The following is a 57,671-nucleotide window of genomic DNA, read 5'->3' as shown; positions in this document are numbered from 1 at the left end:
GTTCGGTGCTGCATGAGATTCCGTTCGAAGCCAAGGCCGTGATGACCGCCGAGAACCTCGGCGAGACGCCCAAGGACAAGGCGCAGAACGGCTTCAATCAGAGCGTGGTCCGCATTGCCGCCGATCTGACGGGTCAGCACACGACGGCCGAGCGTTCCTTCTTCCAGAAAATCAAGCTGAGGAAAAGCTGATGTTCGGGCAAAAACAGAGCGCACGGCCGAGTGTCAGTCCGGCCGATCCGGCCAACGCATCGGGCGTCGCGGTAGCGGAACCCGCACCGGCGCCAGTCGCCGCGCCCGTGCCGCCGCCCGCGCCGCGTTCGCGCGCGCCGGAAGGCAACGAAGTGCTGGTGCGCTCCGATCTGTTCCGCGTGATCCGCACCGGCGTGTTCGGCGCGATGAACGCATCGGCGGCAGTCGGCAAGACGCGCGAGCAGATGAAGCCCGGCGTCGAAGCGCTGGTGCTGGAAATTGCCGAGCGCGAGCGGCTCAACATCACGATCGCGGAGCAAGGGCAGATCGTCGGCGAACTGCTGAACGACATGTTCGGCCTCGGTCCCATCGAACCCTTGCTCGCCGATGAAACCATCACCGACGTGCTGGTGAACGGTCCCGATCAGGTGTACGTGGAACGGCACGGCCGGCTCGAACTCACGCCGTACAAGTTTCGCGACAACGCGCACGTCATCAACGTGGCGCAGCGGATTGCGGCGGGCGTCGGGCGGCGCGTGGACGAAAGCAGCCCGATGGTCGATGCGCGCCTCGCCGACGGCAGCCGGGTCAACGTCGTGCTGCCGCCGCTCGCGATTCACGGCACCTCGATCTCCATTCGTAAATTTTCCAAGCGCAACATCACGCTGCACCGGATGTCGCAGCAGGGCAACATGTCCGCCGAAATGGCGACGGTGCTCAAGCTCGCGAGTACATGCCGGCTGAATATCATCGTGTCGGGCGGTACGGGTTCCGGGAAGACGACGCTGCTCAACGCGCTGTCGCACTTCATCGGGCTGGGCGAACGCACGATCACCATTGAAGATGCGGCCGAACTGCAACTCGTGCAGCCGCACGTGGTGAGTCTGGAAACACGTCCCGAGAATGCCGAAGGGCTCGGCGCGGTGGCGCAGCGCGATCTCGTGCGCAATGCGCTGCGGATGCGCCCGGACCGCATCATCCTCGGTGAAACGCGCGGTCCCGAAGCCTTCGACGTGCTGCAGGCCATGAACACGGGCCACGATGGTTCGATGACCACCATCCACGCGAACACGCCGCGCGACGGCATCACGCGTCTGGAAAGCATGGTCATGATGGCGAACGGCAACCTGCCGCTCATGTCGATCCGCCGTCAGATTGCCAGCGCCGTGCACATGATCGTGCAGATCGAACGGATGCGCGACGGCATGCGGCGCGTGACGCGCATCACCGAACTGGTGGGCATGGAAGGCGACGTCATCATCACGCAGGATCTTTTTACGTTCCGTTATGACGCGAGCGCCTACAGCGAGGAAGTGAAGGGCGTGTATGAGTCGGCCTCGGTGCGGCCGGCGTTTTCCGCGCGCGCGGCGTACTACGGGCTGGAAAGCGCGCTCAACGAGGCCATGCGTTTATGAGCACAGCCGATCTCGTCACCGCGTGTTCTTTCATCGTCGCGCTCGTGCTCGGCATGATGGCGCTCGTCGTGCAGGACATGCGCAATCAGCGGCCCGAGGCGCGCATCAAATCGCGCATGGCCGAGGCGTTTTTCGTCGAAGGCGGGCGCGACAAACGCAAGCTCGACAACGATCTTTTCAAGGTGGCGCGCGAACAGAACACGCTGATGCGCTGGCTCAGCCCGAAGATCGCGCGGCTGCGCACGGTGGCGGGCGCGAACGGCATTCGCATCGTGGTGGCGGCGGGCATTCTCGGTGAGATCGTCGCCATGCTGATGGCGAAATACGCGCCGCTGCCCGCGTTCGTGCCGCCGCTTTTGATGATCGGCCTGCCTGCGTTCCTCGTGATGCGCTCGTACAACTTCCTCGTCGGGCGCTTCCGTCAGCGCTTTCTGGATGGCTTTCCCGATCTGATCGACCTGATCGTGCGCGCCGTGCGTGCGGGCGTGCCGGTCACGCACGTGATCCATTCCGCTTCCACCGAAGTGCAGGAACCGCTGCGCACCGAATTCCGCATCATGGGCGATTCGCTGCAAGTCGGTCTGGACCTCGAAGAAGTGCTGGCGGTCGCGGTGGAACGCATCGGCATCGCGGATTTCTCGTTCTTCTGCGTGTGTCTGCTGTTGCAGCGCGAAACCGGCGGCCAGCTTGGCGAGACGCTCGAAAACCTCTCGGGCATCGTGCGCACGCGCCGCGAAATTCGCCAGAAGACCAAGGCGCTCACCGGCGAAGCGCGCATCACGACGAAGATTCTCGCCTCGATCCCGTTCATCATTCTGGCCAGCACGTATCTGCTGAACCGCGATTATTTGATGGTGCTGTTCGACACGCAGGCCGGCCAGAAAGTGCTGACCTTCGCGGCGATCTCGCTGGTGATCGGCATCTCCGTGGTCAACAAGATGTCCAAACTGGATACGTCGCGATGAGCCAGGAAAATTTCGAAACGCTCGTCAATCTGTCGATGCTGCTCGCGCTCGTGGCGGGCATCGCGATCTGGTATGCGACGAAGTACGGCGGCTTGCGTGGACGCATCGCGGAGCGCGTGCGGGCGGCGGCGCTGTCGAATCGCATCGAAGGCGAAACGGTCGAGGAAGTGACCGACAAGAGTTTCAGCGGCCGCGCGACGGTGCTGCTCGCGCGCGTCGGCGACCGTCTGCCGCTGTTCGACGCGAAGTACCGCATGAAGCTGCAAAAGGAGATGGTGCGCAGCGGCTACCGCAGCAAGAAAGCCGTGTCGATTTTGCTTGCCGTGAAGTTCGTGGTCGGTCTGATCTGCGCGGCCACGATGGTCATGCTCGGCTCGAACATTCCGGTGATCGGCGGTTATCCGGCGGTGCGCGGCGCGATGATGCTCGCGGTCTTCGTGGCGGGCATGATCATCCCCGAATACTTCGTGGCTTTTTTCTCGATGCGCCGCCGCCGCGCGATGGAAAACTGCCTGCCCGATGCGCTCGACCTGCTTGTGATCTGCACGAACGCGGGCAACAGTCTGGGCGTGAGCATTCGCCGCGTCGCCGATGAAATGAAGACCATCTGCCCGCCGCTCGCCGACGAATTTTCGCTGACTGCCGACGAACTGAAACTCTCCGGCGATAGCGCGCGTGCGCTGCACGGACTGGGCGAGCGGATCGATTTGCCGTCCATCCGCGCGCTCATTTCCACGCTCAATCAGTCGATGCGCTACGGCACGCCGATCACGCACGCGCTGCGCACACTGTCGCGCACGGAGCGCCTTGCGCACATGGTCTCGCTCGAAGAAAAAGCGGCCAAGCTCGCCCCGAAGATGGTCGTGCCGATGATGCTGTTCATCCTTCCTGCCGTCATGGTGATCTCGGCCGGACCGTCAATCATTCTGCTCATGGATGCGTTAGCCAAGCAATGAAAGCACTTGAAATCCTTTGCGTGGCGCGTGCCCGCGATCTTCGCCATCTTCGCCATCTTGCTCTGACGACTTGCACGGCTGCGTTCGTGCTTGCCTTGTCCGCCTGCACGACCACCAGCACGACCACGGCCGCGCATCAGGCCACCGAGGCACGGCCGGTCTCGCAGAACTCGTCGCCCAGCGCGATGAGCGAACTGCGCATCGCGGACACAGCGATGGACTCGGGCAACGTGGAACTGGCGACCACGCTGTATCAGCGTATCGTGCAGGCCGATCCGAAATCGGTGCCGGGCCTGACGGGTCTGGGCAGCACGCTCTACGCGGTCGGCGACTACACGCGCGCGGGCGTCTATTACGACAAGGCGAGCGCGCTCGATCCGAACGCGCCCATGCCGCTGATCGGCTCGGCGCGCGTGGCGATTCACCAGCGCCGTTTCGATGACGCCATCGCCACCTATCGCCGCGTGCTCGCCATGCGTCCGAACGATGCGCTGGCTTGCGCCGGGCTCGGCACCGCGCTCGATCTGAAGGGCGATCACGCGGGCGCGCAAGCCGCGCTGCGCGATGCGCTCAAGGCCAATCCCGGCGATCCGATGCTGTCGGTGAATCTGGGCATGTCGCTGATTCTCAGTGGCGACGCGCGTGGCGGCGCGAATGTGCTGCTCGACGTGACGCGTTATCCGGCAGCGCCTTCGCAGGCGCGTCAGGATCTGGCGCTGGCGTACGGACTGCTTGGCAATTCGGAAGCGGCGTCGGAAATCCTGTCGCGCGATCTGCCGAAGGCATCGGTGCAGGACAACCTGCGTTATTACGAGATCCAGCGTGCGCATTACACGCAACCGGCGGCGGCCGTCAGTTCCGGCGCCACGGTCGGCGCGGTGCAGAACGTCCCCGTGCAGTCCGCGAGCCTGCGATGAACCACGCCGCCCCGCGCCCCCGCGACGCGCACCGCGGCGAACGTTTCGCCGCGCGCTTCCTGCGGGACGACAGCGGCGTCTCGGCCATCGAAATGGCCTTCGTGATGATGTGGGCGATCGTCATCGTGTTCGGCACCATCGAACTGGCGTTCGACATGATCGTCGATGCCACGGTGCAGATCGCCGCGCAGCAGGCGTCGCGCGTGGGGCTCACGACTTCCGCGCCGTCCTCGGGCACGCGCGCGGACGCGGCGCGCGCATCGATCATGACCGTGCTCAAACCGTGGACCAACATGGGCGGCACGGTCACGATCAACACGCTCAACTACGGCACTTACAACAACGTGGGGACGAAAACCTCACAGGCGAATCTGGGCAGTTTCGGCGATGTCGTCTCGTACAACATCACGTTGACGATGAAAGGCCTGACGGGCATTCCGGCGATGTTCGGCCAGAGCACCCTGACGTTTCAACGCAATTACATCGTGCAGAACGAAAAATGAAAAGCGTGTCGGGATTTTTTTCGCGGGCGCGGCTTGAGCGCTCGCCAACGCGTTTGCTGCGCCGCTTGTTGCGCTCGCAGCGAGGCGCGGCATCGATCGAATTCGTGATCCTCGCGCCGGTCATGATCATGATCATGCTCGGCTTCACCGAGGTGTACATGTACATTCGGGCGGTCAGTATCGTCGAGCACACGGCGTTCACGCTGGCGGACTCGGTCGGGCAGATGACGAGCGTCATCAACGACCCGAGCACGAGCAACTCCAACAATATCGGCTCCATCTTCAACGCCGCGACGCTGCTTGCCGCGCCTTACGACCTGAAGGCGAACGGCATGGTGTTCGTCACGTCGATCTGCGATAACAACCCGAACCCCTGCCGCGACTTTTCTTCGTCGACGCCGATGGCATCGGGCACGGCGGTTCTCTATTGGCAGTCGAAGGCTCCGTGGACGGGTAGCGTGCTCGCCTCGCAAGGTTCGGCCGAGACGGCGACCAGCCTGCTGCCCGCGACCTGGCCGTTTCGCATGGGGGATTCGGCCATCGTGATCGAGGTCTATCTCTCGTATAACCCGTTCACGATGACGTCGAATTTCTGGCCGACCGCGCCGGGCACGCAGATCATTTCGCGCCGTGTCTATGTTCGTCCGCGTTCGGGCAATCCCTTGTCGCGCGTGCCGTCATGATGCTCGCCACGCTCCTCACGATCAGGACGCTGGCCGCGCGCTGCCCGCGCCTGCCCGCCTTCGCCCGCGACGACGAAGGCGCGATCAGCGTTTTCTTCGCGCTCAGTTCGAGCATGATGATCGGCGCGATGTGCATGTCGATCGGCATGATCCAGTGGGAATTGCTGCAAGCGCGCATGCAGATGGCGCTCGACGTGGCCACGCTCTCGTCCGCCGCCAACGTCAACCATTACGCCACGCCGGCCGTCACCGATCTCGCCGGATGGCAGAAGGACGCGCGCGCCTATTACGACGCCAACATGCCGACCGGTTACGAAGGTCTCGTGATGCCCTCGCAGAACTTCACGGCCTCGCTCTCCGGCGACGCGGTCAACGGTTTCAAGATCTCGCTGTCCGCGACGGGCACCATGCCGATCCTGGCGACGAAGATTCTCGGCAGCGTCAGTTCGACAGGCGGCGGCGGTTCGGAACTGCCGGACAATCAGACCGTCTCGGCGAGCAACACGGCGCTGTACGTTCCGAAGAGCACGCTGGAACTGGTGCTCGTGCTGGACAACACCGGCTCGATGGGGTCGGCTGCCAGCAGCGACACCACGCAAGGCACCAAGATTCAGGGCTTGCGGACGGCGGCGAACGATCTCGTGACGACCATCTTCAACAAGTCGAAGGTCGAGTCGTATATCGGGCTCGTGCCGTTCACGACGGTCGTCAATCTGACAGGATCGCTGTCGGGCGGAAGTAGCTGGATGACGCCGAAATTCACGTACAACCCGACCAATATGTCGATGGCGCCGAACCCGAATATCACGCAATCGGGTTGGCAGGGCTGCGCAGTCGAACCGCGCGATGCCGGCCAGAATCTCTATCCGAAAGCGTATGCACCGAAGGACACGCCGGGCTTCACGCCGTTCTTTTACAACGTGCCTTCGGGCGGCTACAAGATCACGACCACCAGTGCGAGCGACTGCAACAGCACGGTGTCCGTGAACACCGTGATGGGCGTGCCGCTCACGCGCCAGACGAACGGTTCGTCGCTGGCGTGCGGCGCTTCTCAGACGGGCATCTGGAATTCCTGGTTCCAGCCGAACAAGGCCAGCGGCACGACGACGATCTATCAGAACGGCAACACGAACGCGTCCGGCACGAGCAACGGTCCGTGCGGCATCCAGCCGACCGTGTTCCTGACGCAAGATCAGAACGTGCTGACCAACGCCATCAACAACATGCAGGCCAACGGCTCGACCATCATTCCGACCGGGTTGCTGTGGGGCTGGCGGATGTTGTCGTCGGACTGGTCGAACAATGTGTCGAATGGCAACGGCTGGATTTCCGCCGACAGTTCGCTGCCGCGCCCGGAAAGCAATCCCGCGCTGCAACGCGTGGCGATCGTGCTGACCGACGGCGAGAACGCGCCGGGCGCCACCGATGGCCTCATGCCGCTCACGGCGTTCAACGGTTTGTCGGGCGTGGGAGACGGCACGCTGCAGGCGCCGACCGTGACGCGCTCGGACGGCAGTTCGCTCGTCAACGGAAAGATGAGTTCGGTCACGGACATCAACGCGTTCCAGCTTGGCGTGTGCAACGCGATGAAGAACAGCGGGATCATCGTCTACGCCATCACGTTCGGGACCGACGCGACCAGCAGCACGGCGGTCAAGAACATGCAGTCGTGCGCGTCGCCGGGGAACTACTATCACGCGCCGACCAACTCCGATCTCGACAAGATCTTCCAGCAGATTGCGGGCAATCTCGGCATCCTTCGGTTGACGCAGTAGCTTCGATACGAGGCGGGCACGCGTGATGCTCGCCTCGCTCGGGCAAGTCAACTTGACAAGGAGTACCAACATGCCCGAGAAGAAAACCGTGGAGCGCGCCTCGAAGGCGAAGCGCGCCGGAAAGTCTCCCAGCACGCAAGCAGGCGCGTTCGTGAAGGAACAGATCGACCACATTCGCGAAGGCAAGCACGGCGCGAAGTCCGCGAAGCAGGCGATCGCGATCGGTCTGTCCGAGGCGCGGCGCTCGGGCGTGAAGACGAAGGCGCCGAAGAAGGGCACCGTGTCCGAAGCCACCCGCAAGAAGGCCGCGCAGGACACGAAGGCGGCGCATCGCACGACGAGCCGGAGCACGGAATCGAAGGCGAAGCGCTCGGCTGCGTCCACGCGTGCGCTCAAGCGTGAGAGCACGAAGGCGGCATCGCCCAAGGCGCTGTCAAGGCAGACGCATGCGGCCGCCAGCCGGCGTTCGGCGACGGACCGGTCGGCGGCGGCGAAGAAGGGTTGGGCCACGCGCCGGGCGAATGCCGCGAGCCGGAGCAAGAGCGCATCGCGGACGCGGCACGCCGCGCGTTGAGCGTTTCGTTCGGCGGGCGTGATCGTCACGCCCGCGTTTTCTTTCGTCACTATTTCTTCCACCGTCGCGTGATGGCACGCGACGCGTAGACTGCCGAGTTCGCGCGCAAGCATTTTCAATTCCGACCTCCACGGCGAACGAGGATCATCACCATGCAAACACGACGCCATTCGCTCGTGACGACGACACTCGGCACGTCCCGCGAACTCGTCAGCTTTCATTTCGGCCCGCCTGATGCTGTCGAAAAAGTTTTCATCCAGGCCGCGCTGCACGCCGACGAAACCCCGGCCATGCTCACTGCATGGACGCTCAAACAACACCTGCGCGAACTCGAAGCCGAAGGGCGCGTGCGGGGCGAGATCGTGCTCGTGCCGGTGGCGAATCCCATCGGGCTATCGCAACATGTGCTCGGACATTTCATGGGCCGGTTCGAAGCGAACAGCGGCCAGAACTTCAATCGCGGCTTTCCCATGCCGCCTGCCGATGCGTTGATCGAACGCGCGCGCGCTCATTTTTCCGGCGACGATGCGGCGCACAACACACGCATTTTGCGTCGTACGTTGCGCGACATGCTGGGTGAAATGCGCGCGAACAACGAGTTCGAATCGCTGCGGCTCGCGCTGCTCGTGCTCGCCTCGGATGCCGATATCGTGCTCGATCTGCATTGCTCGCTCGAAGCGACGGTGCATCTCTACACCAGTCCCGCAAGCTGGCCTGCAATCGAACCGTTGGCGCGCTATCTCGGCGCGAACGGCTCATTGCTCGCGACCGATTCGGGCGGCCAGTCCTTCGACGAAATTCACGCGCTTCTATGGCACGACCTGCGTGCGCGTCTGGGCGATGCCGTGCCGCTCGCCGCGCCGAATATCGCGGCGACGGTGGAGCATCGCGGGCAGCGTGACGTGGGGTATGACACCGCGCGCGCGGATGCGCAGGCCATCGTCGATTTCCTGATGCTGCGCGGGGTGATCGAAGGCGAGCCGCGCGAGATGCCACCACTTGAGCATCCGGCGACGCCGCTCGCGGGCAGCGAACAATTGATCGCGCCGATGAGCGGGATCGTGGTGTATCGGGCACAGATCGGCGCGCGGTTGACGGCGGGTGATGCCGTGTTCGATATCGTCGATCCGCTCACGGATGAAGTCGTCACCGTCACGACGAAGAACGACGGCGTGTTCTACATGCGGCGCGCGCTCCGCTTCGTGCAGGCCGGCGCACCGATGGGGCGGGTGACGGGGGAGAAGGCGTTCAGGACAGGCGTGTTGATTGGAGCGTGAGCTTCAAACGTCGTGAAGCGTGTGTTGCAACCGCGCGGCCCACGCGGGCACTTCATTCTTGTAAAGGAAGTGCAGTCCGTCATCGAACGACGCGGCTTTCAATCCGCTATACGAAGCAAGCAACGCAAGCGAAGAGGGCGTGAAGAACGACAGATGCCCGTTGCGCGGCATGCAATACCACCACGTTTCGATACCTTGCTGCGGCACGCTTTGCGGCACGAAAAGCGTGCTCAGTAGAATCGCGCCGTGTTCGTCAAGCATGCCGGCAAGCACTTTCACCAGTTCACGCGGATCGACGTGATGTTCGAACACCTCGAACGCGAAGATTACGCGGAACTTTCGGTTCAACGCATCGGCGTTTTGAGCTTGGCCGAAGGGATCGTACGAGCGCACATGCGCAAAGCCGCGCGCGCGAAGTTGTTGTTCGAGAAGCCCCGATCCCGAGCCGAAATCCAGCAGTTCAACGGACGCGAGTTCGGGGAAATGATCGCCGATGATCTGTGCATCTCGCGCCGGACGCGCGCCGAGATATTCCGGGTCTTGCCGCGCGTAATCATCGTTGTAGATGGCTTCGCGAAAGCGCGCGGGCGTCCAGTCATCGAATGCGGGTGTGAAGGTGAAACCGCATTGCCCGCAACGATAGTAGTGAATCGATATGCCGGAATATGGATCGACTTTTCTTCCGGCCATGGAATCAGCGCCGCCGCGTGAAGAATCGACGACGCCGCAAAGCGGGCTGGAACCCGTGCAACATTTGCACGAGGTTTCGGTGGGAACGCGCAGTGACGAATCGAACAAAATCGGATGCCTCAAAAATACGGAGGCCGAATTATAAGGCGTCGGCTCTCACCGCGCATCCGTCACCATCTGATTCACCGCTTGCCCCGCTATCGTCGAATTCACGAGCACGATGTCATGCACGTTGTAAGCGTAGATCGGCCCCGGCGATGTCGCAGTCGCGGGACCCGCCGCGCTCGGCGTGCCGAAATCGCAATTGGTGAGCGTCACGCCGGTGATAGCCGGAATAGCCGGCGTGGGCGCAGGCCCGTTGTAATCGAACGCCACCGGCCCTTGCGCGACGATCGCCTGAAAACACGAAGCCGTCACACCGTTGAGCGTCACATTGCTCGCCTTCAGGTTCGAGATATTAACGTTCTGCACCAGCGCCGGACGCGTGCGAATGGCGTCCTTCGACGGCTGATAATCGCAATCGAACGTGATGATGCCGCCCTGCGACGCCGATGGATTTGCCGCGCTCGCCGTCACCACGCCAAGCGGCACGGTCGCGTTGATCGGACTGCCCGCGAGCAGGCTGCTGCCATAGCCCGCACCCGTCAGACTCACGCCGTTCGGCAGCGTGACGTTATCGACATAGAAGTCCTTCACATAGCCGCCGCGATTCATGTTCGTCTTGATGCGTATCGCGATGTTCAGGGAATTCGTCGCCCAGAACTGGTTGAGCATTTGCAGATTGCGCGCGTAGATTTTCTGCACGCCGCCGCCCATTTCGCTGCCGAGCGTGATGCCGCCGTGACCGCTGTTCATCACGCAGTTCTGAATGACGTGGTTCTGCGCGGGACCGTATTGCGTGTCGAGATCCTTGCCCGATTTGATCGCGATGCAATCGTCGCCGGTGTTGAAGGTGACGTTCTGGCACAGCACCGTGTTGCAGGCGTCGGGATCGAAACCGTCGTTGTTCGGGCCGATGCTGTCCACCGTCACGCCGTCGATCACCACGTTCGTGCAATCGGTCGGATGATGCTGCCAGAACGGCGTGTTGATGGTGCGATAGTTTTGCATAAGCACGTTGGTGCAGCCGATGAATTCCACCATGCACGGCCGCAGATAATGGCCTAAGCCGAACACGCGTTTTTCGATGGCGACACCGGCTTCGGACAGCGCGGGCAGATAGTTCTGGTCCTGCTGCCAGGGGGTGGCGGGGTTGGTCAATTCTGTGTAGAGCGCATCGGAAATGCCGGGCACGGCGGTCCTGAGATCGATATTGTTCGGATTGCTCGATGCCTGCGAAGGTGTAGACGAACTCACGCAGCCATACGCGCCGTTGTTGCCTTTCCATGTCCACCAGCTAGTGGCCGTGTTTCCACTGCCGGCGAACGGCGTCATGGCCTGACCGTTCAGCACGGAGCTGGTGTCTTCACCCGTCAGCGCGATGTTCTTCTGATTGCGTGCATACACTGGCGGCGCGTAGTTGAGGCAATCGTTTGCCTGCCAGCGACTGTAGTAGAGCTTGCCGTTCGCGCCGCAATCCACCGGACCGTCCTTCGCGTAATCCACCGGATTGGGACTGAAGAAGATTTCGCAATTCGCGCTCAGGTGGAAGTTCACATTCGACAGCAGCACGATCGGACCCGCGCAATACCAGTTGCCTGCGGGCACGGTGACCTGACCGCCGCCCAACGCATTGCATGCTGCGATGGCCGCGAGGAATGCGGGGCGCGAATCGAAGGCGCCGGGCGCTTGTGTCTGGTCCGCGCCGGTGGAGAGCGGGGACTTGGTGGCGTCGGTGTACGGGTTCGTCGCGGCGACGACCGCGCAGGGCTTCGCGCCGTAATCGGTGACGAGGAACTGGCGGTTCGGGAACATCGAGGTCGAGACGCCTTTGAGCGCATTGATGATCTGCGTCGCCGAACCGGAGGGGCCCCAGATTGCGTCTTGTGCGGTGGCGGGCGGGGAGTCGTCGTGGCCGCCGCATCCGCTAAGCAGAGAGAGCGCGCCGAGGCCGCCGAAAAGCGGTGCGCTGGCCGATACGCCCGCGAGTTTGACGAAGGTTCTTCGGGATTGTGAGGGTGATCGAAGTTTCATCTTTGTCGCCTGCCGAGAATGTCCGGCGGCTTTATTGTTTAAAAAACGTTTAACTATATGTTTGTAGACGCACATTGAGTGTCGCGCACAAAAAAAGGAAATCGTTTATCTAAGCTGACATTATCGGACCACACTCCCGCGCGTCAAGCAAATGCACCGTTTGCGGCTTCGGGACTTTCCCGTAAGCCGGATCTCAGTCGTCTCAAACGTGCGTTCCCGACTCACTCTAAAATTGTTGCTTAACCCGCACCGAGGAGCGCCGTCATGCTGGAATTCGACCGACACGTCACCACGCAGACTTTGGAGATCGCTTACTCGGATACCGGGCCGGCGGAAGGTCCTGCCGTCCTCTTGCTGCACGGCTGGCCGGATGCCGCACGCGGCTGGAGCAATGTCGCCGCGCGGCTGAACAACGCAGGCTTTCGCACCATCGTGCCGGAATTGCGCGGCGCAGGCGGCACGCGTTTTCTCAGCGCCGACACGCCCCGCGACGGTTCCGCCGTCGCGCTGGTACAAGACGCCATCGATCTCGCGGATGCGCTCAGTCTCGAAACCTTCGATCTCGTCGGTCACGACTGGGGCGCGCGCGCCGCGTACACCGCCGCCGCGCTGTTTCCCGAACGCGTGCGTCGCATGGCGGCGTTTTCTGTCGGCTATCAACCGGCGGGCGCGTTCGATCTGCCGGACTTCGAACAGGCGCGGCGCTACTGGTATCAGTGGTTCATGTCGCTCGATGGTGGCCCGAAAGCGATCGCCGCCGATCCCATCGGCTTCGCGCGCATTCAGTGGGATACGTGGGCACCCGCAGGCTGGTACGACGAAGCCGAATTTGCCGCGAGCGCGCGTGCCTTCGAGAATCCCGAATGGGTGCCGATCACTTTGAACGCCTATCGGCGACGCTGGCGCGATGGCGAAGTCTCGGACCCGGCGTTCGCGGCCCTCACGCAACGGCTCGGAACCGTGACGAAGCTCGATGTCCCCGCGCTCGTCATCCACGGTGGCGCGGATACGTGCACGGACGCATCGCTGACATTGAGTCAGGAGCAGTACTTCACGGCAGGTTATCGGCGCGTGGTGATCGACGGCATCGGACATTTTCCGCAGCGCGAAGCACCGGACGCGGTGGCGGATGCGGTCATCGCGCATCTGTCGGAGAAGTGAGCGGGCGAGAACCTTGCGCCTTCGGTTGCTTCGGCAGGCCGGACACTCGCCTACACTTTTGCGACAAATACTGTATGCGTGTACAGTACCGTCCACAGCGGCACGCGCGCGCCGGTCCCTGAACACACGCGCCGCAAACGGCTTATGTAGCCGTCCAACTCATTGAATCGGTTGAAAAATTGGCATCGAACAACGCAATCCGCATTCGCGGAGCACGGCAGCACAATCTCAAGAATCTCGACCTCGATTTGCACACCGGCCAAATGACGGTCGTCACCGGCCCGTCCGGTTCCGGCAAGTCCAGTCTCGTGTTCGATACGCTCTACGCCGAAGGCCAGCGCCGCTACGTCGAAACGTTCAGCGCCTACGCGCGCCAGTTTCTCGACCGCATGGACCGGCCGCAGGTGGATCGCGTGGACGGTGTGCCGCCCGCCATCGCCATCGACCAGACGAATCCGGTGCGCAGTTCGCGCTCGACCGTCGGCACGATGACCGAACTGAACGACCATCTGAAGCTGTTCTACGCGCGCGCCGCCGAGTTGTTCGATAAAAAGACCGCGCTGCCGGTGCGGCACGACACGCCGGAGACGATCTACGCGGAACTGCTCGACCGCACGCAAGCGGACGATCCGCGTCTGGCGATCACGTTCCCCGTCGAATTGCCCGATACCGCCAGCGATGCCGAAGTCGAACAATGGCTCTCCGCGAGCGGTTACACGCGCGTGCAGGCCAAGCGCCATGTGCAGACCGAACACGGCATGCGGCAGATGCTCGATGTCGTCGCCGACCGCTTTCGCCTGCACAACATCGAGCGTTCGCGTGCGCTCGAAGCCATCGAAAGCGCATTGCTCCGCGGCACGGGCCGCGTGACGGTCTACGTGCTGAAGGAAGAAGGCGAGCCGGATATCTGGCGCTTTTCCACCGGCCTGCATTGCCCGGAAAGCGATCTGCGTTACGCAGACCCGCAGCCCGCGTTGTTCTCGTTCAACTCGGCCTATGGCGCGTGCGAAACGTGTCGTGGCTTCGGCCGCGTGATCGGCGTCGATTACGGTCTGGTGATTCCCGACGAGAACAAGACGCTGCGCGAAGGCGCGATCAAAACGCTGCAAACGCCCGCGTGGAAAGAGAATCAGGACGACCTCGTGCGTTACGGCGCGAAGGCGGGCATTCGGCTGGGCGTGCCCTGGCGCGAACTGACGCAGAAGGAAAAGGACTGGGTCATCAAAGGTTCGCCCGACTGGAACGGCAAGTGGCAGAACCAGTGGTACGGCGTTCAGCGCTTTTTCGATTATCTGGAATCGAAGGCGTACAAGATGCACATCCGCGTATTGCTGTCGAAGTACCGCAGCTATACGACGTGCCCTGTCTGCGCGGGCGCGCGGCTCAAGACCGAATCGCTGCTGTGGCGTCTGGGCACGAAGGAACAGGCCGATGCCGTTCTGAAGCCCGCCAGTCGCTTCTTGCCGATGGGCGTGGACTGGACGCGTCCGCAACTCGAAGCGCTGTCGGGACTCACCGTGCACGACCTCATGCTGATGCCGATCGAACGCATCCGCCGCTTCTTCGATTCGCTCACGCTGCCATCAACTCTGCTCGACGAAGCGCTCAAGCTCCTGCACGCGGAAGTGCGCACGCGCCTTAAATATCTCTGCGATGTCGGCCTCGGCTATCTCACGCTCGACCGGCAATCGCGCACGCTGTCGGGCGGCGAAGTGCAGCGCATCAACCTGACGACCGCGCTCGGCACGTCGCTGGTGAACACGCTGTTCGTGCTCGATGAACCGAGCATCGGGCTGCATCCGCGCGATCTGAATCGCATTGTCGAAGCCATGCACCGGTTGCGCGATGCGGGCAATACGCTCGTCGTCGTCGAGCACGATCCTTCGGTGATGCTTGCAGCGGACCGGCTCATCGACATGGGTCCGGGACCGGGCGAACGCGGCGGGCAGATCGTGTTCGACGGCGCACCCGACGATATTCAGGCAACCGAAACATTGACCGGCGCGTATCTCGGCGGACGCAAGCATGTCGCGCATGTATCGAACTGGAATCGCCGCGCGGTGGATGCAAAAACGCCGCGTCTGACGCTCGAAGGCGCAAGCGATCACAACCTGAAAGATGTCACCGTCGAGATTCCGCTGCAACGGCTCGTGTGCGTGACGGGCGTATCCGGTTCGGGCAAATCCACCTTGATTCAGGACGTGCTCGCGCCCGCGTTGATGCGTCATTTCGGTAAGGCCACCGAAGCACCCGGCGCGTTTCGCGCACTGAAGGGCGCGGAGCAACTCGGCGATGTGATCTTCGTCGATCAGTCGCCGATCGGCCGCACGGCGCGCTCGAATCCGGCGAGCTATGTCGGCGCGTTCGATGAAATCCGCAAGCTCTTTGCGAAAGCGCCGCTCGCCTTGCAACGCGGCTATAGCGCAAGCATGTTCAGCTTCAACTCGGGCGATGGTCGTTGTCCGACTTGCGGCGGCTCGGGCTTCGAGCACGTCGAAATGCAGTTCCTTTCCGATGTCTATCTGCGTTGCCCGGATTGCGATGGCCGCCGTTATCGCGCGGAAATTCTCGAAGTGAAGATCGAGCGTGGCGCGCATGAGTTGAGCGTCGCGGATGTGCTCGACCTCACGGTGAGCGAAGCCGTGGAAGCCTTCGCCAACGATGCCGAAGTGCTGCGCGTGCTGCAACCCATCGTCGATGTCGGTCTCGAATACGTGAAGCTCGGCCAGCCCGTGCCGACACTGTCCGGCGGCGAAGCGCAACGCCTGAAACTCGCGGGTTTTCTGGCGGAAACGGCGCAGGTGAAGAAAAGCGAAAGCCGCCTGTTCATGTTCGACGAACCGACCACCGGCCTGCATTTCGACGATATCGCCAAGCTCATGCAGGCGTTGCGCCGTTTGCTCGAACGCGGGCATTCGCTGATCGTCATCGAACATAATCTCGATGTGATTCGCGCGGCGGATTGGATCATCGATCTCGGCCCGGAAGGCGGCGATGCGGGCGGCGAAGTGGTGTGCGTGGGCACGCCGGATGAAGTGGCCGCGTGCGAGCGTTCGCATACGGGCCGCGCGTTGATCGACTACGAAGAATCCATGCAACCAGGCGCGGCGGAAAAGCGCGCGGGCGTGCCGCTGCAACTCGCGGCGGAAGTGGCGAGCGCGCGGCGCGCGTTGCAGGGCGAGAACGTGGTGCGTATCGTCAATGCGCGCGAGCACAACCTCAAGTCACTCGATGTCGATATTCCGCACAACAAGTTCAACGTGGTGACGGGCGTGTCTGGTTCGGGCAAATCCACGCTCGCGTTCGATATTCTGTTTCACGAAGGCCAGCGCCGTTACCTCGAATCGTTGAACGCGTATGCGCGGTCGATCGTGCAACCGGCGGGGCGTCCCGAAGTCGATGCCGTGTACGGCATTCCGCCGACCGTCGCCATCGAACAGCGCTTGTCGCGCGGCGGGCGCAAGTCAACGGTCGCGACCACGTCCGAAGTGTGGCACTTCCTGCGCTTGCTTTACGTGAAGCTCGGCATTCAGCATTGCATCCACGATGGCACGCCGGTGCAGGCACAAAGTTCGGAGTCCATCGCAGCGCAGATCATGCGTGATTTCAAGGGGCAACATGTGGGTTTGCTTGCGCCGCTGGTGGTGAATCGAAAGGGTGTTTATACGGACCTCGCCAAGTGGGCGAAGACGCGCGGCAGCACGCATTTGCGTGTGGATGGCGAATTCCTGCCGGTCGCTCCGTGGCCGCGTCTCGACCGTTTCCGCGAGCATACGATCGAATTGCCGGTGGCGGATTTCATCGTGTCCGCGGATAACGAAGCGGAACTGCGCCGACGTCTCGATGAAACACTCGAACTCGGCAAGGGCGTGATGCATCTGTGCGCACCGCTCGACGATCTTCATGGTTCATGGCAAGACGGCGCGCGTCGCGGCAAGGAAGAAACGCGTGTGTTTTCCACCAAGCGCGCGTGTCCGGTATGCGGCACGAGTTATCCCGAACTCGATCCGCGCATGTTCTCCTACAACAGCAAGCATGGCTGGTGCGATACGTGTGTGGGCACGGGCGTGAAGCTCACGCGCGAACAGCGCGCCGTGTTCGACGACACCATCCTTGCGCAGGACGATCGCGGACGCGAGCAGACCATCGGCTCGGTGGATCAGGAGCCGGACGATATCGTGGATCAGCCGTGCCCGGATTGCGAAGGCACGCGTCTGAACGATGTCGCGCGCGCGGTCACCTTCGGCAACTATCCGATCACCGAGGTCGGACGCTGGACGGTGAGCGATACGCGCGAATGGGTTGCATCGCTCAAACTTGCGGGACGCGATGCCGATATCGCGCGCGATGTGGTGAGCGAGATCGAAGGGCGTCTGCAATTCCTCGAAGAAGTGGGCCTGGGTTATCTGAGTCTGGATCGTGCCGCGCCCACGTTGTCAGGCGGCGAGGCGCAGCGCATTCGACTGGCCGCGCAACTCGGCAGCAATCTGCAAGGCGTGTGTTATGTGCTGGATGAACCGACCATCGGCCTGCATCCGCGTGACAATCTGATTCTGCTGTCGGCGTTGAAGAAGCTCAATGACAAGGGCAATACGCTTGTCATCGTGGAGCATGACGAAGATACGATTCGGCGTGCCGACCATATCATCGACATCGGGCCGGGCGCGGGCAAGCGTGGCGGCACCGTGGTCGCGCAAGGCAACGTGACGGACCTCGCGGCGCACAAGGCGTCGCTGACGGGGCAGTATTTGGCGAACCCGATCGTGCATCCGTTGCAGCCGCGCCGCGATGTGCGCATCGGTACTGCCAAACGTCCCGCCACGCCGGAGAATTGGCTCACGGTCGAAGGCGCGACGCTGCACAACCTGCGCAACGTGACCGCCAGCATGCCGCTCAACCGGCTCGTGGCGATCACGGGCGTGTCCGGCTCCGGCAAGTCCACGCTCGCCCGCGATGTGCTCATGACGAATCTGCTCGATGCCGTGGGCCGCTCGGTGTTGTCATCGCCTGCGGAAAGACGCGCACGCAAGACCGCGCAAGCCGCTTCGCCCACGACGAGATCGCGTTCCAGCGTGCTCTCGCGTGAAGCGCCGCGTCCGAAGTACGAAGTCGCGCACGCATGGCAAGGCTGCGCGGGCGTAACCGGTTTCGAAGCCATCGACCGCGTGCTGGAAGTGGATCAGACGCCGATCGGCAAGACGCCGCGTTCGTGTCCGGCGACCTACATCGGCATGTGGGACACCATCCGCAAGCTGTTCGCGGATACGCTCGAAGCGCGCGCACGCGGTTACACGCCTTCGCGCTTCTCGTTCAACACGGGCGATGGCCGTTGTCCCGCCTGCGAGGGCCAGGGCGTGCGCACCATCGCGATGAGCTTTCTGCCGGACGTGAAAGTACCGTGCGATGTCTGTCACGGCCAGCGCTTCAATCCCGAAACGCTCGCGGTGACGTGGCGCGGCAAGAACATCGGCGAAGTGCTGACGATGGAAATCGACGAAGCCGTGGAGTTCTTCGGGTCGATGCCGAGCATCGCGCATCCGCTGCAATTGCTGTGCGATGTCGGGCTCGGCTATCTCACGCTCGGTCAGCCGTCGCCTACGCTGTCGGGCGGCGAGGCGCAGCGTATCAAGCTCGTCACCGAACTGTCGAAGGTGCGCGACGACATCACGCGGCGCGGGCAAAAGCCGCCGCACACGCTGTATGTGCTCGATGAACCGACCGTCGGCCTGCACATGGCCGATGTGGCGAAGCTGATTCGCGTGCTGCATCGTCTGGTGAATGGCGGGCATAGCGTGATCGTCATCGAACATGATCTCGATGTGATCGCGGAAGCGGACTGGGTGCTCGACCTCGGGCCGGAAGGCGGCGTGAACGGCGGGACGATTGTCGCGGCGGCGGACCCGGAAACGCTGTCGAGGCATCCGCGCAGTCACACGGGTGCGGCGTTGAAGGCGGTGCTGGCGCGCACGCCGCCTGCGGAAAACGCAGCGTGAACGCGATGTCGCAAGCCATCTCGAACCTCGACACGCTGATCGCCTCGATGCAGCCCGAGTTGCAGCCGGGCGTCTACGTGTTCGCCTCGCTGCCGCACGATGCGGCGGTGAGCGGCGCGGGCATCGTCGCGACGTTTCGCGAGCGTGAAGGCATGACGGTCGTCATGGAGGAAGCGGCAGCCGAAGCCGCGGAACTCACGCCGCTGTTTCGTGCCGCGTGGATCACGCTCACCGTGCACTCCGATCTCAACGCGGTGGGTTTGACAGCGGCATTCGCCCACGCATTGGGTGACGCCAACATCAGTTGCAATGTGATCGCGGCGGCGTATCACGACCACATCTTCGTTCCCGTCGATGACGCCGCGCGCGCCATCGACACGCTTCTGGCCTTGCAGCGAGGCCGCGCTGGTATGCTTGCGGCCTCCTCAACACCCCACGAACAAGATCAGGATGGACACGCAGGATAAAGCCGCCGCGCTCAACAGAATGAAGTGGTTCGCCGCCGCGTTGCTGGTCGCGGCCGGCGCGTTGTTCGCGCTCGCGAAAAGTCAGCACGATATCGGCGCGTGGGCATGGGTATCGTCGTTCGCGGAAGCCGCGATGGTCGGCGCGCTCGCGGACTGGTTCGCGGTCGTCGCGCTGTTCCGGCATCCGCTCGGCGTGCCGATTCCGCATACGGCAATCCTTCCCGCCAACAAGGCGCGCGTCGCGGACAATCTCGCCGCGTTCGTGCGCGACCGTTTTTTGGGCACCGATGCACTGGTCGCGCGCGTCAACGCATTCGATCCGGCGAGCCGTTTGTCTTCATGGCTCGCGGAGCCGAAAAACGCCGATCTGCTCGGCCGTAAAGCGGTGACGGCGGTCGCGCAGTTGTTGTCCTTCATGGACGACGAGCGCGTGAAAAGCATGCTGTACGAAGCCATTCGCCGCCGCGCGGATTCGTTCGATCTCGCGGGCGCGGCGGGCGGCGTGCTGGCGGCGCTGACGGAAGATCGCAGGCATCAGCTCTTGCTCGACGAGGGGCTTAAGCAGACCGCCGCGTGGCTCGACAAGCCGGAAGTGCAGGAGATGCTGGCGGCGCGCATCGTCGGCGTGGCGGGGGAGGAATATCCGAAGCTCGTCGGCATGCTCGGTTTCGTCGGACTGAGCGCGGACGAACTCGGCGCGAAGTTCGCAGCGGGCCTCGTGCGCGGCGCGAATCAATGGCTGCACGATATCAGCAGCGATCCCGAACACGAACGCCGTCAGGCTTTCGACGCCGCCGTCGCGCGCTTCGTCGAACGTCTGCGCAGTGATCCGGCGTTCAAGGCGCGTATCGACGAACACAAGCGCGAATGGCTGGAGCGGCCAGAACTGCGCGGGTACGTGAACGGCCTGTGGGATGAATTCACCGCGTGGCTCGACGCCGATCTCAAGCGGCCCGATTCCGCCTTGCACGCGAAAGTGGTGAGCGTGGCTTCTGGTTTTGCGCAGGCGTTGGGCGGCGATCCTGCGCTGCACGATTCCATCAACGAACATATGCGCGATGCATTGAAGGCGCTCGCGCCGGAACTGCGCGAAGGCATCGCGAAACATATTGCCGCGACCGTCAAGCAATGGGACGACGCCACACTCGTGCGCGATGTCGAACTCAACATCGGGCGTGATTTGCAGTTCATTCGCGTGAACGGGACGCTGGTGGGCGGCGCGGTCGGGTTGCTGATTCATGCGGTGACGTTGCTGATCGCGCGTTAACGTAGAGCGTGGACCGCCAAGCCGGTTTATGATGACGCGAACCTCATCGGCGCAAACGTCATTACAAACGGGGCCGCGCCCGCATGGCGAACCAAGACAACATCGAACTGATCGAGCGCTTCTACCGCGCGTTTCAATCGCTGGATGCCGACGCGATGGCCGCGTGCTATGCGCCCGACATCCGCTTTCAGGACCCGGCGTTCGGCCCGCTGCATGGCCGCGAGGCGGGCGACATGTGGCGCATGCTGCTCGGACGCGCCGCCGACTTCACGCTGTCGGTCGATGACATCGCCTCCGTCGGGCAGACGGCCAGCGCGAAGGCAGTCGCGCGCTACACGTATTCGGCGACGGGCCGCTTCGTCGTCAATCACATCGAGTCGCGCTTCGCCATCCGCGATGGTTTGATCGCCGAACAAACCGATTCGTTCGATCTGTGGCGCTGGAGCCGTCAGGCGCTCGGCATCAAGGGACTGCTGTTCGGCTGGTCGTCCAAGACGCAGGAAGCGATTCAAACGCAGGCGCGGCGCGCGCTGAAGGACTATCAGCGCAAGGCGGCCGCATGACGCGCATCGATCCGCCCATCGACGACGCGCGCTTCGACGACGAATGGCTCGAAGCGGATGCGTACGGCGGCTTCGCATCGGGCACGGTCGGCACGCAGCGCACGCGGCGCTATCAGGCCTTGCTGCTCACCGCGACCGAGCCGCCCGCCGGACGCGTCGTGCTGGTGAACGGCGTCGAAGCGTGGCTGGAGATGAACGGCGAGCGCTTTCCTCTGACCATGCAGCGTTATGCGCCCGACGTGCTGTATCCCGATGCGCGCGCCAATCTCCTTTCCTTCGACACACAGCCGTGGCCGACCTGGCGCTTTCGCATCGGTGATAACGCGGTGGCCGTGGCCGAAGTATTCGTCGCGAAGGAAAGCCGCGAGACGGTGCTGCGCTGGCGTCTGGAGAATGCGCCATCCGCGGCATCGCTAGAGGTGCGCGCGCTCGTTTCTGGCCGCGACTATCACGCGCTGCATCATGAAAACAGCGCATTCCGTTTCGATGCCAGCGCCGACGGCGAGCGCATCCACTGGCGTCCTTATAACGAGTATCCGGTGATCATCGCGACATCGAACGGACGTTACGAGCACAAGCCGGACTGGTATCGCAACTTCTGCTATGCGCGCGAACAGGAACGCGGGCTGGACTTCACGGAAGATCTGGCCTCGCCGGGTGTGTTCCATTTCGATCTCGCGCGCGGCGATGCCGTGCTGATCCTCCACGCGCTCGAAGAACACGAACCGCCGCATACCGACGATGCGCTCACGCACGCAACGAAGCTCGCCGCACGCGAGACCACACGCCGCGCCGCGTTCGATTCGCGCCTCTCGCGCGCGGCGGATGCGTATGTGGTGAATCGCAATGTCGGGCGCACGATCATCGCGGGCTTTCCGTGGTTTACCGACTGGGGCCGCGATACCTTCATCTCCATGCGCGGACTCTTGCTCGCGGCGGGACGGCATCAGGAAGCCGAATCGATCCTGCTCGAATGGGCCGATACCATTTCCGAAGGCATGGTGCCGAACCGCTTTCCCGACAGCGGCGGCCTGCCCGAATACAACGCGGTGGATGCGTCGTTGTGGTTCATCGTCGCGGTGCACGATTTTCTGGAAGCGGGCGTGGCGCATGCCGCCACTGCCGCACGATTGCAACGCGCGGCCGAATCGATCCTCGAAGGCTATACGCGCGGCACGCGCTTCAATATCGCGGCGGGCACCGATGGTCTCTTGCGCGCGGGCACGCCCGGCGTGCAGCTCACGTGGATGGATGCGAAGGCCGGCGACTGGGTGGTGACGCCGCGCATCGGCAAGCCGGTGGAAGTGCAGGCGCTGTGGATCAACGCGCTGACCATCGTGAGTGCATGGGACCCGCGCTGGAGCGACATGCGCGACCGCGCGCGGCAATCCTTCGCCGCGCGTTTCGTCGATCCCGATACCCACACGCTCTACGATGTCGTCGATGCCGATCACGAGCCGAACAAGCTGGACCGTTCCATTCGTCCGAACCAGATTTTCGCGGTGGGCGGCTTGCCGTTCCAGATCGTCGATGACGAAGTGGCGCGCGCCGTGATCGCGCAGGTCGAAGCGCAATTGCTGACGCCGCTCGGGCTTCGCACGTTGGCGCCAAACGATCCGGCGTATCGTCCGCATTACGCGGGCGGCGTGCTGGAACGCGATGGCGCCTATCATCAGGGCACCGTATGGCCTTGGCTGATGGGCCCGTTCATCGAGGCGTGGTTGCGCGTGCATGGCGCGGACGGCGTGCGCGAGCGCTTTCTTGCGCCGCTCTACGCGCATCTGGACCGATACGGTCTGGACCATCTGTCCGAAGTCGCCGACGGCGATGTACCGCACACACCGGGCGGCACGCCGTTTCAGGCATGGTCGCTCGCCGAACTCATGCGCGTGGAACGGCTGCTTGCCGGGACATGACTGCTCGCGCCCCTTGCAAAACGCGCTAAATTACGTGTCTTCATGCGCGCGCTCAACGCCGTTGCCGAGTGACGCGAATCAATCGAAAGTCATCCGCAAGATCCCTTGGAGAAACCCATGCCCAAAACGCGCGCCGCCAATCAGCTCGATACCGTCGAAGGTGCGCGCCTGCATTCGGCGGACTGTCCGCGCTGGCAACGCTGGGGACCGTATCTCAGCGAGCGGCAGTGGGGCACGGTACGCGAGGATTACAGCGAATTCGGCACCGCGTGGGAGTACTTTCCGCACGATCATGCACGCAGCCGCGCGTATCGCTGGGGCGAGGACGGGCTGGCAGGTTTCGGCGACGACAAGCTCAACTGGTGCGTGTCGCTGGCGTTGTGGAACGGCAATGATCCGATCATCAAGGAACGGCTGTTCGGCCTCACGAACGAGCAGGGCAATCACGGCGAGGACGTGAAGGAACTGTACTTCTATCTCGACGGCACGCCCACGCATTCCTACATGCGCATGCTCTACAAGTATCCGCATCGGGCGTATCCGTATTCCGATCTCGTCGATGAAAACGCGCGGCGCGGTCCCGATCAGCCGGAGTACGAAGTGCTCGATACCGGCGTGTTCGAGGACGACCGCTATTTCGACGTGCAGGTGGAATACGCCAAGCACACGGCGGACGATATCGTGATGCGCGTGACCATCGAAAATCGTGGCGACGAAGCCGCTTCGCTCGATGTGCTGCCGCAGATGTGGGCGCGCAACGTGTGGTCGTGGAAGACGCTGCCGGTCAAGCCGCAACTCGCGCTGGAAAACGTCAACGACGCGGTTTACGTGCTGGCGACGCAATCCGGCCACGAACCGATGGTGGTCACCGCATGGTCGCCGGACGTGCAGGCCGTCGAATGGCTGTTCTGCGAAAACGACACCAACGTGAAGCGTCTTTTCAACATGGAAGGCGAAGGGCCGTTCAAGGACGGCTTCAACGATTACGTGCTGCACGGCGAAGAAAACGCCATTCGCCGCGATGCCGGCACGCGAGCGGCGGCGCGCGTGCATCTCGACATCGCGGGGCACGCGAAGGCGACCGTCTACATGCGCTGGCGTCCCGAGTCCGCGCCCGACGAACTGCCGCTCGATGTGGATGCGCTGTTTACGCGGCGCATCGCGGAAGCGGACGAGTTCTACGGCGCGCTGCAACACGACATCGCCGATGCCGATCAGCGGCTCGTGCAACGTCAGGCGCTGGCGGGCATGCTGTGGTCCAAGCAGTACTACATGTTCGATGTCACGCGCTGGCTCGACGGCGACCCGCTTCAGCCCACGCCGCCCAAACAGCGCCGTCGCGGACGCGATTCCGACTGGCGGCATCTGTGCAACGCGGACATCGTGTCGATGCCGGACAAGTGGGAATACCCGTGGTATGCCTCGTGGGACCTCGCGTTTCATGCGGCCGCGTTCGCGCTGATCGATCCTGAATTCGCCAAGCGGCAATTGCTGTTGCTGGTGAAGGACCGTTATCAGCATCCCAACGGGCAGTTGCCGGCCTACGAATGGGCGTTCGGCGATGCCAACCCGCCCGTGCACGCATGGGCGACGTGGCGAGTGTACGAAATCGATCGCGCGATCACCGGAAAGGGCGATCGCGATTTTCTGGAACTCGTGTTCCACAAGTTGCTGCTGAACTTCTCGTGGTGGGTCAACCGCAAGGACGCCGACGACCGCAACATTTTTCAGGGCGGCTTTCTCGGGCTGGACAACGTGGGCATCTTCGATCGTTCGTCGCCCTTACCGACGGGCGGGCATATCGATCAGGCCGACGGCACCGCATGGATGGCGGCGTATGCGCTCGATCTCATGCGTATCGCGCTGGAACTGGCGTATGCGAACAAGGTGTTCATCGATATCGCGGTGAAGTTCTTCGAGCACTTCCTGTATATCGCCGAAGCCGTGAGTTGCGAGGACGATTGCGATACGGGCCTGTGGGACAGCGAGGACGAATTCTTCTACGACAAGCTGCGCCTGCCGGACGGGTCGAGCGTGCCCATGCGCATTCGTTCCATCGTCGGACTCATTCCGATGTTCGCGGTGCATGTGCTGGAACCGGGCGTGAACAACGGTTTACCGGGGCTGCGCGACCGGCTGCATTGGTTTCTGGAGCATCGCAGCGATCTCGCGCGGCTGGTGTCGCGCTGGAACGTGGCGGGCAAGGGCAACAGCGTGCTGCTGTCGTTGCTGCGCGGGCATCGCATGAAGGCGCTGCTGCGGCGTTTACTCGACGAAAGCGAGTTTCTCTCCGATCACGGTGTGCGTGCGCTCTCGCGGGTGCATCGCGACGAGCCGTTTACTTACTATCACAACGGCGACAGCTTCAGCATCCGCTACTTGCCAGCGGAATCGGATTCGCGCGTGTTCGGCGGCAATTCGAACTGGCGCGGCCCGATCTGGATGCCGGTGAACTACCTTCTGATTCAGTCGATCCGCGAATTCCACCGCTATTACGGCGACGATTTCCGCGTGGAGTATCCGACCGGCTCGGGCCAGTGCTTCTCGCTCGCGCAAATCGCCGATGAACTTGCGCGAAGGCTCACCACGCTCTTTCTGCTGGACAAGGACGGTAAACGTCCGGTGATGGCCGCCTATCCGCAGCTACAGGCCGATCCGCGTTCGCGCGATCTCGTCCTGTTCCACGAATATTTCGATGGCGACAACGGGCGCGGCGTGGGCGCATCGCATCAGACGGGCTGGACGGGGTTGATCGCGCTGATGCTTCAGCCGCATGTGTTCGGGCAGTCGGGCGTAGTGCCGGTGGCCGGTGAAGCCGAAGCCAGTACGCCTGAATTTGCGCCTGCCAAATAGCATTGACACGATGCAGGGCCGCTTGCGTTTCATGCTTCGAAAGTCAAGCGTGGGACGTTACGGCCCGTAGTTCGGACAAATCTGATACCGCCCTGTTCTCCAACTGAGTAAGTTTGCAAACATGCAAACGTGAGGTCAGTTTGGAGAACAGAATGAATAAAACGATAGGCGTCTATTCCTTGAGCGGCTACCAGGAAGGCATGGGAGCTTTCGGTAAACAACACGTGGAGCATGAGCATTGCCCGCCCATTGCCATCGTGTTCGCGGTCTTTGCCGCCGCCATGGCGGGTGGCGTCGGGACTTGCTATACGTTCGACAGCATCGCGCTCGGCTGGATCGCCGGGGTCACCATCCTCGCCATGCTGGGCGCGGCGATCGATTACCGGTTCAGCGGCTCGCGATTGCTGGAACGGCGCATCCGCCACCGGCAGCGCGTGCGTCAGAGCATGCTGGTGCGCGGCGGCACATCGGCTTTCGGGCTCAGGCGGCAATGGCTGTCGTGGAACGCGTCAGCAGCACGGGAATGGACTTCGACGTCGGCGTACCGGCGCCATCCGCAACCGATGCCAGCGGTACGAGCGGGTTTGTCTCCGGATAGTACGCGCCGAGACAGCCCCGCGGAATATCGTATTCGACGAGCCTGAAGCGGTTCACGCGGCGCGTCACGTCGTCATCCCATACGCTTGTGATATCCACGAACTCGCCCGGCTCGAAGCCGAGCATGTCGATATCCTCGCGGTTGGCGAACAGAACGTGACGCTGCCCGTACACGCCGCGATAGCGGTCGTCCAGACCGTAGATCGTCGTGTTGTACTGATCGTGTGAGCGCGTGGTCATGAGCGTCATCAGTTGCGCGCCGTGCAGGGCGCGGGCGCGGTGAATCGGCGTGTCGCGCGCGATTTCATGCACGATGAACTGAGCTTTTCCGCTCGGCGTCTTCCACACACGCTCGCGCGATGCCACGCCAAGGTGGAAGCCGCCCGGTTGCTTCAACCGTTCGTTGTAGCGCTCGAAACCGGGAATCACCTTTTCGATGCCATCGCGGATCAGCGAATAATCGGCGGCGTGCGCCAGCCAGTCCACCTTGCGCGAGCCAAGCGTCGCGTTTGCCATGCGCGCGACAATGGCCGTTTCGGAGAGCAGATTGGTCGAAGCCGGCTTGTTCATGCCGTAGGAGATGTGCACCATGCTCATCGAATCTTCCACGGTCACGCCTTGCGGCACGCCGTTCTGCAAGTCGATTTCGGTGCGGCCGAGCGTCGGCAGGATCAGCGCGTCGCGGCCGTGCACGAGGTGACTGCGGTTGAGCTTGGTGGTGATGTGAACCGTCAGGTCGCAGGAGCGCATCGCGTCCCACGTGCGCGGCGTGTCGGGCGTCGCAATCGAAAAATTCCCGCCCAGACCGACGAACACCTTCACCTTGCCTTCCAGCATCGCGTGGATGGTTTCCACCACGTCATAACCGTGCTCGCGTGGCGGCTCGAAGTCGTAGGCCGCGCCGAGCGCGTCGAGAAACGCCTGCGTCGGTTTTTCTTCTATGCCCACCGTCCGGTCGCCCTGCACGTTGGAGTGTCCGCGCACCGGGCAGAGCCCCGCGCCGCGCCGGCCGATATTCCCGCGCATCATCATGAGGTTGGAGAGCAATTGCACGATCGGCACCGAGTTCTTGTGCTGCGTGAGGCCCATGCCCCACGTCGAGATGACCGCGCGGCCCTTTGCGTAGATGTCCGCGAGTTTGAGGATGTCGTCCATCGGTACGCCGGATTCGTCGAGGATCGCGTCCCAGCTTTCGGCGCGCAGATCGGCGGCGAAGGCATCGAAATGGACGGTGTGTTGCGCGAGGAATTCGACATCGAGCACGCGTTCGCTGCCATTCAAAAGCGCGGCATCGTCGAGTTCGAGCACGCGTTTGGCGACGCCCTTGATGAGCGCGAAGTCGCCGCCCACCTTCGGGCGGATGAACACCGAACTGATTTTCACGCCACTCGGCGACAGCATGTCGAGCGTGTGCTGCGGACTGGCGAAGCGTTCCAGCCCGCGCTCCTTCAACGGATTGATCGACACGATGGTCGCGCCACGTTTCGCGCAATCTCGCAATTCGCCGAGCATGCGCGGATGGTTCGTCGCCGGATTCTGGCCGAACAGCAGCAGCGTATCGGCGTGTTCGAAGTCATCGAGCGTCACCGTGCCTTTGCCGACGCCCACGGTATGCGGCAGGCCACGGCTCGTTGCTTCGTGGCACATGTTCGAGCAGTCGGGGAAGTTGTTGGTCCCATACATCCGCACGAACAGTTGATAGAGAAACGCGGCTTCGTTGCTCGCTCGGCCTGAGGTGTAGAACGCGGCGCGGTCCGGATCGTCGAGCCGCTTCAGATGTGAGGCGATCAGTTCGAACGCATCGTTCCATTCGATCGGCACGTAGCGGTCGCGCTTCGCATCGTAGACGAGCGGATCGGTCAGGCGTCCGTGCTGTTCCAGTTCGTAGTCCGTCTGGCCCATCAGCGATTCGACCGTATGCGCCTCGAAGAACGCGGGCGTCACGCGCTTGGCGGTGGCTTCTGCCGCCACAGCCTTCACGCCGTTTTCGCAAAACTCGAAGGTCGATGCATGCGCACGATCCGGCCACGCGCAACCGGGACAGTCGAAACCATCGGGCTGATTCTGCTTGAACAGCGTGCGATAGTTGCCGCCCGACACCTTTTCCTTCACCAGATTGATGGCGACCTGCTTGAGCGCGCCCCAGCCAGCGGCAGGATGCGTGTACGGTTCAATGCGCGGTTCGGTTTTTTTCATGGCAATGGCGGTGCGATCAAGGATCGGGCGAAGCATTCGATGTTGCACAGCCTACTGTGTTCCTTATCGCACGCGGCGCACAGAAAAGCCGAAATGGGAGGGATACAGTTGCCGCGTTTTGTTCTAGACTGTTCACCACCGAAAAAAACGCGACCCAACATGGAAAGCGCCGTTTGAAGCTCTACGAAAAACTCGCCGGAGAAATCGAGGAAGCCGTGCAGCGTGGCGTGTTCGCGCCGGGCGAGCGCATCGCATCCGTGCGGCAGGCGAGTCAGCAGCACGGCGTGAGCATCAAGACGGTGCTGCACGCGTATGCGCTGCTGGAAAGTCGCGGCGTGCTGGAAACGCGTCCACAGTCGGGTTATTTCGTGCGGGCTCAAGCACAAGCGCAACCGCGCGTGATGCAGAAGAAACGCGCCGTCGTCACGGCGTCCGAAGTGGATGTGAGCCGCCTCGTGCTCTCCACCTTGCGCAGCATCGGCGCGCACGATGCCGTGCCCTTCGGCTCGCCGTATCCCGACCCCGGGCCGTTTCCGTGGCGGCGCATCAACCAGTATGCGAACGCCATTGCGCGGCGGCATGCAAGCTGGAATCTGATCGACGATCTGCCGCCCGGCAATCCCGAACTCATTCGCCAGATTGCGCGGCGTTACGCGGAGAACGGCGTGCCGGTGGACCCGGAAGAGATCGTCATCACGGTCGGCGCGACGGAGGCGATCAACCTGAGCCTGCAAGCCGTCGCGAAGCCGGGCGACACGGTCGCGGTCGAATCGCCCACGTATTACGCGATGCTCCACGCCATCGAGCGGCTCGGCATGCGCGCGATCGAAGTGCCGACGCATCCGGGCGAGGGCATCGATATCGACGCGCTGGTGCAGATCATCGCGCGCCGGAAAATCGCTGCGTGCATGGTGATGCCGAACTTCCAGAATCCGCTCGGCTTTCAGATGCCGGACGAACGCAAACGTCAGCTCGTCGAACTATTGAGCGCGCACGAGATTCCCGTCATCGAAAACGACGTTTATCACGAGCTTTATTTCGGCGATGCGCGGCCTTCCACGCTCAAGAACTTCGATACGAAAGGGCTGGTGCTGCATTGCGCATCGTTTTCGAAGAGTCTGACGGCCTCGTACCGGATCGGCTGGGCGATGCCCGGACGTTTTCGCGCGCAGGTGGAAAAGCTCAAATTCCTGAATACGCTCACGACGCCTTCCGTGCCGCAGGTCGCCATCGCCGATTATTTGCGGCAGGACGGCTACGACCGGCATCTGCGACGCGTGCGCAAGCTCTACCGGCAGCAGGCGCGCATCATGAGCGCGATGGTCGAGCGGTTTTTTCCCGACGGCACGCGCACGTCCACGCCGCAGGGTGGTTACGTGCTGTGGGTGGAACTGCCGGAATGCGTCGATTCCATGCGGCTGTATCGCGCGGCGCTGGAATGCGGCATCACCGTGGGACCGGGTTATATGTTTTCGACGCGCAACGCCTTCAGCCATTTCATCCGCCTCAATTACAGTTACCCGTGGACGCCGCAAAGCGAGGCCGCGCTGCGCCGTCTGGGCGAACTCGTGGACGAACTGAACATCCACGCCGCCCGTGGTTCATTCAAAGGAGAACCGACATGAACGATGCAATCGATCCCGCGCTCGTCGCGGTCCTGACGCAACTTTGGAAAGCGCGCAAGGAAACGCCCGAGCGCGCATGGTCGCTCGCGAAAATCTCCAAGCAATCCGATTTGCCGATGAGCGTGCTCAAGCGGCAATTGACCGGCCTGGAAGACGGCGGTCTCGTCGTCGTGGCGATGAACGAGGACGGCACCGGCAGCGCGGCGTTGACCCCGCAGGGCGAGACCTTGTGCGGGGCGTTGTTCGGGGAAGCGTGAGCGGCTGACGTGGACATCCACATCACGCTGCGCGGGCGGCGCGATCTCACCGGGCAGATTTACGGGCAGTTGCGCGCGGGCATCATCGAAGGACGGCTCGCCGCCGATGCGCGTCTGCCATCCACGCGCGATCTCGCCGTGCAACTCGGCGTGTCCCGCAAGACCACGCTCGATGTGTTCGAGCGCCTGATCGCCGAAGGTTTTCTGCGCACGCGCGCGGGCGATGGCACCTTCGTCGCGAAAGGGTTCATGCGGCTGCCGGTTTCCCGTGAGGAAGCGGCGTCGGCGAAGGCGCGCGCGGCGGGCATCTGGCGCGAGATGCCCGAGCGCATGACCATGCCCTTGCCGCCCGCCGATGAAACGCTCGCCTGCGATTTCAAGGGCGGCGTCACCGACAAGTCCCTCTTTCCCTACGATGCATGGCGCCGCGCGCTCAACCACGCGCTGCGGACGCAGGCGCGCGCGGGCGGCGGCATCGGCGCTTATCGCGATCCTGGCGGGGAGCAGGAACTGAGGCTCGGCATCGCGCGCTATCTGGCGTTCAGCCGCGCGGTGACGTGCAACTGGCAGGATGTCATCGTGACGCAGGGCGCGCAGCAGGCGCTCGATCTGCTCGCGCGCGTGGTCATTCAGCGCGGCGATGTGGTTGCCGTCGAGGAGCCGGGTTATCCGCCCGCGCGGGCATTGTTCGCGGCGCAGGGCGCGCGCATCGCGCACGTGCCGGTGGATGAGGAAGGCATCGTCGTGCGCAAGCTGCCGCGCAATACGCGGCTGGTGTACGTGACGCCGTCGCATCAGTTTCCGCTCGGCATGCCGATGAGTCTCGCGCGGCGCATCGAGTTGCTCGAATGGGCGGCGAAGCGCGGCGCGGTGATCGTCGAGGATGACTACGACGGCGAGTTCCGTTTCGAAGGGCGACCGGTGGAATCGCTCAAGAGTCTGGATCGCGCGGGGCTGGTGGCGTATGTCGGCACGTTTTCGAAGACGCTCTTTCCGGATCTGCGCGTGGGGTATGCGGTGCCGCCCGCTTCGCTCTCGGAACCGCTCTGGCGTGCGAAGCAAATCGGCGACTGGCACGGCTGCATGTTGACGCAGACCGCGCTCGGGGCGTTCATGCTGGATGGCGAATACGCGAAGCATCTGCGGCGCATGCACAAGGCTTATGCAGCGCGGCGGGCGTTGTTGATCGAGAAGCTGCAGGGTGAATTGTCGCCGTGGTTCGAAGTAATGCCGGCGACGGCGGGCATCCATCTCGTGGCGCGCTTGCACGCTTCCGTCGATGAGCGGCGCGTGGTCGAGGCGGCGCGCGAGGCGTCGGTCGGGCTTTATGGCATCGAATCGTTCTATGCGGGCAAGCCGGTGATGCAGGGCGTGTTGCTGGGATACGGCGGGACGCGCATCGAGGAAATCGAACGCGGCGTGGAACGGCTCGCCGCGCTCATGCCGATGCTCGGTTCAGGCGTTTGACAGGGGCTTCTTGTTCTCATCGGCGAGCGTCAGAAGCGCTTGCACGACGCACTGGACGACATCGTCCCACTCCTTGAAGCGCGTCTGCCGGAAAAGGCGCGCCGAGGGATACCACGGCGAATCTTCGCGATCCAGCATCCATCGCCAGTCGGCGTTCACCATGGTGAGGAGCCAGAGGGGCTTGTTCAAGGCACCGGCCAGATGCGCGACCGACGTATCCACGCTGACGACCAGATCGAGGTTTTCGATGATCGCGCCGGTATCCACGAAATCCTTGACGCCCTCCGTGAGGTCGATGGGCCGGAGCTTTGCCGGAAGGTTCGCGAGTTCGTCGCGTGCGATTCCCATCTGAAGACTGAAGAAGTCGAATTGAGGCAGTTCGAGCACAGGCAACAGCGCAGTCAGGGCGACCGAACGGAGCGGGGCCGGGTTGAAGGACGCCGCACTGGGCTTCCAACCTCCCATGGCCGGATTGCTGCCCCAGACCAGACCGACCTTGATCTTGCTTCCGCTGCTTCGCTGTCCGACGATATGCGCCCAATGTCGAATCTTGCTGGCCGGAAGGCTGATATAGGGAACTTGCGCGACGGGAGTCGGATGACTGTCCGACAGAAGATGCGGCAAGCTCATGATGAAGCAATGGAAGTCGTATTCGTAAGGGTGCGCGGATATCTGAGCCGAATTGGACACCTTGATCAGCGTGTCGATTCCGGGCACGCCCTGAAACAGCGAAACCAGATCGTCTGCGCACAGGACCGTGACCTGCACCCTGTATCGCGACTTGAGTTCGACTACGTATCGAATGAACTGGATGTTGTCTCCAAAACCTTGCTCCGTGCTGACCAGCAAGGATTTTCCATCGAGCGGCTGGCCTTGCCACGGCCTGATTGGCAAGCTCTGCGTCACATGAGGCGCGGCGAAACTGCGAGGCTCCCTCGCAGCCGGGGCAAGACGCCATTCATATTCGGCCCAACCCTCTTGCCATTGCCCGAGAAGCAGCAGTATGTCGCCCAGGCTCATGCGGATATCGCGGTTTTTCGGGTCGACTTCGAGTATTCGGCGCAACAGCGCTTCGGCTTCTTCGCGCTTCTGGGCGACGCACAGGATCTTGCTCAACCGGTCGGCGTATGCAATCGAATGCGGGTCGATGGCCAATGCTCGCCGCAGGAGGGCTTCCGCTTCCGCGATCCGGCGCGTCGCCAGAAAGATCTCGCCTAATGCAAGCATGTTTTCGGGGTTGTCGGGCTCCGTTGCGAGCGCGGCCAGAAAGAAATCCCCGGCTTCCTCCATCCGGCCATCGCTGCCGGTCAGCCATCCCAGCATCCGGTTCACCACCGCCCAGTCCGGGCGCATCGGCAGTACGCGTCTCAATAGAGCCTCGGCTTCCGGATCGCGTTGCAAGTCCGTCAGGACGAGCGCCAGATTGAACATGAGTTCCGGCGTGCCGGGCTGCAGCGCGTTCGCACGGCGGATCAGGGATTCGGCTTCGTCGATTCGATTCCGTTGACGAAGATAGAGTCCAAGAAGATTGTTGCTCGCGGCGGAATCGGGATGGGCTGCGAGGTCGGCCCGGAGCTGCGCTTCGTTCAGCTCGGACGATGCTGGAAGGAGGTTCATAAACTTTTTGCGCGCAACCGGACAGTCGCGTGGACGAGCGGCGCTGCGATCGACCTGCAACACGCCATCAACGCGCTGTCCCCGGAAGCAACGAATGAATCGTTGCGATCGGTCGCGCTATCGCTGTAATTGATGCGGAATCTTAAGCGAAACCCCACCGTACTCTTGCAAAGTTTTGTGGCCGGCGCGATCCACGCTCAGTATTACGCCGATCTTACTGATCGCACAACAGCAGCGTCTTCTCCTGCGCAGTACAACTTTGCTTCTTCGGCTTCGGCGCATCGGCGTCCGTGCTGCGCGCGGAAACTTGTTGCGCGCTGCCCTGCGCCTGCGCCATCGCCTGCCGGTGCGCGATGCACGAGCGCAGGCGCTTTTCCATCGGCGGATAGTACTTCCAGCCCTTGGTGAGCGGCGGCAAATCCAGATGCACCTGCTTCCACTTCGGATGCCCGTTCGCCTGCAGGTTGTCGAAGTTCGTGCAGAGCGAATCCGCGAATTTCGACAGCGCGCCCACCGTGCCGCGCAGACCGTAGTCATAGGTCACGAGAAAGGCCTTGACCGTGAGCGTCGGCGTATCTTCGGTGATCCAATTCGGATAGCTCGTGGTGCGGATGGTCGCGGGGAAGTACGTCTGCTTGGCGCGCGCGGTTTCCGGCGCGGACGGGTCCAGACGCAACAGCCTGATCTGTTGAAGCAGTTCCGGGTTCATGTCCTGAAAGAGCTTGGCGGGCTGACCCGCGACGATCACCGCGACATCGATCTTGCGCACGATCAGCTTGGCGAGCGAATCCTCATTGCTCAGGTGCTGCTCGTTCGCCTCGGGAATCGGCTCGCCGAACATCAGCCGGTAAAGCGTTTCCGATGACAACGCCGTGCCGCTGCCAGACGGCCCCACGCTGATGGTCTTGTCCTTGATCTCGTTGATGGTCTTGAGCGGCGAATCCGCGCGCACGACAAAGTAAATTTCCTCGTCGTAGAGCGGCATGATGAGGCGCAGCGGCTGAATCAAGCGCGCGGCATCCGAATTGCCCGAAGCGGCCATGTCCATGTACGCCTGATACACATCGCTCTGAACCAGCGCGAACTTCACGCCCGGTTCGTAGCGCATGCGCTGCACATTCTCCGCCGAGCCTTGCGATGCCAGCACGTCCAGATCCATGCCCGCCGGATCGGCGACGAACTTCGACAGGTCGCGCCCGATCTGGATATACGTGCCGCGTTCCTGGCCCGTCGTGATCTTGTACGGCACGGGATCGGCGGCGAAGGCGGTTTGCATCGCGCCGAGAAGACCGCCCGCGGCGAGCAGCGCCAGCGCCCCGCGCGCGGCGTTCTGCATGAAGTGAGTGGCGAACATGATTGACCTTTGGTCTGAGTTGGACAGTGCTGCGAATGTCGTGTTCTAAGCGGTCATGCTGGTGTGCGGTCGCGTTCGCGCGTGGCCCGAAGTGTCGTCGTCTGCGACGCGCGGTGCGTCACTGCGCGGGCTTGGGCATCGAATCCGAACCGCTCCAGCCGTATTGCTTGATGGCGCGCTCCAGCGCCTCGGTCTTGTCCTGTTCGGGCGATGTCGTCACGACCGCGGGCGCCGCCGCCGCGATGTTCTGTGTGCCGTGCGTGGTGGTGGCGACCGGCGTTTGCGTCTGCGTCAGTGCTTGCGTCTGCACCGGCACGCGCCGCGCGCTCGTGTGCGCGACGGCGTCCTGCGCATGCGCGTTGTTCAGCGACGAGCTCGACGAACTCGACGAACTCGACGGCGCCATGTATTGCGGCGCATGCGGCGCGGCCGGAGCATGCGCGGGCGCGGAATACATCGGCGCGGCGGGCGCGTTCTGCGAAGGAGATTCGAGGTATTGCGCGCCTGACTGTGCGGGCGTCTGGGACTGACCCAGATATTGCGGCTTCGAGGTGCGAGGCGTGGCGGGCGCTGTGGCCGTTTGCGCGGCGGGCGTAGTTGGCGTGGCGGGCGCTGTGGGTGTCGGCGTCGTTGCCGGTGTGCCAACGGTCGCGGCAGTCAGCGCGTTGGTCGCGGCTTGCGCACGAGCGAGCTTGTCTGCGCGCGATGAAGGTTCGGTGTTATCGACGGAAGCATCGTCCTCCACCGACTGACGCGCGGCGGCGATCGCGGCATTGCGCTGCGCACGGCGTTGCGCGGCGGATGATCGCGTGGACGGCGGCGCGGCGGGAACATTGGCCTGAGCGTTATTGCTTGCATCAGGCAAGGACGCTTGCGCCGGCTGCTGCGCATTCTGCACCGCCGCCTGTTTCGCGTTCGTCACGGCGGGCGCGGCCAGCGCTTTCTTCGCGAGCGTCGGATTGGTGCCCGCCGCCCAGCCCGCATGTTCGATCACGCGTTCGAGCATGGCCTGCGATTCGACATTGCCGCCATCGACGGACAACGCCTCGCCCGCGTTCTGCTGCACGCACGCCCACGCGGACGTCCGTTCGCACGCGCGCGCGAGTTGCAGCGCCGCGTCGCGTTGCAACTCGCGCCGGACGAGTTCGTCCTTCAACGCTTCGAATTCGGGACGCGCCTGCTGCTGCGCGTTGAAGCCCTTGAGACGCGCGCGGGCGCTGACCAGATCGTGCTGATCCAGTGCGGTGCGCAGGCTCATCAGCGGGTCGCCTGCGGACAGCGCGTGTTGTGCCTGCATCGCGCTCTGGCGGCTCGGGTTGGATGCGCTTGGCGTGCCGGTGACGCTGCCCGTCAGCGCGGCGAATTTCGAATCGATCGCGCCGGAGACGCTGTGATCGGCGGAAGGCGAGGTGTCGTCGCTACCGTGCTGAAGATAGAACACCGCGCCGATGGCGAGCAGCACCGCGCACGCCGCCGCGATGATCGTCTTGCGCTGATTCCAGTTTTCGGAGCCGGGCAGGGCGTCGGGGTCGTGCGCGGGGTCGGCGTAGGCATTGCGCGCGGATTGTTCGACGCGCTCCATGCGCTTGCTGCGATGCTCCGCCGCCTTCTGCGCGATGCGTTCGCCCGCGCGTTTCGGATCGAAACCGAAGCCCCAGCCTGTATTCGCTTCCGGCTCCGCGCCCGTATTGTTCGCGCCGCCACCGGAAGTGGACATGCTCGCCCCCGCCGATGCGAGCGGCGCGGACGACTGCTGTTCGAACATGCTGCCGCGCGCCTTCGCTTCATTGGCGCGCGCGCTGGTTTTCTGGCCGAATGCTTCCGCGCGGTCTGCGCCACAATTGGGGCAGCTATCGGCGTTCTTGCGCATCGTGCTGCCGCAACGATGGCAGACGACGGAGAACATGGATGCGGGAAACGTCAGACGCGTGGTCATGCTAAAGCCCTCGAAGGACGTATGCGATCGGGTTGCCAAATACGCGTGGCCGCCAATGCGCGCTGGCCCGGCCCGCTTAAAAATCAGGGACCGTGCCGCGGCAGCAATCCTTCGTATTGTTTCCCGGCGCGAATCGAAAATCGCGCATCGAACGACGGGAAAGTCCGAATATGAGTCAAGCGTTTTCGGACGTCAATCGCGTTTCGCACCTACCTCGGGCTACCGGTAAATCATGCCAACAAACACTGCACGCCGTGCTCTCGACGCAGCGTGCATCGTGTCGTGCGGCGCCTCATGGCGCGCGCCGGCGCGTGGCCCTCGGTGGGTGTGAAAGCGTATGGATCGTTGCGGCGGCGGCATCTGAAAAAGCAGGCAATTACGGCGCGCGGGTCACTGGCATCGCTCACTTGTTTCTGACATTTTGAGTGCGACGCGGCGGTTTGGAGACGCCAATCCTTAGCCGATAAACGACAAGGGTGGCTGGCCGCTCGATAACCCACTGATGCGAAAGCATTTCGCCGTTTTCATGTAAATGCGGACCGGGATGCAAACGCTTGCGCACGCGCGTCAGTTTTACTGCGCGCCGTGACGCACGGATTGTTTCGACATCCGAAGTAAATCTCGACAGCGTGCGCAGGAAAAGCAAAGCGCCGCGGCGCAGACATCATGACGATGCCCGCACCGCGGCGCTTCGTGAAGCCGAAACCTCAGTCCGCCAGTTGCAGCTTGCCGTCGATCCGTCGATTCAGCCCGAGCGGATTCGCGGTCTTGAGCGCGTCGGGCAACAGCGCATCCGGCAAATCCTGATAACTCACAGGGCGCAGGAAGCGGTTGATCGCGAGACTGCCGACCGAGGTCGAGCGGCCATCCGCCGTGGACGGGAACGGGCCGCCGTGAACCATCGCGTGACCCACTTCCACGCCCGTGCCGAAACCGTTCACCAGCAGACGGCCCGTGCGGCGTTCCAGCGCCGGAAGCAAGCGGCGCGCTTCCGCGTGATCGGCTTCATCGATATGCAGCGCCGAGGTCAACTGGCCTTCGAGCGATTCGACCAGCGCCAGCATGGCATCGAGGCTCGCGCAGCGCACGATCAGCGACGATGCCCCGAAAATTTCCTCTTGCAGCGCGTGATTGTTGAGGAACGCATCGGCGGTCGTGACAAACAGCGCCGAGCGGCCCTGATTGCCGCTCTTGGCTTCCAGACCGCGCGCGGCGGTCGTCACATCGGCTTGTTCGCCCGCCTTCGTGACCGAGCTTTCGTAGGTCTTGAAGATGCCCGGCGTGAGCATGGTCTGCGCGGCGGTTTCCGTGAGCGCCGCCGATGCCGCTTCGATGAATTTGTCGAGGTCCGGGCCATCGACGGCCAGCACCAGACCGGGGTTCGTGCAGAATTGACCGGCACCCAGAACGAGCGATTGCACGAAGGCTTTCGCGATGCCTTCAGCGCGATTCTTCAACGCATTCGGGAACAACAGGACGGGATTGATGCTGCTCATTTCCGCGTACACCGGAATCGGCTCCGTGCGTGCCGCCGCGAGCTTCATCAGCGCCGTGCCGCCGCCGCGCGAACCCGTGAAACCCGCTGCCTTGATGCGGTTATCCTTGACCAATCCCTGACCGACATCGCGGCCGCTGTCGAACAGCAGCGAGAACGTGCCTTCCGGCATGCCGCAATCCTTGACCGCCTTCTGCACCGCGCGGCCGACGAGTTCCGCCGTCCCCGGATGCGCCGAGTGCGCCTTGACGATCACCGGGCAACCCGCGGCCAGCGCGGATGCCGTATCGCCGCCCGCCACCGAGAACGCCAGCGGGAAATTGCTCGCACCGAACACCGCGACCGGCCCCAGCCCGATATGACGCAGACGCAAATCCACGCGCGGCAGCGGCTTGCGTTCCGGCTGCGCCGGATCGATGCGCACGCCGAGGAAATCGCCGTTGCGCACGACTTCCGCGAACATGCGCAACTGGCCGACCGTGCGGCCACGTTCGCCTTCGAGGCGCGGACGCGGCAGGCCGCTTTCCGTCATGCAGCGCTCGATCAGATCGTCGCCGATATCGAGGATGTTCTGCGCGATGGTGTCCAGAAACTTCGCGCGCGCTTCGGGCGACGTTTCGCGGTACGTGTCGAACGCTGTCCAGGCGAGGGCGCAGGCGCGGTCGAGGTCGGCGAGCGTCGCGCCGCCGAAGGCCGGTTCGATGGCCGCACCCGTCGATGCATTGACGGCCTTGATCGAGCCGTTGCTGCCATGAATGGATTGCTGACCGATGAGCAGATTGCCGGTGAGTTGCATGGTGTCTCTTCCTTGCGATAAGTGTTTCGTGGCGGGTTTTTTGAATTCATTGTACGAGTTGTACGATGACCGACGCCGGTGCGCCGACTATAGGCCCGCTGCACCGCGTTGTATAGTGAAACCTTTCCATCGATCGATCGCTTTTTGGAATCACCCGGCATTTTGCATTCAGCATGAAAAATACCCTCGATGTGCTTATGTCCCGCCTGCGAATGAAGCAGTTGCAACTGCTGATCGCGCTGGACGATCACAAGTCCCTGCACAAAGCGGCCGGCGCGATGGCGATGACCCAATCCGCCGCCAGTAAGGCGCTTGCGGAACTCGAATCGATGCTGGAAGCGTCGCTGTTCGAGCGCGCGAAAACCGGGCTCATTCCGAATCCGTTCGGCCGATGCGTGGTGCGTTATGCGCGCGTGCTGGCCGCCGATCTCGGCGCGCTGTGTCAGGAAGTGGCGCAGATTCGCGCGGGCACGGGCGGGCGGCTGACCATCGGCACGATCATGGGCGCGGTGCCGGGCGTGGTCGCGCCACTCGTCGATGAGATGAACGCGAAGCATCCGGCTCTTGCCATCGAGATCGTGGAGGACACGAGCGCCAACATGCTCGTCATGCTCGACGATGGCCGCGTCGATCTGATGATCGGCCGCGCGAGCGTGTCGGATCAGCCGACGAAGTACCACTATCAACCGCTGACGGACGAGCCGTTGTCGGTGGTCGTAGGACACGATCATCCGCGAACGAAGGCGCGTGAAATCGGCTTCGCTGACTTGGCGAAGCTGCGTTGGGTGACTTACCCGACCTACATGCCAATGAGCGCGCTGCTCGAACGCGAACTCGATCTCGCCGGCCTCACCATGCCCGCCAATCCCATTTCGACCGCTTCGCCGCTCGTCACGGTGACGCTCCTGCAACGCAGCCCCGAACTCGTGTCGATCCTGCCCGCGAGCGTGGCGAAACTATTCGAGGCGCACGGCATGTTGCGCATCCTGCCGGTGCCGATGAAGTCGAAATCGCAGACTTTCGGCATCGTCACGCGCAAGGGCGGCGAGCTGTCGCCTGCCGCGCGCCAGTTCGTGCAGATGTTGCGCGAGCATCGGGCTTAGCGCGTCGCGACGATGAACAAACGCGGGAACGGCAACAGCACCGCGCCATCGTCGAGCACGGTGTACGCGCCTTGCAATTTCTCGCGATAACGGTCCAGAAACGCCTTTTGTTCCTGCGAATCCAGCCGTGCCAGAAACGGACGCAACGCGCTGCCCTTGAACCATTCGATCACTGCATCGATGCCACCGTCGAGCGCGTGGTGATAGACGGTGCGCCAGACATCGACATGCGCGCAATGCGGTTTGAGGAGCTTGAAGTACCACTGCGCATCGAAGCGCGCGGTGCGTGCCGCGCCCTTGAGCTTGTCGCGCCACGTTCCGTCCTGCGCGGCTTCGAGCATGAGCGTGTGCGCGGGTTCGTCGAGGTTGTCGGGCATCTGCACGGCGAGTTGTCCGCCTGTCGCGAGTTGACCGACGAGATGCGGAAATAGCGTGTCGTGGCCGGGCACCCATTGCAGCGACGCATTGGCGAGAATCAGATCGAGCGGCGCGTCCGCATTCCACGTGGCGATGTCCGCCTGCTCGAAGCGCACGTTCGGCAGACGCTTGCGCGCGGCGGCGATCATGTCGTCCGAATTGTCGATGCCCATCACGCTCGCATGGGGCACGCGGGCCAGCAAAGTTTCGGTGGAGTTTCCCGGACCGCAGCCGAGGTCCACCGCCGAGCGCACACCATCGGCGCGAGTCGCATTGAGAAGATCCCGGACGGGACGCGTGCGCTCCGCTTCGAAGCGCGAATACTGGCTGGCCTGCCAATCGGACATGAGCAATTCCTCGCTGTTGGTCGAATGAATTTTGCATGCATTATGCAAGCACACCGCTTCTTTGGCCCATCCGCAAGGGGGTTCCAGACGTTCTTCGCGGAATGCTGAATTCTGCATGCCATTTTTACCTGTTCACCTGATATTTAACTCCAAAAGAACACTCGGGTTTTTCGTTTGCGCATAGGCATCGTCCTATACTGGCGATGCGCTGCAAAAGCGGTCATTTCGCGCGCACTTCAATCGGGCACCACACGAGCAACGCGCGCCGAAGTCCGGCGCTCTCGCACACGGGAACATCGCAGATGAGCGACCCTTCAGGCGGCTTGACCGGTCTCGTGGCCGCACTGCGCACGCAGCAGGCCGCGCTCACCGAACGATGGATGAAGCTCGTGTTCGGCGATCACGAAGTCGAGCATTCGGATCAACTCACCTATCGGCAACTCGCCGACCATCTGCCCAGCATCTTCGACGAAATCTGCATCGTGCTGGAATCGCGCAATCTGCACGATCAGGAAGGCGCGATCGAACGCGATGCGCGCCAACACGGACAATGGCGCTGGAAGCAGGGATATCGCGTCGATGAACTGGTGCGTGAACTCGACCTGTTCCGGCAAGTGCTGCTGTCCGCCATCGGCGATTACGCGGCGGCGCATCCGCAACTCTTGCGCGAGGAAGAAGAACGCGCGCGGCTCATGACCGACGAAGTGGTGAGCTTCGTCACGCTCGCGTCGATTCGCGAGGCGGTCAGCGAACGCGACCGCAAGATCGACGAATACACCGGCATGCTGGAACGCGCCAACTATGAACTCACGCTGCGGCAACGGCTCATCAGCGATCTATACGAAACTCGCATGCAGATCACGCGGCGCGTCGCGCACGACCTGCGCAATTTTTTGAACGTGTTTTCGACCGCGCTGCAACTCGCCACGCGCTCGCCCGCGAAACGCGACAACGCGCTGGGTCTCGCGCAACGTCAGGTCGCCGACATGGCGACGCTCGTCGATGAGATGGTGGAATATTCCAAGGTGCTCGGCGACAACTCGATCCTGCTGGCCGAGCCATTCGATCTCGTCGGCCTCTTCGACGAACTCATGCAGGCGTGCCGCGTTTCCACGGAAGCGAAGGGCTTGAAGCTGGTCGGCCATCTGGATACCAACCTGAGCACGGTGACATCGAACCGGCTCAAGGTGAAACAGGTCGCGCTGAACCTGTTGTCGAATGCGATCAAATACACGGCATCGGGCGAGATCGTGCTGTCGATCACGGCGGTCGGCGACGATCGATGGAGACTGCGCGTGACGGACACGGGCGTGGGCATCGACGCGGACGATCAGGAGCGCGTGTTCGAGGAATTCGAGCGCGCGAACGAAGACGATATTCCCGGCGCGGGACTGGGCCTCGCCATCGTGAAGGAGTTGTCGCGCGCGCTGGAAGGCGAACTCAAGTTTCAGTCGGTGAAGGGACACGGCAGCGTCTTCGAAGTGACCTTTCCGATGGTCCTCGTCCCCAAGACCGAAAGCGGCACGCCCTGAAACGAAAAAAGGCGAACGGGCCGCCCCGTTCGCCTTTTTCGATGCTGCTGCTTTAACGCTTACGCCGTCGCTTCTTCCACGACCTCGACTTCTTCCACCGACGCACGGATCAGATGATCGAACGCCGACAGCGATGCCTTCGCGCCTTCGCCGACCGCGATCACGATCTGCTTGTACGGCACGGTCGTCACGTCCCCCGCGGCGAACACGCCGGGCAACGAGGTCGCGCCCTTTGCATCGACCACGATCTCGCCGTGCTTGGACAATTCCAGCGTGCCCTTGAGCCATTCCGTGTTCGGCACGAGACCGATCTGCACGAACACGCCTTCCAGTTCGACGCGCTTTTCTTCGCCGCTCGCACGATCCTTATAGACGATGCCGTCGACCTTCTTGCCGTCGCCGGTGATTTCCGTCGTCTGACCTTGCGTGACGATGTCCACGTTCGGCAGGCTGCGCAGCTTCTTCTGCAACACCGCATCCGCACGCAGTTCCGCGCCGAACTCGATCAGCGTGACATGCGCGACGAGGTTCGCCAGATCGATCGCCGCTTCGACGCCTGAATTACCGCCGCCGATCACCGCGACGCGCTTGCCCTTGAACAGCGGGCCATCGCAGTGCGGGCAATACGCCACGCCGCGTCCGCGATATTCGCGCTCGCCCGGCGCGCCGATTTCACGCCAGCGCGCACCGGTCGACAGCACGATCGTCTTGGCCTTCAACACCGCGCCGCTCGCCAGATGAATCTCGTTGATGCGGCCCGGCACCAGCTTTTCGGCGCGCTGCACATCCATGACATCGACTTCGTATTGCTTGACGTGCTGTTCCAGCGCCACCGCGAACTTCGGTCCTTCCGTTTCCTGCACGGAGACGAAGTTTTCGATTGCCATGGTGTCGAGCGTCTGGCCGCCGAAGCGTTCCGCGACCACGCCGGTCGCGATGCCCTTGCGCGCCGCGTAAATCGCCGCCGCCGCGCCCGCCGGACCGCCGCCGACGATCAGCACATCGAACACGGGCTTCGTTTCCAGCGCCTTCGCGGCACGCGCCGGTGCGCCCGTGTCCAGCTTCGCCAGAATTTCCTTCACGCTCATGCGGCCTTGGCTGAAGCTCTCGCCGTTCAGGAACATGGTCGGCACGGCCATCACCTGACGGTCATCGACTTCCTGCTGGAACAGCGCGCCATCGATCGCCACGTGCTTGATGCGCGGGTTGATGATCGACATCACGTTCAGCGCCTGCACGACTTCCGGGCAGTTCTGGCACGACAGCGAGAAATACGTCTCGAAGGAGAAATCGCCGTCGAGTTCGCGAATTTGCTCGATGGTCGCATCGTCCAGCTTGATGGGATGGCCGCCGGTTTGCAGCAGCGCGAGCACGAGCGAGGTGAATTCGTGGCCCATCGGAATGCCGGCGAAGCGGATGCCCGCATCCTTGCCCGGCTCGCCGATGGTGAACGACGGACGACGCGCGCTGGCATCTTCTTTCTCGACGACGCTGATCTGCGCCGACAGCGAAGCGATTTCATCGAGCAGGCTTTTCAGCTCCTTCGATTTGTCGCTGCCGTCGAGAAAGGCGACGAGCTCGATCGGCCGGGTGAGCTTTTCCAGATAGGCTTTCAACTGATTCTTGAGGTTGGCGTCCAGCATGGCGATGTCCGTTCCTTGGCTTTTTACAGGCGTGCTTCGATACGGCGCTGAAGTTTTCAGCGCCGCGTTGAAAGCGTTTTTGGGTATTGCGGAACCCGAGCGCGCAGACGTGCGCTCAGGTCCATTCAGCTTGCGCAGAGCGCGCGGAGCTTAGATCTTGCCGATCAGGTCGAGCGACGGCGTGAGCGTTTCAGCGCCCGGCGTCCACTTGGCGGGGCAGACCTGGCCCGGATGCTTCGCGATGTATTGCGCAGCCTGCACCTTGCGCAGCAGTTCGCCCGCGTCACGGCCGATGCCGTTGTCGTGCACTTCGCACAGCTTGATCTCGCCTTCCGGGTTGATCACGAACGTGCCGCGCAGCGCCAGGCCTTCTTCTTCGATCAGCACGTCGAAGTTGCGCGAGATCGCGAGCGTCGGATCGGCGATCATCGGATACTTGATCTTCTGGATCGTGTCCGACGTGTCGTGCCATGCCTTGTGCGTGAAATGTGTGTCGGTCGAGACGGAATAGATTTCGACGCCCAGCTTCTTGAACTCGTCGTAACGGTCAGCCAGATCGCCCAGTTCGGTCGGGCAAACGAACGTGAAGTCAGCCGGATAGAAGACGAACACCGACCACTTGCCCTTCAGGCTTTCTTCCGTGACGGTCTGGAAATCGCCATTGTGGTAAGCGGTGGCTTTGAACGGCTTGACTTGACTGTTGATGATGGGCATTACCGGTTTCCTTGTGTGGAGTGGTGTTGAAGAAGTACGTGAACTATACAGGAAAACTATCGCATTCGATAAGTGGATTGATTTTATTGTCATCATTGACGCAGCCTATCGACGCGATATTTCTCGTTTACGCCTAAGTACTTCGGGTATCGCGCTTGCAACAGCATCGACATGGCGATTTGCCTGAGTTTTTCAACGGAGCAACCATGAAGATAGGAATTATCGGAGCCGGGAATATTGGTTCAGCACTGGCGTTTCGGTGGACGGAGCGCGGGCATGAAGTGAAGATCGCGAACTCGCGCGGGCCGGCGTCGCTGGCGGATGTGGAGCGCGAGACCGGCGCGAAGGCGGTCGAGGCGCGCGATGCCGTGAAGGACGCCGACGTGATCATCGTGACCATTCCGCAGGCCAAGGTGCCGAATCTGCCGAAGGACTTGTTCGCGAATGTGCCCGCGAGCGTCGTCGTGATCGATACCGGGAACTACTATCCGCGTCAGCGCGATGGGCGCATCGACGGGATCGAAGGCGGGCTGACGGAAAGCCGCTGGGTCGAGCAGCAGATCGGCCGTCCGGTGATCAAGGCGTTCAACAATATCTACGCGGCGCATCTGCGCGACATGGGCAAGCCTGCGGGCACGGCGGGGCGCATCGCGCTGCCGGTCGCGGGGGACGATCCGACGGCCAAGGCGGCGGTGATGCAACTCGTCGATGAACTCGGCTTCGATCCCATCGATTCCGGTGGACTCGACGATTCATGGCGTCAGCAACCTGCATCGCCGGTGTACACGCACGATTACGACGCGGCAGGCGTGCGCGCGGCGCTGCAAAAGGCCAGCCCGACACGCAAGCCCGAATGGCGCGCGACCGACCGCAGCCCCGGCGATTTCGCCAATCCCGCCTAGGGCATAAGCAACGTTAAAGCGTTCAAGGAGAAATCCGCCCGCCGTGCGACAATCTGCAAACTTTCCCGATGGGCTTTAACATGACGTGCCGGATAGCCTTGCCTGTCCGCAGGCGGCCCGGCCGTCATGGACTTGCAGATTGACTATGAAAACCGCATCTCCTTCGCAGCCCGTGCAACACACACAAGACGCCCAGCGCCGCTTCGGCGAGTGCGACGAATGCGCGGATGTCGAACTCGTCGCCAACGCCACCATTCCCACGCGCTACGGCACGTTCAGCTCGTATGTGTATCGCGTGAAGCATACGGACGTGGAGCACATCGCCTTCGTCATGGGCGATGTAAGTACCGGCGACTCCGTGCTCACGCGTCTGCATTCCGAATGCGTGACCGGCGATGTCTTCGGTTCCTATCGTTGCGACTGTGGCGAGCAACTCGACCTCGCGCTGCGTTATATCGCGGCTGAAAATCGCGGCGTGCTGCTTTATTTGCGCGGACATGAAGGGCGCGGCATCGGTCTGGCAAACAAGATCCGCGCGTATGCGTTGCAGGAGCAAGGCCTCGATACCGTCGATGCCAATCTCCACCTCGGCCTTCCCGACGACGCCCGCGAATACGATTCCGCCGCTGCCATCCTGCGCGCGATGAACGTGAAATCGGTGCGTCTGATGAGCAATAATCCGTCGAAGTTCGACACGCTGCTCAAGCACGATATTCCGGTGTGCGAACGTGTCGCGCTGGCCATTCCGATGCGTGAAGAAAACGAGCGATACATCAAGACGAAGCAGGCGCGCTTCGGGCATTACTTCGACGAGAACGAATAAGTTCTTTCAACTTGCGTCATGAAAGATGATGCCGAGCATGTGCCTGCGTCCCGAACGCAGGCGGCTCACGCCATGACGCATATTCACGCGATACGGTCCGCGCGTGCCCTGCACCGGCCGATGATGCACCGCGAAGAACACGGCATCGCCTTGCTGTAGAGGCACGACTTCCGCGCGTGATTGCATGCGCGGACGCTGCTCGGTCATCACGAATTCGCCGCCGGTGAAATCGCGCTGTGGCGCGGATAAAAGCACCGCCATTTGAATCGGGAATATGTGTTCGCCGTATAGGTCTTGATGCAGACAGTTATAGTCGCCGGGACCGTAACGCAGCATCAACGGCGTGGGCCGCGTCTGTCCCGCGCGATGGCATCGTTCGATGAACTCGGCATGATCGCGTGGATATCGCGTGTCGATACCCATGATCTCATTCCAGCGATTGGCAATCGGCGCGAGATGCGGATAAATGCCGCTGCGCAAGTCGCTTAGAAGATCGGGCAGCGGATAAGCGAAGTATTTATATTCGCCACGTCCGAAGCTATAGCGTTCCATTACGATGCGGCTTCTGAAGATCGCATCGTCGTCGTAACGCGCGGCGAGTGCTTTGCAGGTTTCGGGCGTGAGCAAACCCGGTGCGATAGCCGAACCTGTTTCGTTAAGCTGATCTTCTATCGCGGCCCAATCCAGCGTTCGTTCAAGCACCTTCATGCAACGTCTCCTCAAGCGTCATTGCATGAAGTGTGCATCGTGCGCGTTCTACGCGCACGTCGAATCTTGCTGCGTCATTCAATGCGCAGTCGCGACCTCGGTGATACGCGCTTGCAGAGCCGTCTTGCGTGCTTCTATCTTCTTGCCGATGGCCACGAGATCCAGCCCCGCGCGACGAATCTCCGGGAACAGTTCCGATTCTTCTTCCTCGACGTGATGCGTGACGTTTTCCTTGAGCACGCTGAACGTGGCATCGAAACCGTCATCGCCGGCGCGAAGCTGCGTGAACTTTTCGATCAGCGTCTTCACCAGAAAGTGCTCGACGAACGCTTCGTTCACATCGATTCGATGATCCTTCCCAAGCGCCTGCCGCGCCGCCGGATAGAGCAGTTCTTCTTCGACGATCGCGTGGATGGTCAACAGTTCGCACGCGCGCTGCACCAGCGTGGTCTTGCGTTCGAGATCGTCCTTCGGTGCGCGCTCGAACGCGTCAAAAAGTTGTTCAACCGCGCGATGATCCGCTTCGAGAATAGTGAGCGCGTCGTCCTGTTTTGATGCGTGAGCCTGAGCCATGTCGTCACTCCTTTTCGCCTGATGTAGGGATGTTTTTGCCGGAACATGCATGGTGTTCCGATGCGTCATCCTTTCAGCAACGCGAATGCCTGACGCGTTCTTTAGGCGAGCTTGAGTTCCCGCTCTCGCAATACCTTGACCTGCCACCACGCGGGCAATAAACGTCGTACTTCTGCACGTGCGAAGCGATCGTCGATAAGATAAAGCACGCCGCGATCGAGCGGTCCGCGAATCACGCGTCCGGCGGCTTGCACGACTTTTTGCAGGCCGGGAAAGAGATAGGTGTACGCGTAGCCTTCGCCGAATGCTTCGTGCATGCGCGTTTTCATCTGCTCATTGACGGGATTGAGTTGTGGCAATCCCAATGTGGCGACGAATGCGCCGATCAGTCGCGTGCCCGGTAAGTCGATGGCCTCGCCGAACGCACCGCCGAGCACGGCGAATCCGATGCCGCATCCGTGCTCGGTGAAGCGCGCGAGAAACGCTTGTTGCGCGGCTTCGCTCATGGCGCGCGATTGCAGCCAGCATGGAATGGACGGATGCCGTTCGGCGAGCGCATCGGCAACTTGCGAAAGATAATCGTAACTACTAAAGAAGCTCAGATAGTTGCCCGGCGCTTGCGCGTACTGCATGGCGATCATGTCCGCGATGCGTGCCACCGATGCTGCACGATCGCGATAACGCGTGGAGACATCGGCGATGGCGCGTACATCGAGTTGCGTGGCTTCGAACGGGGATTCGACATCGATTCGCACGCACGTTTCGGGCACGCCGAGCGTGTCGGCGTAGAAATGCGCGGGCGTGAGCGTCGCGGAAAAAAGCGCGACGCTGTGTGCGCGCGCGAAACGTGGCGCGAGATGCGGCGCCGGAATCACGTTGCGCAGGCAGAGCGTGCTGTTACGCGCGCGTCGTGCTGAAGCGCCGAGCGTGATGTCGAACATCGAATGCGGTCCGAAGCGCTCCGCGATGCGCGTGAAATGCACGGCATCGAAATAAAAACGCAGCAGGTCGGGCGTGAAGAGATCGGGCTGCTCGCCGAGTGCTTCGGTCATGAGCGAAACCGCGTGGCCGAGCGCGGTGAGCAAGGACGCGGGCGGCTCGGCATGCGCCGCATAGTCGATGCCTTTCTCTTCCTGCTCGCGGCACGACTCGCTCCAGTTGCGCGCAACACGCGACAACGCGCGTTTCACAAACGGCGGCGCGCTGCGGCGCATGGCATCGAAAGCGGCGCGTTCGAGCGTGGCCGAATACATGCCGCGCGCGCGATCCACGAGGTTGTGCGCTTCGTCCACCAGCACCGCGATGTGCCATTTGTTCGCTTCTGCCAGCGCGAACAGCATGGCGCTCGTATCGAAGTAATAGTTGTAGTCGCCGACGATCACATCGGCCCAACGCGCCATTTCCTGACTCAGATAGTACGGACAGACATCGTGCAAGCGAGCCACATCCGCGATGGCCGCGCGGTCGAGTTGCGGACGTTCGAGCGCGGCGGCGCGGGCATCGGGCAAACGATCGTAGAAGCCTTGCGCAAGCGGACACGATTCGCCATGACACGCGCGGCCCGGATACTCGCAAGCCTTGTCGCGCGCGACCAGTTCGACGACGCGCAGCGGGGCGGCATTGAGCGTGGTGAGTGCATCGAGCGCGAGCTGACGGCCTGCGCTCTTGGCGGTGAGAAAGTAGATCTTGTCGAAGTGCTGGCGCGGCCATGCCTTGAGCAACGGAAACAGCGTGCCCACTGTTTTGCCGATGCCTGTAGGTGCTTGCGCCATCAGACATCGGCCCGAGATGGCAGCGCGATAGACCGTTTCGGCGAGCGTGCGTTGTCCACTTCGGAAATCCGCGTGCGGGAAGGTGAGGGTGGTGAAGCGTGCATCGCGCGATGCCTGATGTCGCAATTCCTGTTCGGCCCACGCGATGAAACGCTGGCATTGAAGCTCGAAATGGACGCGCAGGGCTACGGCGGATTGTGTTTCGACCAGGACCTGTTCGGTTTGATCGACTACATCGAAATAAACGAGCGCGATGTCGATGCTGTCCAGCCCGCGCTCGCGACACATCAAATGCGCATAGACGCGTGCCTGCGCCCAATGCAAATGACGGTGATTGTCAGGCATCCTTTCTAGTTTGCCGCGATACGTTTTTATCTCTTCGAGGCGATTGAGAAGGGGATCGAAACCATCGGCGCGGCCGCGTATGCGTAGCGGGCCGTAGTCTTGTGTGAGGGTGATTTCTTTTTGGTAGCTGGCGTGGCGGCGGGCGGTGACGGTGAGGTGGCCTGCGATGCCTTCTTGAGCGGTGGGGGAAGGGGTGAAGCGGAGGTCTAGATCGCCCTGTTTTGCGGTGAACTCGCATAGCGCGCGTACGGCGACGGTGTAGGCGGGGTCGGGGGCGGGAACTGTATGCATGTACAGGAGGATAGCATGGGGATTCACACTCGAAACCGCACCCGCCTTCCGGCAGATATTTTACTGAGAGCCCGAATTCGCCGTGACGGAAGGTGCAGCCGTTTGACCCATCCGCCCGAAGCGCGCAAGCAAATATCGGTGAAAAGGCAACTCGACTTTTTCCGCCAGCACGACTGCGACGACGATGGCCGTCAGAATACTCAGAACATGCCAGGCGATGAGCGCTGCGACGGGAATGCGCGGCATCGCCCAGATCAGCTTCCCCATGAAGGACAACACGAACCAGTGCACTAGGTAGAGCGTGTAGGACGCATCGCCGATGCGCATCATGATTGCGCCGGGCACTGTCGTTGTGATCGAGCGTTCTCTGTCGGCGCCAATCAGTCCGGTAATGAGGAAAAACGCGACCACACTGGCGGCAAGCGGGCGCACTAGCACATAGGCCGCATTCGAAAGAACGCCTGAATCGAGAAACTCGCACAGACCAAGGTAGCTCGCCGCGGCGATCATCAACTGGGCGCGCCATCCCGACTTCGACATGACATCGGCGACTCGAAACGCCAACGCACCGAAGAAGAAATCGATGCAGAGCGGACTCAGAACATATCCGTACAGGCATTGAATGTTGAGTAGCGACAATCCGATCGCAACGACGCTGAGCACGAAAAGCACTTCAGCAAGCCTGCGACTGAGGTGAAAAAAGATCGCGAGCGTGCACAAATAATAGAAAAGGGCTTCGTGAATCAGACTCCAGCCGACGCCCAACACTGGAAAGCCCGACAAGGGAATCAAGGCAAGGGACCGGAAAAAGCGCGTGCTGTCCGGGACGAACTGACCCGACAGATTGGCGAGATTGAATTTGCCGGACGAAACAACAAACGCGGCGATCACCATCGTGCTGAAGAACCAGTACGGTGGCACGATGCGCAGCGCCCGCTTGACCAGAAAGGTGCGTGAGGCATCCAAGGTGGGCGGCAACTTATAGATCAGCATCGCCATGATGAAGCCGCTGATGCAGAAGAAAATATCCACACCAATGTCCAGATGATTCACCACCGACGGATAGTGAGTCATGCGAAAGTGCGTATCACCTTCGATCCAATAGTTGGCCTGTGCGTATTTGATGGCGAGATGCGAATGCCAGATCACGATCAGGATCGCAGCAAACGCACGCAGCATTTGCAGGGCAGCGACGTTTTTTGTGTTTTGCATGACCTGTCGTTCCCGAAAATGAAAGGACAGATGTCCGGAAGCCCTTGCTTGAATGAGCGGTCTGCGATTGTTCAGACCAGAAACCGAATCGTCCTTTCTTCGAGCGGCGAACGACGATTGGCGATGTCCAATATGGCAAGTGCTTCACGCTACCGAATCGAAAAGGAAAAGAGAACCGGGAATTGCGCTTATCAACTTGTGCGTTGCCGGCATGCGGAATAATTTGCTCGTCCATGCAGATTCAACACGCCAGTTTTTAGTTGGTTAGCATGGCGTATCTCTTTCGTAAGAAGACTCGTACTTCACGGGCAAAAACGTTAAAACTCCGCGGAATAGAGCGATGCCATGGTGCGTTCTATTAACACACAGCGCGATCCGCCGCCGTGCCCACTCCCGGAGACACCCTCATGAAACACGCCAGACTCGCCGCCGTCATGCTCGCCTTATTCGCCGGCCTCCTCGCCGGATGCCAGACCGATGGAACCGGCGGCTCCGGCACCAGTTCATCGAGCGGCAGCAGCGGCGGCTATTGACCGTTGAACCGCGCCACGCGCGACGCAGCCATCGCGGAGCTAACGGCAACGCTCGGCGCGCAGGCCGTGCTAACCGGCGACGCCCTCAAGCCCTACCTCGACCCATTCGCCCCCGGCGATGCCGCCGCCCACGCGCCCTCAGCCGCCGTCCTCCCCGGCGACGCCGATGCCATTCGCGCCGTACTCGCGATAGCCAATCGTCATCGCGTGCCGCTGTGGACGGTATCCACCGGACGAAACTTCGCGTACGGCGGCGCATCGCCGCGCGTGGCCGGCAGCATCGTGCTCGATTTGCGGCGGATGAACCGCATCATCGAGATCGATCAGACGCTCGGTTACGCGCTGGTCGAACCCGGCGTGACGTATTACGACCTGCATCGCGCGCTCGGCACGCCGCGCCGCTTCTGGGTCGATCCACCGGCAGCGGGTTGGGGTAGCGTGGTCGGCAACACGCTGGAACGCGGCTATGGCACGACGCCCTATGGCGACCACGCGGCGCACCAATGCGGCATGGAAGTGATGCTCGCGAACGGCGACATCGTGCGCACCGGCATGGGCGCGATGTCGGCCAGCCGCGCGTGGCAAGTGTTCAAACCGGGCTTCGGTCCGTCCTTCGACGGGTTGTTCATGCAGTCGAATTTCGGTGTGGTCACCAAGCTCGGTATCTGGCTGATGCCCGCGCCCGAGGGCTACATGATCTGCCGCTATGCGTTCGAAAACGAAGACGATCTGGAACGCATCGTCGATACGCTTCGTTCACTGAAAATGGACGGCACCATCCAGAGTCAGGCGGTGATCGAAAGTGCCGTGCGCTGGGCGGCGGGCGTGTCCACGCGACGCGACTGGTACGACGGCGATGGCGCGATGCCCGAGCACGCCATCGACGCAATGACGCGCAAGATCGGCATCGGACGCTGGAATTTGCGCTTCTGTCTGTACGGTCCGAAGGCGCTGGTCGAAGCGCGGCGCGATATCGTCCACGCGCGTTTCGCCGCCATTCCGGGTGCGACGCTCTTCGAAATGCCTTACCGCGATGGCAGCATCGAGCCACCCGGCGGCGGCGACCGCGCGCAAGTCGGCATTCCGAACATGGAGGCGTTCAATCTGCTCAACTGGCGCGGCGGCTCGGGCGCGCACATCGACTTTTCGCCGGTGTGTCCGTCCATCGGACGCGATGCGGTAATTCAAGCGCGCATGGTCCGCGAACGCGCGGCGCAGTTCGGCTTCGATTACTACGGCGGCTTCACGGCAGGCGAGCGCTCGATGCATCACATCTTCGCGGCCATCTTCGATCGCGACGATCCGAAGCAATCGCACGCGGCGGGCGCGCTCGTCGAAACGCTGATCCGCGATGCAGGCGCGGCAGGTTACGGCCAATACCGCACGCATCTGGATTACATGGATCTGGCGGCATCGCAATACGATTTCAACGATCACGCGTCGATGCGGCTATCGCGCACGATCAAGACCGCGCTCGATCCGAACGGCATTCTTTCGCCGGGCAAACAAGGCATCTGGCCTGCGCACGATAAAGGCGACGCATGATGAATCTGTCGCGACGCGCGTTCTTGCTGACGTCGGGCGCGTTGCCTTTCGCGTGGTCGGATTTAATTCATTTGCCGCTGACCAAGACGATCGTCATCGATCACGCGCTTTCCGCTTACCTTCCCGCTGATCTGCAAACCAACACGCGCTTCATTCCACTGAATGGCGACGCATATTGGCTATGGCACGAACACGTGTCGCAAGCGTTGGTGTCATCGCGCGTGATAACCGGCTTCACCCGTCCCGCCGATGCCTTCGTCCTCACGCATCTCGCCGAGTCCTCTGGTGTACGAACGATCCGGCACACCCATTCCGTTGACACGGTGCACTGGGCATTGTTTCGCTAGAATGAATGCACACTCAATATTGCCGCGACGGCCTGCAACAATGGACTCAACGACCACGCTCACCACGCCCACGATTTCCACCTGGCACGCCCATTTCTATTTCGATGCCACCACCCGCGACGCAGCCTGGCAGATGCGGCAAACCATCGAAACGCGTTTCGCGGATGATTTGCGCAACGGCACGCTCACCTTGGGCCGCTTTCACGAACGGCCGGTCGGACCGCATCCGATGTGGTCGTTTCAACTGGGCTTCGGCAGCGGCCAACTCACACCGATGCTCGAATGGCTCGCACTCAATCACGGCGCGCTCGATGTCTTCATGCATCCGAATACGGGCGATGCATTGAAGGATCATCGCGATTCGGCGGTGTGGATTGGGCACTCGCATGAACTGGTGTTGCGAAGCCTGATGAACTAAATGTAAGCGCCATGAAAAAGGGCGGACCGAAACGGTCCGCCCTGATGATTCATTTCACGTGACAACTTACTTCTTCGTGGCCGCGACCTTCGATGCAGCGCGCGCCGTGTTTCTGCTGGCGGCGGTTGCATCGCTTTGAGCGGCTTCCACGACTTGTTGAGCCGATTTCTTCGCGGCTTCATAAGCGGAATTCGCGGATTCGGTCGCGGCATCGAGCGCGCTTTGCCATGCTTTCACCACGGCTTCGCTGCCGGCGGGCGCGTTGCTCGCCAGACTTTCAACGAGCGCCTGCGCGTTGCGCTGCGATTTTTCCATCTGCACCTGCGCGGCTTCCAGATACACGCCGCGCGCGCCGTTGGCGATCTCGAACACACTTTGCCAGTAAGCCTGCACGCGTTGCGCGCTGGTTTGGGCGTGCTGATTTTGCAGCGCGAAGAAATCCTGTGCATCGCGCACGGAAAGCGTTTTGGCGACGAGTTGCTGGTGCGCATCGAGCGCAGCGTGCAACGTGCGCGCATTCAGGCCGATCAACTGCTCGAATCCTTCCATGGCGCGGGAGGCGAAACCAAAGCTCGCATCCAGCCCGGCTTTTTGTGATGCCAGGAGAGTTTCAGGCGCAAGACTGCTCATACTCGACTCCAGTTGATGTCATCCCCTATTCGGGCGAATGGGACAACGGTTTGTGCAGCGCAGCGAATGTTCATTCTAAAGAAAGCAATGCGAGTGTCAATTGCGCTTTCTGCCGCTTAAAGCGAGTCACTTCGGCTGCAATGGTAATCGGATAAAAATGACTGCGATAAGTTCTTTGGTGTCTTGCAAGGTTAATCGGCATAAGAATTCACGGTAGGGCCGATCATTTTGTTTTCGACAATAATCGTTTGTTATAGGCGCGCACCGGTGCGCTCGACGCGAACGAACGTTCAGTGACATGCCAGCGCGGGCGTGCGTGCGAGCGAATCAAGGGTGAATGCGTTTTTTCCCTGATAGACCATTGATGTCGTCTTTGCAAAAATCTCGCCCTTTAAAGCAGCTTGAAAGTTACGGGAGCGACTAGCTTTGGCAGGTGTATTGTCTGTCACCGGCTCGTCACCGGGATTCCCTAAGATTCAACCTCGCGCGATTGAGCCGGCGCTGAACGGCATGAATAAATAATTCGAGAGACTTGCAGAAATGGGACGTCATTCCCAAGCCATGGGGCATTTGGAACGTAGTGAGGAAGACAATGCATTGCGGCGCGCCATCGCCGCGCGGCTCGACCGGGCCATGCAGAAAGGCAATATCAGTTCCGCGAAAGCGGCCGACTGGCTGGACGTCAGCGAAGACGATGTTCAGTACTGGCGGCGCGGCATCACGGTGCCGCCACTTCACGCTTTCACGCGGATTGCGCGAGCGCTCGATCTTGACGTGAACTGGCTGTGTACCGGCCAGGCGGCCCACGCCAACTAGGTTTCAGTCGATCGTCCGAACGATCGCCTGTGCCTGCGCCGTCTTGCGCCCATGCAACAGCACGGTGCCGATGCCGCTGCCCGCGATCACGCACATGCCAATCGCCATCCACTTGTCAGGCACTTGCCCGAACAGCAGCCAGCTAAAGAACGCGGCGAAGGCAAGTTGTCCGTACGAAAACGGCGTGAGCACGGAAAGCGGCGCGCGTCTGAGCGCCTGAAGCATCATCAATTGACCGAGCGTGGCCATCGTCGCCATGAACGCGACGAGGAGCCAGTTTCCTGCGCTTACGCTTGCGAGCGCGGGCAGCATTTGCGCCTGATCCATCCAGACCAGCACGCACAGCACGATTGTCGCGACGAAGGCGGTCAGGAAGTTGGTCGTGATGGCATCGTCCACGCGCGAAAGGTGGCTCGACACCACCTGAAAGCACGCGAACGTCGTCGCCGCGCCGATCGGATACACCACGGTCCACGTGAACTGACTGCCGCCCGGCCGCACCACCAGCAACATGCCGATGAAACCGAGCGCGACCATCGCCCACTTGCTGCGCGAGACGTGATCCTTGAGCACGAGCGCGGCAAGCAGCGTCGAAATGAGCGGCGCCAGCATGGCGAGCGAGGTGGTGACCGGCAGCGGCAAATGCCGCAGACCGGCGAACGTGCAGGCTGAATTCGTGAGCAGCAGAATGGCGCGAATGAATTGAAGCCGGACATTGCCGGTGCGAATCAGGCCGGATGCATCGCGCCTGCCTTGCCACACGCCGAGCACGATCATCTGAAACAGATAGCGCACCCAGAGCAGCGCGAGCAACGGAACGGCCGCGCCGATCAGCTTGACGGTGGAATCGCTTGCCGCGAAGAAGGCGGTCGTCGCGACCATGATGAAGATGCCTGCGCCTGTGGTATCGGTATCAATCCGCAGTCCTGCCTTGCCCTCGAACGTTGCCATCGAAATTCCATCTGTTGGCCGGGCATCGAAAAACGCACGGACGATCGATCGGCGTTCGGATGTCGGACTGAATAATGAATGCGGTGTACTACACCGATGCTTCATTGTCCCGGCATAGCGGAGGGTTGACAAGGCAATCGTAAAGTTTTTGTGCCCGTGTTGTGCGCGGGTCACGTTGCGGAACGAACCAGATCGTACAAAACGCCTGTGTGGCGAGATTCGGTGGTATCGCCTGCAACGAACGTGTAAGTGCGCTTAGTGAATGCGCAAATTCGACTTATGTCGGAATGCGAACGAACGTCGCAGTGGATGCGACGAATACGATTTGTTTCGGGTTTCAATGCTTCGGCATACTACGTTTATTGGGGCAAAATCGGCGTCTGCGCGAATGGACGCGTCTCTGAGAACGA

General features: G+C 62.1%; 46 protein-coding genes (1 of these 46 running past the window's edge). 29 read left to right on the top strand and 17 right to left on the bottom strand.

Translation table 11 applies throughout. From position 1 onward, the window contains the following. The 10 genes from ACZCWR_RS21300 to ACZCWR_RS21255 form a co-directional block, all read left to right on the top strand. Nucleotides 1–191, top strand: partial view of a CpaE/TadZ family protein gene (locus tag ACZCWR_RS21300; RefSeq protein WP_487303609.1) — the 3' end only. 1,036 nt of this gene lie to the left of the window's left edge; only the last 191 of its 1,227 coding nucleotides appear in the window; its start codon lies beyond the left edge, outside the window; the stop codon is at nucleotides 189–191. Continuing rightward, complete coding sequence (locus ACZCWR_RS21295) at nucleotides 191–1,606, top strand: TadA family conjugal transfer-associated ATPase (protein ID WP_487303608.1); 1,416 nt, start codon at nucleotides 191–193, stop codon at nucleotides 1,604–1,606. The genes ACZCWR_RS21300 and ACZCWR_RS21295 overlap by 1 nt, the downstream gene beginning before the upstream one ends. Further along, nucleotides 1,603–2,571, top strand: coding sequence for a type II secretion system F family protein (locus ACZCWR_RS21290; protein WP_487303607.1), 969 nt, complete (start codon nucleotides 1,603–1,605; stop codon nucleotides 2,569–2,571). Before ACZCWR_RS21295 ends, ACZCWR_RS21290 begins: the two co-directional genes overlap by 4 nt. After that, on the top strand, nucleotides 2,568–3,527 hold the full coding sequence (locus ACZCWR_RS21285) for a type II secretion system F family protein (protein ID WP_487303606.1): 960 nt from the start codon (nucleotides 2,568–2,570) through the stop codon (nucleotides 3,525–3,527). The genes ACZCWR_RS21290 and ACZCWR_RS21285 overlap by 4 nt, the downstream gene beginning before the upstream one ends. Beyond that, nucleotides 3,524–4,444: a tetratricopeptide repeat protein gene (locus tag ACZCWR_RS21280; RefSeq protein ID WP_487303605.1), complete on the top strand. Its 921-nt coding sequence runs from the start codon at nucleotides 3,524–3,526 to the stop codon at nucleotides 4,442–4,444. The genes ACZCWR_RS21285 and ACZCWR_RS21280 overlap by 4 nt, the downstream gene beginning before the upstream one ends. Next, the gene (locus ACZCWR_RS21275) at nucleotides 4,441–4,947 is read left to right on the top strand and encodes a TadE/TadG family type IV pilus assembly protein (protein ID WP_487303604.1); all 507 of its coding nucleotides are present in this window, start codon (nucleotides 4,441–4,443) and stop codon (nucleotides 4,945–4,947) included. The genes ACZCWR_RS21280 and ACZCWR_RS21275 overlap by 4 nt, the downstream gene beginning before the upstream one ends. Beyond that, on the top strand, nucleotides 4,944–5,630 hold the full coding sequence (locus ACZCWR_RS21270; RefSeq protein WP_487303603.1) for a TadE/TadG family type IV pilus assembly protein: 687 nt from the start codon (nucleotides 4,944–4,946) through the stop codon (nucleotides 5,628–5,630). The genes ACZCWR_RS21275 and ACZCWR_RS21270 overlap by 4 nt, the downstream gene beginning before the upstream one ends. After that, a complete protein-coding gene (locus tag ACZCWR_RS21265; protein ID WP_487303602.1) occupies nucleotides 5,627–7,405 on the top strand; it encodes a VWA domain-containing protein in 1,779 nt (592 codons plus the stop codon). The genes ACZCWR_RS21270 and ACZCWR_RS21265 overlap by 4 nt, the downstream gene beginning before the upstream one ends. Before the next feature lie 70 nt (nucleotides 7,406–7,475). Then, a complete protein-coding gene (locus tag ACZCWR_RS21260) occupies nucleotides 7,476–7,979 on the top strand; it encodes a DUF6496 domain-containing protein (protein ID WP_487303601.1) in 504 nt (167 codons plus the stop codon). Between the two features lie 152 nt (nucleotides 7,980–8,131). Next, the gene (locus tag ACZCWR_RS21255) at nucleotides 8,132–9,256 is read left to right on the top strand and encodes a succinylglutamate desuccinylase/aspartoacylase family protein (protein ID WP_487303600.1); all 1,125 of its coding nucleotides are present in this window, start codon (nucleotides 8,132–8,134) and stop codon (nucleotides 9,254–9,256) included. A 3-nt stretch (nucleotides 9,257–9,259) separates the two neighbouring features. Here the strand turns inward: ACZCWR_RS21255 and ACZCWR_RS21250 are convergent, their stop codons facing one another. Both ACZCWR_RS21250 and ACZCWR_RS21245 read right to left on the bottom strand, forming a co-directional pair. After that, on the bottom strand, nucleotides 9,260–9,946 hold the full coding sequence (locus ACZCWR_RS21250) for a class I SAM-dependent methyltransferase (protein WP_487303599.1): 687 nt from the start codon (nucleotides 9,944–9,946) through the stop codon (nucleotides 9,260–9,262). 156 nt (nucleotides 9,947–10,102) lie between these two features. Further along, nucleotides 10,103–12,079, bottom strand: coding sequence for a glycoside hydrolase family 28 protein (locus ACZCWR_RS21245; RefSeq protein ID WP_487303598.1), 1,977 nt, complete (start codon nucleotides 12,077–12,079; stop codon nucleotides 10,103–10,105). Nucleotides 12,080–12,343: 264 nt separating this feature from the next. On the opposite strand from ACZCWR_RS21245, the gene ACZCWR_RS21240 reads away from it, so the two are divergent. From ACZCWR_RS21240 to ACZCWR_RS21210, 7 genes are all read left to right on the top strand, one after another. Beyond that, nucleotides 12,344–13,240: an alpha/beta fold hydrolase gene (locus ACZCWR_RS21240; RefSeq protein WP_487303597.1), complete on the top strand. Its 897-nt coding sequence runs from the start codon at nucleotides 12,344–12,346 to the stop codon at nucleotides 13,238–13,240. A 179-nt stretch (nucleotides 13,241–13,419) separates the two neighbouring features. Beyond that, nucleotides 13,420–19,233, top strand: coding sequence for an excinuclease ABC subunit UvrA (gene uvrA / locus ACZCWR_RS21235; RefSeq protein ID WP_487303596.1), 5,814 nt, complete (start codon nucleotides 13,420–13,422; stop codon nucleotides 19,231–19,233). 5 nt (nucleotides 19,234–19,238) lie between these two features. Next, nucleotides 19,239–19,700 carry an ACT domain-containing protein gene (locus ACZCWR_RS21230; RefSeq protein WP_487304765.1) on the top strand — a complete coding sequence of 154 codons (462 nt, stop codon included), beginning with the start codon at nucleotides 19,239–19,241 and terminating at the stop codon, nucleotides 19,698–19,700. Then, nucleotides 19,684–20,967 (top strand): DUF445 domain-containing protein, encoded by a 1,284-nt coding sequence (locus ACZCWR_RS21225; RefSeq protein WP_487303595.1) that lies wholly within the window; start codon nucleotides 19,684–19,686, stop codon nucleotides 20,965–20,967. Before ACZCWR_RS21230 ends, ACZCWR_RS21225 begins: the two co-directional genes overlap by 17 nt. Before the next feature lie 83 nt (nucleotides 20,968–21,050). After that, on the top strand, nucleotides 21,051–21,530 hold the full coding sequence (locus tag ACZCWR_RS21220; RefSeq protein ID WP_487303594.1) for a nuclear transport factor 2 family protein: 480 nt from the start codon (nucleotides 21,051–21,053) through the stop codon (nucleotides 21,528–21,530). After that, complete coding sequence (locus ACZCWR_RS21215; protein WP_487303593.1) at nucleotides 21,527–23,446, top strand: amylo-alpha-1,6-glucosidase; 1,920 nt, start codon at nucleotides 21,527–21,529, stop codon at nucleotides 23,444–23,446. The genes ACZCWR_RS21220 and ACZCWR_RS21215 overlap by 4 nt, the downstream gene beginning before the upstream one ends. A 117-nt stretch (nucleotides 23,447–23,563) precedes the next feature. After that, a complete protein-coding gene (locus tag ACZCWR_RS21210; RefSeq protein WP_487303592.1) occupies nucleotides 23,564–26,299 on the top strand; it encodes an MGH1-like glycoside hydrolase domain-containing protein in 2,736 nt (911 codons plus the stop codon). A gap of 29 nt (nucleotides 26,300–26,328) precedes the next feature. Here ACZCWR_RS21210 and ACZCWR_RS21205 read toward each other — a convergent pair whose 3' ends face one another. Next, complete coding sequence (locus ACZCWR_RS21205) at nucleotides 26,329–26,724, bottom strand: hypothetical protein (RefSeq protein WP_487303591.1); 396 nt, start codon at nucleotides 26,722–26,724, stop codon at nucleotides 26,329–26,331. A 55-nt stretch (nucleotides 26,725–26,779) separates the two neighbouring features. Next, on the bottom strand, nucleotides 26,780–29,092 hold the full coding sequence (locus ACZCWR_RS21200) for an FdhF/YdeP family oxidoreductase (protein WP_487303590.1): 2,313 nt from the start codon (nucleotides 29,090–29,092) through the stop codon (nucleotides 26,780–26,782). A 173-nt stretch (nucleotides 29,093–29,265) separates the two neighbouring features. On the opposite strand from ACZCWR_RS21200, the gene ACZCWR_RS21195 reads away from it, so the two are divergent. Genes ACZCWR_RS21195 through pdxR form a run of 3 tightly spaced genes read left to right on the top strand, consistent with a single transcriptional unit; the run spans nucleotide 29,266 to nucleotide 32,441 of the window. Further along, nucleotides 29,266–30,717 carry an aminotransferase-like domain-containing protein gene (locus tag ACZCWR_RS21195; protein WP_487303589.1) on the top strand — a complete coding sequence of 484 codons (1,452 nt, stop codon included), beginning with the start codon at nucleotides 29,266–29,268 and terminating at the stop codon, nucleotides 30,715–30,717. Continuing rightward, complete coding sequence (locus tag ACZCWR_RS21190; RefSeq protein ID WP_487303588.1) at nucleotides 30,714–30,974, top strand: ArsR family transcriptional regulator; 261 nt, start codon at nucleotides 30,714–30,716, stop codon at nucleotides 30,972–30,974. The genes ACZCWR_RS21195 and ACZCWR_RS21190 overlap by 4 nt, the downstream gene beginning before the upstream one ends. 9 nt (nucleotides 30,975–30,983) lie before the next feature. Next, nucleotides 30,984–32,441, top strand: coding sequence for a MocR-like pyridoxine biosynthesis transcription factor PdxR (gene pdxR / locus ACZCWR_RS21185; RefSeq protein ID WP_487303587.1), 1,458 nt, complete (start codon nucleotides 30,984–30,986; stop codon nucleotides 32,439–32,441). Here pdxR and ACZCWR_RS21180 read toward each other — a convergent pair. The 4 genes from ACZCWR_RS21180 to ACZCWR_RS21165 all read right to left on the bottom strand — a co-directional run bounded on the left by ACZCWR_RS21180 (nucleotide 32,430) and on the right by ACZCWR_RS21165 (nucleotide 39,639). Continuing rightward, nucleotides 32,430–34,058: a tetratricopeptide repeat protein gene (locus ACZCWR_RS21180; protein WP_488876491.1), complete on the bottom strand. Its 1,629-nt coding sequence runs from the start codon at nucleotides 34,056–34,058 to the stop codon at nucleotides 32,430–32,432. The genes pdxR and ACZCWR_RS21180 overlap by 12 nt on opposite strands. Nucleotides 34,059–34,272: 214 nt before the next feature. Further along, nucleotides 34,273–35,394 (bottom strand): TAXI family TRAP transporter solute-binding subunit, encoded by a 1,122-nt coding sequence (locus ACZCWR_RS21175; protein WP_487304764.1) that lies wholly within the window; start codon nucleotides 35,392–35,394, stop codon nucleotides 34,273–34,275. A gap of 136 nt (nucleotides 35,395–35,530) precedes the next feature. Beyond that, nucleotides 35,531–37,348: a zinc ribbon domain-containing protein gene (locus ACZCWR_RS21170; RefSeq protein ID WP_487303585.1), complete on the bottom strand. Its 1,818-nt coding sequence runs from the start codon at nucleotides 37,346–37,348 to the stop codon at nucleotides 35,531–35,533. Between the two features lie 707 nt (nucleotides 37,349–38,055). After that, nucleotides 38,056–39,639, bottom strand: a complete 1,584-nt coding sequence (locus tag ACZCWR_RS21165) for an aldehyde dehydrogenase (NADP(+)) (protein ID WP_487303584.1) — start codon at nucleotides 39,637–39,639, stop codon at nucleotides 38,056–38,058. Nucleotides 39,640–39,812: 173 nt separating this feature from the next. Here ACZCWR_RS21165 and ACZCWR_RS21160 point away from each other — a divergent pair, with 173 nt between their 5' ends. Further along, nucleotides 39,813–40,742 carry a LysR family transcriptional regulator gene (locus tag ACZCWR_RS21160; protein ID WP_487303583.1) on the top strand — a complete coding sequence of 310 codons (930 nt, stop codon included), beginning with the start codon at nucleotides 39,813–39,815 and terminating at the stop codon, nucleotides 40,740–40,742. Here the strand turns inward: ACZCWR_RS21160 and tam are convergent. Then, nucleotides 40,739–41,506 (bottom strand): trans-aconitate 2-methyltransferase, encoded by a 768-nt coding sequence (gene tam, locus ACZCWR_RS21155; RefSeq protein ID WP_487303582.1) that lies wholly within the window; start codon nucleotides 41,504–41,506, stop codon nucleotides 40,739–40,741. The two genes, ACZCWR_RS21160 and tam, sit on opposite strands and share 4 nt — an antisense overlap. Before the next feature lie 302 nt (nucleotides 41,507–41,808). On the opposite strand from tam, the gene ACZCWR_RS21150 reads away from it, so the two are divergent. Continuing rightward, nucleotides 41,809–43,038 carry a sensor histidine kinase gene (locus ACZCWR_RS21150; RefSeq protein WP_487303581.1) on the top strand — a complete coding sequence of 410 codons (1,230 nt, stop codon included), beginning with the start codon at nucleotides 41,809–41,811 and terminating at the stop codon, nucleotides 43,036–43,038. Nucleotides 43,039–43,097: 59 nt separating this feature from the next. On the opposite strand, the gene ahpF is transcribed toward ACZCWR_RS21150, so the two are convergent. Further along, nucleotides 43,098–44,681: an alkyl hydroperoxide reductase subunit F gene (gene ahpF, locus ACZCWR_RS21145; protein WP_487303580.1), complete on the bottom strand. Its 1,584-nt coding sequence runs from the start codon at nucleotides 44,679–44,681 to the stop codon at nucleotides 43,098–43,100. Between the two features lie 150 nt (nucleotides 44,682–44,831). Next, a complete protein-coding gene (ahpC, locus tag ACZCWR_RS21140; RefSeq protein ID WP_487303579.1) occupies nucleotides 44,832–45,395 on the bottom strand; it encodes an alkyl hydroperoxide reductase subunit C in 564 nt (187 codons plus the stop codon). Nucleotides 45,396–45,601: 206 nt separating this feature from the next. Here ahpC and ACZCWR_RS21135 point away from each other — a divergent pair, with 206 nt between their 5' ends. After that, complete coding sequence (locus ACZCWR_RS21135; RefSeq protein ID WP_487303578.1) at nucleotides 45,602–46,297, top strand: NADPH-dependent F420 reductase; 696 nt, start codon at nucleotides 45,602–45,604, stop codon at nucleotides 46,295–46,297. 145 nt (nucleotides 46,298–46,442) lie between these two features. Further along, on the top strand, nucleotides 46,443–47,120 hold the full coding sequence (ribA, locus tag ACZCWR_RS21130; RefSeq protein WP_487303577.1) for a GTP cyclohydrolase II: 678 nt from the start codon (nucleotides 46,443–46,445) through the stop codon (nucleotides 47,118–47,120). A gap of 6 nt (nucleotides 47,121–47,126) precedes the next feature. Here the strand turns inward: ribA and ACZCWR_RS21125 are convergent, their stop codons facing one another. From ACZCWR_RS21125 to ACZCWR_RS21110, 4 genes are all read right to left on the bottom strand, one after another. Further along, nucleotides 47,127–47,828 (bottom strand): 2OG-Fe(II) oxygenase, encoded by a 702-nt coding sequence (locus ACZCWR_RS21125; RefSeq protein ID WP_487303576.1) that lies wholly within the window; start codon nucleotides 47,826–47,828, stop codon nucleotides 47,127–47,129. A gap of 78 nt (nucleotides 47,829–47,906) precedes the next feature. Further along, entirely contained in the window at nucleotides 47,907–48,401 is a 495-nt protein-coding gene (locus tag ACZCWR_RS21120) for a hemerythrin domain-containing protein (RefSeq protein ID WP_487303575.1), read from the bottom strand. 101 nt (nucleotides 48,402–48,502) lie between these two features. Beyond that, nucleotides 48,503–50,809, bottom strand: coding sequence for an ATP-dependent DNA helicase (locus ACZCWR_RS21115; RefSeq protein WP_487303574.1), 2,307 nt, complete (start codon nucleotides 50,807–50,809; stop codon nucleotides 48,503–48,505). 60 nt (nucleotides 50,810–50,869) lie between these two features. Next, complete coding sequence (locus ACZCWR_RS21110) at nucleotides 50,870–51,988, bottom strand: acyltransferase family protein (RefSeq protein ID WP_487304763.1); 1,119 nt, start codon at nucleotides 51,986–51,988, stop codon at nucleotides 50,870–50,872. A 440-nt stretch (nucleotides 51,989–52,428) separates the two neighbouring features. Between ACZCWR_RS21110 and ACZCWR_RS21105 the strand changes: the two genes are divergently transcribed. The 4 genes from ACZCWR_RS21105 to ACZCWR_RS21090 are packed head-to-tail and all read left to right on the top strand — an operon-like array spanning nucleotide 52,429 to nucleotide 54,864. Then, nucleotides 52,429–52,554: a hypothetical protein gene (locus ACZCWR_RS21105; protein ID WP_487303573.1), complete on the top strand. Its 126-nt coding sequence runs from the start codon at nucleotides 52,429–52,431 to the stop codon at nucleotides 52,552–52,554. A gap of 3 nt (nucleotides 52,555–52,557) precedes the next feature. Beyond that, nucleotides 52,558–54,099 carry an FAD-binding oxidoreductase gene (locus ACZCWR_RS21100; RefSeq protein WP_487303572.1) on the top strand — a complete coding sequence of 514 codons (1,542 nt, stop codon included), beginning with the start codon at nucleotides 52,558–52,560 and terminating at the stop codon, nucleotides 54,097–54,099. After that, on the top strand, nucleotides 54,096–54,446 hold the full coding sequence (locus tag ACZCWR_RS21095) for a hypothetical protein (protein ID WP_487303571.1): 351 nt from the start codon (nucleotides 54,096–54,098) through the stop codon (nucleotides 54,444–54,446). The genes ACZCWR_RS21100 and ACZCWR_RS21095 overlap by 4 nt, the downstream gene beginning before the upstream one ends. Nucleotides 54,447–54,486: 40 nt before the next feature. Beyond that, a complete protein-coding gene (locus ACZCWR_RS21090) occupies nucleotides 54,487–54,864 on the top strand; it encodes a DOPA 4,5-dioxygenase family protein (RefSeq protein ID WP_487303570.1) in 378 nt (125 codons plus the stop codon). A 66-nt stretch (nucleotides 54,865–54,930) separates the two neighbouring features. On the opposite strand, the gene phaP is transcribed toward ACZCWR_RS21090, so the two are convergent. Then, the gene (gene phaP, locus ACZCWR_RS21085) at nucleotides 54,931–55,494 is read right to left on the bottom strand and encodes a TIGR01841 family phasin (RefSeq protein WP_487303569.1); all 564 of its coding nucleotides are present in this window, start codon (nucleotides 55,492–55,494) and stop codon (nucleotides 54,931–54,933) included. A gap of 540 nt (nucleotides 55,495–56,034) precedes the next feature. On the opposite strand from phaP, the gene ACZCWR_RS21080 reads away from it, so the two are divergent. After that, entirely contained in the window at nucleotides 56,035–56,310 is a 276-nt protein-coding gene (locus ACZCWR_RS21080) for a helix-turn-helix domain-containing protein (RefSeq protein ID WP_487303568.1), read from the top strand. Nucleotides 56,311–56,313: 3 nt separating this feature from the next. Here ACZCWR_RS21080 and ACZCWR_RS21075 read toward each other — a convergent pair whose 3' ends face one another. Then, the gene (locus tag ACZCWR_RS21075) at nucleotides 56,314–57,261 is read right to left on the bottom strand and encodes a DMT family transporter (RefSeq protein ID WP_487303567.1); all 948 of its coding nucleotides are present in this window, start codon (nucleotides 57,259–57,261) and stop codon (nucleotides 56,314–56,316) included. Nucleotides 57,262–57,671 lie beyond the last annotated feature (410 nt).

It is taken from the genome of Caballeronia sp. A2-2, assembly GCF_057612605.2.
The sequence above is the reverse complement of the archived record's forward strand: the minus strand, read 5'-3'. Positions and strand labels throughout refer to the sequence as shown.

What these genes read in the sequence shown, in the direction of transcription:
- ACZCWR_RS21295 (WP_487303608.1), top strand. Translation starts at nt 191, where the DNA reads ATGTTCGGGCAAAAACAGAGCGCACGGCCGAGTGTCAGTCCGGCCGAT.
- ACZCWR_RS21290 (WP_487303607.1), top strand. Translation starts at nt 1,603, where the DNA reads ATGAGCACAGCCGATCTCGTCACCGCGTGTTCTTTCATCGTCGCGCTC.
- ACZCWR_RS21285 (WP_487303606.1), top strand. Translation starts at nt 2,568, where the DNA reads ATGAGCCAGGAAAATTTCGAAACGCTCGTCAATCTGTCGATGCTGCTC.
- ACZCWR_RS21280 (WP_487303605.1), top strand. Translation starts at nt 3,524, where the DNA reads ATGAAAGCACTTGAAATCCTTTGCGTGGCGCGTGCCCGCGATCTTCGC.
- ACZCWR_RS21275 (WP_487303604.1), top strand. Translation starts at nt 4,441, where the DNA reads ATGAACCACGCCGCCCCGCGCCCCCGCGACGCGCACCGCGGCGAACGT.
- ACZCWR_RS21270 (WP_487303603.1), top strand. Translation starts at nt 4,944, where the DNA reads ATGAAAAGCGTGTCGGGATTTTTTTCGCGGGCGCGGCTTGAGCGCTCG.
- ACZCWR_RS21265 (WP_487303602.1), top strand. Translation starts at nt 5,627, where the DNA reads ATGATGCTCGCCACGCTCCTCACGATCAGGACGCTGGCCGCGCGCTGC.
- ACZCWR_RS21260 (WP_487303601.1), top strand. Translation starts at nt 7,476, where the DNA reads ATGCCCGAGAAGAAAACCGTGGAGCGCGCCTCGAAGGCGAAGCGCGCC.
- ACZCWR_RS21255 (WP_487303600.1), top strand. Translation starts at nt 8,132, where the DNA reads ATGCAAACACGACGCCATTCGCTCGTGACGACGACACTCGGCACGTCC.
- ACZCWR_RS21250 (WP_487303599.1), bottom strand. Translation starts at nt 9,946, where the DNA reads ATGGCCGGAAGAAAAGTCGATCCATATTCCGGCATATCGATTCACTAC.
- ACZCWR_RS21245 (WP_487303598.1), bottom strand. Translation starts at nt 12,079, where the DNA reads ATGAAACTTCGATCACCCTCACAATCCCGAAGAACCTTCGTCAAACTC.
- ACZCWR_RS21240 (WP_487303597.1), top strand. Translation starts at nt 12,344, where the DNA reads ATGCTGGAATTCGACCGACACGTCACCACGCAGACTTTGGAGATCGCT.
- ACZCWR_RS21230 (WP_487304765.1), top strand. Translation starts at nt 19,239, where the DNA reads ATGTCGCAAGCCATCTCGAACCTCGACACGCTGATCGCCTCGATGCAG.
- ACZCWR_RS21225 (WP_487303595.1), top strand. Translation starts at nt 19,684, where the DNA reads ATGGACACGCAGGATAAAGCCGCCGCGCTCAACAGAATGAAGTGGTTC.
- ACZCWR_RS21220 (WP_487303594.1), top strand. Translation starts at nt 21,051, where the DNA reads ATGGCGAACCAAGACAACATCGAACTGATCGAGCGCTTCTACCGCGCG.
- ACZCWR_RS21215 (WP_487303593.1), top strand. Translation starts at nt 21,527, where the DNA reads ATGACGCGCATCGATCCGCCCATCGACGACGCGCGCTTCGACGACGAA.
- ACZCWR_RS21210 (WP_487303592.1), top strand. Translation starts at nt 23,564, where the DNA reads ATGCCCAAAACGCGCGCCGCCAATCAGCTCGATACCGTCGAAGGTGCG.
- ACZCWR_RS21200 (WP_487303590.1), bottom strand. Translation starts at nt 29,092, where the DNA reads ATGAAAAAAACCGAACCGCGCATTGAACCGTACACGCATCCTGCCGCT.
- ACZCWR_RS21190 (WP_487303588.1), top strand. Translation starts at nt 30,714, where the DNA reads ATGAACGATGCAATCGATCCCGCGCTCGTCGCGGTCCTGACGCAACTT.
- ACZCWR_RS21180 (WP_488876491.1), bottom strand. Translation starts at nt 34,058, where the DNA reads ATGAACCTCCTTCCAGCATCGTCCGAGCTGAACGAAGCGCAGCTCCGG.
- ACZCWR_RS21175 (WP_487304764.1), bottom strand. Translation starts at nt 35,394, where the DNA reads ATGCAGAACGCCGCGCGCGGGGCGCTGGCGCTGCTCGCCGCGGGCGGT.
- ACZCWR_RS21170 (WP_487303585.1), bottom strand. Translation starts at nt 37,348, where the DNA reads ATGACCACGCGTCTGACGTTTCCCGCATCCATGTTCTCCGTCGTCTGC.
- ACZCWR_RS21165 (WP_487303584.1), bottom strand. Translation starts at nt 39,639, where the DNA reads ATGCAACTCACCGGCAATCTGCTCATCGGTCAGCAATCCATTCATGGC.
- ACZCWR_RS21160 (WP_487303583.1), top strand. Translation starts at nt 39,813, where the DNA reads ATGAAAAATACCCTCGATGTGCTTATGTCCCGCCTGCGAATGAAGCAG.
- tam (WP_487303582.1), bottom strand. Translation starts at nt 41,506, where the DNA reads ATGTCCGATTGGCAGGCCAGCCAGTATTCGCGCTTCGAAGCGGAGCGC.
- ACZCWR_RS21150 (WP_487303581.1), top strand. Translation starts at nt 41,809, where the DNA reads ATGAGCGACCCTTCAGGCGGCTTGACCGGTCTCGTGGCCGCACTGCGC.
- ahpF (WP_487303580.1), bottom strand. Translation starts at nt 44,681, where the DNA reads ATGCTGGACGCCAACCTCAAGAATCAGTTGAAAGCCTATCTGGAAAAG.
- ahpC (WP_487303579.1), bottom strand. Translation starts at nt 45,395, where the DNA reads ATGCCCATCATCAACAGTCAAGTCAAGCCGTTCAAAGCCACCGCTTAC.
- ACZCWR_RS21135 (WP_487303578.1), top strand. Translation starts at nt 45,602, where the DNA reads ATGAAGATAGGAATTATCGGAGCCGGGAATATTGGTTCAGCACTGGCG.
- ribA (WP_487303577.1), top strand. Translation starts at nt 46,443, where the DNA reads ATGAAAACCGCATCTCCTTCGCAGCCCGTGCAACACACACAAGACGCC.
- ACZCWR_RS21125 (WP_487303576.1), bottom strand. Translation starts at nt 47,828, where the DNA reads ATGAAGGTGCTTGAACGAACGCTGGATTGGGCCGCGATAGAAGATCAG.
- ACZCWR_RS21120 (WP_487303575.1), bottom strand. Translation starts at nt 48,401, where the DNA reads ATGGCTCAGGCTCACGCATCAAAACAGGACGACGCGCTCACTATTCTC.
- ACZCWR_RS21115 (WP_487303574.1), bottom strand. Translation starts at nt 50,809, where the DNA reads ATGCATACAGTTCCCGCCCCCGACCCCGCCTACACCGTCGCCGTACGC.
- ACZCWR_RS21110 (WP_487304763.1), bottom strand. Translation starts at nt 51,988, where the DNA reads ATGCTGCGTGCGTTTGCTGCGATCCTGATCGTGATCTGGCATTCGCAT.
- ACZCWR_RS21105 (WP_487303573.1), top strand. Translation starts at nt 52,429, where the DNA reads ATGAAACACGCCAGACTCGCCGCCGTCATGCTCGCCTTATTCGCCGGC.
- ACZCWR_RS21095 (WP_487303571.1), top strand. Translation starts at nt 54,096, where the DNA reads ATGATGAATCTGTCGCGACGCGCGTTCTTGCTGACGTCGGGCGCGTTG.
- ACZCWR_RS21090 (WP_487303570.1), top strand. Translation starts at nt 54,487, where the DNA reads ATGGACTCAACGACCACGCTCACCACGCCCACGATTTCCACCTGGCAC.
- phaP (WP_487303569.1), bottom strand. Translation starts at nt 55,494, where the DNA reads ATGAGCAGTCTTGCGCCTGAAACTCTCCTGGCATCACAAAAAGCCGGG.
- ACZCWR_RS21080 (WP_487303568.1), top strand. Translation starts at nt 56,035, where the DNA reads ATGGGACGTCATTCCCAAGCCATGGGGCATTTGGAACGTAGTGAGGAA.
- ACZCWR_RS21075 (WP_487303567.1), bottom strand. Translation starts at nt 57,261, where the DNA reads ATGGCAACGTTCGAGGGCAAGGCAGGACTGCGGATTGATACCGATACC.